Origin of the sequence: Rhodococcus sp. 5A-K4 (assembly GCF_046097995.1) — a bacterium.
GTDB lineage: Bacteria > Actinomycetota > Actinomycetes > Mycobacteriales > Mycobacteriaceae > Rhodococcus_F > Rhodococcus_F erythropolis.
Genome location: NZ_JBJURM010000039.1, coordinates 1 through 47,020 on the forward strand (window position 1 = coordinate 1; position 47,020 = coordinate 47,020).

Annotated in this window: 44 protein-coding genes; 14 read left to right on the forward strand and 30 right to left on the reverse strand. The window is 62.7% G+C overall.

The annotated features are described in order from the left end of the window. Nucleotides 1–353: 353 nt before the first annotated feature. A complete protein-coding gene (tyrS, locus tag ACKAMS_RS30725) occupies nt 354–1,631 on the reverse strand; it encodes a tyrosine--tRNA ligase (protein ID WP_020907871.1) in 1,278 nt (425 codons plus the stop codon). A gap of 19 nt (nt 1,632–1,650) precedes the next feature. After that, nucleotides 1,651–2,259 (reverse strand): DNA-3-methyladenine glycosylase, encoded by a 609-nt coding sequence (locus ACKAMS_RS30730; protein WP_020969717.1) that lies wholly within the window; start codon nt 2,257–2,259, stop codon nt 1,651–1,653. A gap of 86 nt (nt 2,260–2,345) precedes the next feature. Between ACKAMS_RS30730 and ACKAMS_RS30735 the strand changes: the two genes are divergently transcribed. Genes ACKAMS_RS30735 through ACKAMS_RS30745 form a run of 3 tightly spaced genes read left to right on the forward strand, consistent with a single transcriptional unit; the run spans nt 2,346 to nt 4,452 of the window. After that, entirely contained in the window at nt 2,346–3,080 is a 735-nt protein-coding gene (locus ACKAMS_RS30735; RefSeq protein ID WP_020969718.1) for an ABC transporter ATP-binding protein, read from the forward strand. Continuing rightward, nucleotides 3,077–3,832, forward strand: a complete 756-nt coding sequence (locus ACKAMS_RS30740; protein WP_046378614.1) for an ABC transporter permease — start codon at nt 3,077–3,079, stop codon at nt 3,830–3,832. The genes ACKAMS_RS30735 and ACKAMS_RS30740 overlap by 4 nt, the downstream gene beginning before the upstream one ends. Next, on the forward strand, nt 3,829–4,452 hold the full coding sequence (locus ACKAMS_RS30745; protein ID WP_408989977.1) for a TetR family transcriptional regulator: 624 nt from the start codon (nt 3,829–3,831) through the stop codon (nt 4,450–4,452). Before ACKAMS_RS30740 ends, ACKAMS_RS30745 begins: the two co-directional genes overlap by 4 nt. Here the strand turns inward: ACKAMS_RS30745 and ACKAMS_RS30750 are convergent. The 14 genes from ACKAMS_RS30750 to ACKAMS_RS30815 form a co-directional block, all read right to left on the reverse strand. Continuing rightward, on the reverse strand, nt 4,449–4,655 hold the full coding sequence (locus ACKAMS_RS30750) for a Trm112 family protein (RefSeq protein ID WP_003944045.1): 207 nt from the start codon (nt 4,653–4,655) through the stop codon (nt 4,449–4,451). The genes ACKAMS_RS30745 and ACKAMS_RS30750 overlap by 4 nt on opposite strands. Before the next feature lie 39 nt (nt 4,656–4,694). Next, a complete protein-coding gene (locus tag ACKAMS_RS30755; protein ID WP_019748602.1) occupies nt 4,695–7,676 on the reverse strand; it encodes an acyl-CoA synthetase in 2,982 nt (993 codons plus the stop codon). A gap of 170 nt (nt 7,677–7,846) precedes the next feature. Further along, nucleotides 7,847–9,289, reverse strand: coding sequence for an argininosuccinate lyase (gene argH, locus ACKAMS_RS30760; protein WP_021344365.1), 1,443 nt, complete (start codon nt 9,287–9,289; stop codon nt 7,847–7,849). Nucleotides 9,290–9,292: 3 nt separating this feature from the next. After that, nucleotides 9,293–10,492 carry an argininosuccinate synthase gene (locus ACKAMS_RS30765; RefSeq protein ID WP_007736221.1) on the reverse strand — a complete coding sequence of 400 codons (1,200 nt, stop codon included), beginning with the start codon at nt 10,490–10,492 and terminating at the stop codon, nt 9,293–9,295. A gap of 47 nt (nt 10,493–10,539) precedes the next feature. Next, nucleotides 10,540–11,019 (reverse strand): arginine repressor, encoded by a 480-nt coding sequence (locus ACKAMS_RS30770; protein ID WP_019748604.1) that lies wholly within the window; start codon nt 11,017–11,019, stop codon nt 10,540–10,542. Then, nucleotides 11,016–11,966, reverse strand: coding sequence for an ornithine carbamoyltransferase (argF, locus tag ACKAMS_RS30775; protein WP_019748605.1), 951 nt, complete (start codon nt 11,964–11,966; stop codon nt 11,016–11,018). Before argF ends, ACKAMS_RS30770 begins: the two co-directional genes overlap by 4 nt. After that, a complete protein-coding gene (locus ACKAMS_RS30780; protein WP_070797303.1) occupies nt 11,963–13,162 on the reverse strand; it encodes an acetylornithine transaminase in 1,200 nt (399 codons plus the stop codon). Before ACKAMS_RS30780 ends, argF begins: the two co-directional genes overlap by 4 nt. After that, the gene (argB, locus tag ACKAMS_RS30785; RefSeq protein WP_019748607.1) at nt 13,159–14,082 is read right to left on the reverse strand and encodes an acetylglutamate kinase; all 924 of its coding nucleotides are present in this window, start codon (nt 14,080–14,082) and stop codon (nt 13,159–13,161) included. Before argB ends, ACKAMS_RS30780 begins: the two co-directional genes overlap by 4 nt. Beyond that, nucleotides 14,079–15,290, reverse strand: a complete 1,212-nt coding sequence (gene argJ / locus ACKAMS_RS30790; RefSeq protein ID WP_020907877.1) for a bifunctional glutamate N-acetyltransferase/amino-acid acetyltransferase ArgJ — start codon at nt 15,288–15,290, stop codon at nt 14,079–14,081. The genes argB and argJ overlap by 4 nt, the downstream gene beginning before the upstream one ends. 59 nt (nt 15,291–15,349) lie before the next feature. After that, entirely contained in the window at nt 15,350–16,420 is a 1,071-nt protein-coding gene (gene argC / locus ACKAMS_RS30795; RefSeq protein ID WP_046378619.1) for an N-acetyl-gamma-glutamyl-phosphate reductase, read from the reverse strand. A gap of 38 nt (nt 16,421–16,458) precedes the next feature. Continuing rightward, complete coding sequence (locus tag ACKAMS_RS30800; protein WP_408989978.1) at nt 16,459–16,920, reverse strand: hypothetical protein; 462 nt, start codon at nt 16,918–16,920, stop codon at nt 16,459–16,461. 131 nt (nt 16,921–17,051) lie between these two features. After that, complete coding sequence (locus tag ACKAMS_RS30805; protein ID WP_408989979.1) at nt 17,052–17,987, reverse strand: SDR family oxidoreductase; 936 nt, start codon at nt 17,985–17,987, stop codon at nt 17,052–17,054. After that, nucleotides 17,984–18,895 (reverse strand): bile acid:sodium symporter family protein, encoded by a 912-nt coding sequence (locus ACKAMS_RS30810; RefSeq protein WP_046378621.1) that lies wholly within the window; start codon nt 18,893–18,895, stop codon nt 17,984–17,986. Before ACKAMS_RS30810 ends, ACKAMS_RS30805 begins: the two co-directional genes overlap by 4 nt. Then, nucleotides 18,895–20,214: a flavin-containing monooxygenase gene (locus ACKAMS_RS30815; protein WP_408989980.1), complete on the reverse strand. Its 1,320-nt coding sequence runs from the start codon at nt 20,212–20,214 to the stop codon at nt 18,895–18,897. The genes ACKAMS_RS30810 and ACKAMS_RS30815 overlap by 1 nt, the downstream gene beginning before the upstream one ends. A 56-nt stretch (nt 20,215–20,270) precedes the next feature. Between ACKAMS_RS30815 and ACKAMS_RS30820 the strand changes: the two genes are divergently transcribed. After that, entirely contained in the window at nt 20,271–21,335 is a 1,065-nt protein-coding gene (locus ACKAMS_RS30820) for an Lrp/AsnC family transcriptional regulator (RefSeq protein WP_408989981.1), read from the forward strand. Nucleotides 21,336–21,393: 58 nt separating this feature from the next. Here the strand turns inward: ACKAMS_RS30820 and pheT are convergent, their stop codons facing one another. From pheT to infC, 6 genes are all read right to left on the reverse strand, one after another. Beyond that, complete coding sequence (gene pheT / locus ACKAMS_RS30825; protein ID WP_019748615.1) at nt 21,394–23,880, reverse strand: phenylalanine--tRNA ligase subunit beta; 2,487 nt, start codon at nt 23,878–23,880, stop codon at nt 21,394–21,396. Between the two features lie 60 nt (nt 23,881–23,940). Continuing rightward, nucleotides 23,941–25,011: a phenylalanine--tRNA ligase subunit alpha gene (gene pheS, locus ACKAMS_RS30830; RefSeq protein WP_003944109.1), complete on the reverse strand. Its 1,071-nt coding sequence runs from the start codon at nt 25,009–25,011 to the stop codon at nt 23,941–23,943. Between the two features lie 170 nt (nt 25,012–25,181). Continuing rightward, a complete protein-coding gene (locus ACKAMS_RS30835) occupies nt 25,182–26,012 on the reverse strand; it encodes an RNA methyltransferase (RefSeq protein ID WP_317559795.1) in 831 nt (276 codons plus the stop codon). Nucleotides 26,013–26,035: 23 nt separating this feature from the next. Then, a complete protein-coding gene (rplT, locus tag ACKAMS_RS30840; protein WP_019748616.1) occupies nt 26,036–26,425 on the reverse strand; it encodes a 50S ribosomal protein L20 in 390 nt (129 codons plus the stop codon). 63 nt (nt 26,426–26,488) lie between these two features. After that, nucleotides 26,489–26,683, reverse strand: a complete 195-nt coding sequence (gene rpmI, locus ACKAMS_RS30845) for a 50S ribosomal protein L35 (RefSeq protein WP_003944043.1) — start codon at nt 26,681–26,683, stop codon at nt 26,489–26,491. A 43-nt stretch (nt 26,684–26,726) separates the two neighbouring features. Beyond that, nucleotides 26,727–27,419: a translation initiation factor IF-3 gene (gene infC, locus ACKAMS_RS30850; RefSeq protein WP_003944008.1), complete on the reverse strand. Its 693-nt coding sequence runs from the start codon at nt 27,417–27,419 to the stop codon at nt 26,727–26,729. 370 nt (nt 27,420–27,789) lie between these two features. Here infC and ACKAMS_RS30855 point away from each other — a divergent pair, with 370 nt between their 5' ends. After that, complete coding sequence (locus ACKAMS_RS30855) at nt 27,790–28,158, forward strand: DUF1844 domain-containing protein (RefSeq protein WP_020907885.1); 369 nt, start codon at nt 27,790–27,792, stop codon at nt 28,156–28,158. 1 nt (nt 28,159) lies between these two features. Beyond that, complete coding sequence (locus ACKAMS_RS30860; protein WP_019748618.1) at nt 28,160–28,576, forward strand: DUF1801 domain-containing protein; 417 nt, start codon at nt 28,160–28,162, stop codon at nt 28,574–28,576. 5 nt (nt 28,577–28,581) lie between these two features. Here the strand turns inward: ACKAMS_RS30860 and ACKAMS_RS30865 are convergent, their stop codons facing one another. Beyond that, on the reverse strand, nt 28,582–29,292 hold the full coding sequence (locus ACKAMS_RS30865; RefSeq protein WP_019748619.1) for a YafY family protein: 711 nt from the start codon (nt 29,290–29,292) through the stop codon (nt 28,582–28,584). An 80-nt stretch (nt 29,293–29,372) separates the two neighbouring features. Here ACKAMS_RS30865 and ACKAMS_RS30870 point away from each other — a divergent pair, with 80 nt between their 5' ends. Continuing rightward, nucleotides 29,373–30,083 (forward strand): alpha/beta fold hydrolase, encoded by a 711-nt coding sequence (locus tag ACKAMS_RS30870; RefSeq protein WP_019748620.1) that lies wholly within the window; start codon nt 29,373–29,375, stop codon nt 30,081–30,083. A gap of 72 nt (nt 30,084–30,155) precedes the next feature. Here the strand turns inward: ACKAMS_RS30870 and uvrA are convergent, their stop codons facing one another. After that, nucleotides 30,156–33,116 (reverse strand): excinuclease ABC subunit UvrA, encoded by a 2,961-nt coding sequence (gene uvrA / locus ACKAMS_RS30875; protein WP_024487477.1) that lies wholly within the window; start codon nt 33,114–33,116, stop codon nt 30,156–30,158. 174 nt (nt 33,117–33,290) lie between these two features. Between uvrA and ACKAMS_RS30880 the strand changes: the two genes are divergently transcribed. Continuing rightward, nucleotides 33,291–33,977, forward strand: coding sequence for an MBL fold metallo-hydrolase (locus tag ACKAMS_RS30880; RefSeq protein ID WP_020969731.1), 687 nt, complete (start codon nt 33,291–33,293; stop codon nt 33,975–33,977). Between the two features lie 28 nt (nt 33,978–34,005). On the opposite strand, the gene ACKAMS_RS30885 is transcribed toward ACKAMS_RS30880, so the two are convergent. Further along, nucleotides 34,006–34,485 (reverse strand): DUF2716 domain-containing protein, encoded by a 480-nt coding sequence (locus tag ACKAMS_RS30885; protein WP_020907890.1) that lies wholly within the window; start codon nt 34,483–34,485, stop codon nt 34,006–34,008. 217 nt (nt 34,486–34,702) lie between these two features. On the opposite strand from ACKAMS_RS30885, the gene ACKAMS_RS30890 reads away from it, so the two are divergent. The 3 genes from ACKAMS_RS30890 to ACKAMS_RS30900 all read left to right on the forward strand — a co-directional run bounded on the left by ACKAMS_RS30890 (nt 34,703) and on the right by ACKAMS_RS30900 (nt 38,594). Continuing rightward, entirely contained in the window at nt 34,703–35,635 is a 933-nt protein-coding gene (locus tag ACKAMS_RS30890) for a DoxX family protein (RefSeq protein WP_205906192.1), read from the forward strand. A 131-nt stretch (nt 35,636–35,766) separates the two neighbouring features. After that, nucleotides 35,767–38,034: a HelD family protein gene (locus ACKAMS_RS30895; protein WP_408989982.1), complete on the forward strand. Its 2,268-nt coding sequence runs from the start codon at nt 35,767–35,769 to the stop codon at nt 38,032–38,034. Between the two features lie 98 nt (nt 38,035–38,132). Then, the gene (locus ACKAMS_RS30900) at nt 38,133–38,594 is read left to right on the forward strand and encodes a DUF732 domain-containing protein (protein WP_020969734.1); all 462 of its coding nucleotides are present in this window, start codon (nt 38,133–38,135) and stop codon (nt 38,592–38,594) included. Between the two features lies 1 nt (nt 38,595). Here ACKAMS_RS30900 and ACKAMS_RS30905 read toward each other — a convergent pair whose 3' ends face one another. The 3 genes from ACKAMS_RS30905 to uvrB all read right to left on the reverse strand — a co-directional run bounded on the left by ACKAMS_RS30905 (nt 38,596) and on the right by uvrB (nt 42,320). Further along, nucleotides 38,596–39,048 carry a universal stress protein gene (locus ACKAMS_RS30905; RefSeq protein ID WP_019748627.1) on the reverse strand — a complete coding sequence of 151 codons (453 nt, stop codon included), beginning with the start codon at nt 39,046–39,048 and terminating at the stop codon, nt 38,596–38,598. A 188-nt stretch (nt 39,049–39,236) separates the two neighbouring features. Further along, a complete protein-coding gene (locus ACKAMS_RS30910) occupies nt 39,237–40,112 on the reverse strand; it encodes an SCO6745 family protein (RefSeq protein WP_029538185.1) in 876 nt (291 codons plus the stop codon). 45 nt (nt 40,113–40,157) lie between these two features. After that, nucleotides 40,158–42,320: an excinuclease ABC subunit UvrB gene (gene uvrB / locus ACKAMS_RS30915; RefSeq protein WP_019748629.1), complete on the reverse strand. Its 2,163-nt coding sequence runs from the start codon at nt 42,318–42,320 to the stop codon at nt 40,158–40,160. Between the two features lie 86 nt (nt 42,321–42,406). Between uvrB and ACKAMS_RS30920 the strand changes: the two genes are divergently transcribed. Beyond that, nucleotides 42,407–42,925, forward strand: a complete 519-nt coding sequence (locus ACKAMS_RS30920; protein WP_020969736.1) for a DUF402 domain-containing protein — start codon at nt 42,407–42,409, stop codon at nt 42,923–42,925. A gap of 4 nt (nt 42,926–42,929) precedes the next feature. Here the strand turns inward: ACKAMS_RS30920 and coaE are convergent, their stop codons facing one another. Next, complete coding sequence (gene coaE / locus ACKAMS_RS30925) at nt 42,930–44,144, reverse strand: dephospho-CoA kinase (protein ID WP_021334024.1); 1,215 nt, start codon at nt 44,142–44,144, stop codon at nt 42,930–42,932. A 159-nt stretch (nt 44,145–44,303) separates the two neighbouring features. On the opposite strand from coaE, the gene ACKAMS_RS30930 reads away from it, so the two are divergent. Continuing rightward, nucleotides 44,304–44,519, forward strand: coding sequence for a hypothetical protein (locus ACKAMS_RS30930; protein ID WP_003944056.1), 216 nt, complete (start codon nt 44,304–44,306; stop codon nt 44,517–44,519). 173 nt (nt 44,520–44,692) lie between these two features. On the opposite strand, the gene rpsA is transcribed toward ACKAMS_RS30930, so the two are convergent. Next, entirely contained in the window at nt 44,693–46,180 is a 1,488-nt protein-coding gene (gene rpsA / locus ACKAMS_RS30935; RefSeq protein ID WP_019748632.1) for a 30S ribosomal protein S1, read from the reverse strand. Nucleotides 46,181–46,518: 338 nt separating this feature from the next. Between rpsA and ACKAMS_RS30940 the strand changes: the two genes are divergently transcribed. Further along, a partial coding sequence (locus ACKAMS_RS30940; RefSeq protein WP_408989983.1) for a class I SAM-dependent methyltransferase occupies nt 46,519–47,020 on the forward strand: 502 nt, incomplete at its 3' end.

The window sequence follows — 47,020 nt, forward strand, 5'->3', positions numbered from 1 at the left end:
GCACTGACATTCATCGACACACTGTTGAGTTCTCAAAGAACACGCACACACCATCGCTTCAAACTGGTTGAAAGCTCCGGGGCAAGGGTTACAATCTTAGCTTGTTCGCTCCCAGGAAGCAAGTTCCCGTTGAGCGTGAATGTCTCCGACTTCGTCCAACCGCGTGTCCCCGGCCTCTCGGTCGGGGTTGGTGTCCGTGTCGCTCTGACTTGGACAAAGTTACGCGAATGAAAACTGAGCGTCAAACGTGCAGGTCGCAGGTGTTCGCCAGGTTAAATCCGCTGGTAGCCCGCCCGCAGACGGGCCACCAACGGCCACAGGAGCCCCGCGAGACAACTGTGACCCCACACACGTCAGTTCGAAAGTATTTTCACGCCGGCGAAATTGCGCTTTCCGCGCCGGACGACCAACCAGCTGCCGTGAAGCAGATCGGATGCGGCGGGCTCCCAGTCGTCGGCCGACACCTTCTGGTTGTTCACCGAAGCGCCGCCTTCCTTCACTGCGCGTCGAGCAGCTCCCTTGCTCTCACACAAACCGCTCGTCACAAGCAGATCGATGATCGTGCGCGGCTCCCCCGGCGCCAATTCGCTGACAGATGCTTCCTTCAGCGCCGCGGCGAGCGTCGACTCGTCGAGTTCCGCCAATTCCGCCTTGCCGAACAACGCCTGGCTGGCGAGCTCGACGGCGCGAGTGTTGTGTTCTCCGTGAACCAAGGTCGTCATCTCCGCAGCCAATCGCTTCTGCGCTTCGCGCGCATGCGGACGCTCCGCCGTTGCCGTCTCGAGTTCCGCGAGTTCGTCTGCGGTCAGGAACGTGAACCAGCGCAGGTACTTGATCACGTCGGCGTCGCCGGTGTTCACGAAGTACTGGTACCACGCGTACGGGCTGGTCATCTCGGGGTCGAGCCACAGACTGCCGCCACCGGTCGACTTTCCGAACTTCTTCCCGTCAGCCGAGGTCACCAGCGGAACGGTCATTGCGTGAACACTCTCGCCGTCGACACGACGGTTGAGTTCGACGCCCGCGATGATGTTGCCCCACTGATCGGACCCACCGACCTGCAGAGTGCAGCCGAGATCGCGTCGCAAGTGCAGGTAGTCGTTGGCTTGGAGCAGCATGTAGCTGAACTCGGTGTACGACATCCCGTCCGACTCGAGACGACGCTTCACGGTGTCACGCGCAAGCATGACGTTCACGGAGAAGTGTTTGCCGACATCACGCAGGAAGTCGATGGCCGACATCTTGCCGGTCCAGTTCATGTTGTTCTCGATGACCGCACTCGTCGGTGAATCGTCGAAATCCACGAATCGTTCGAGCTGACCACGGATGCGACCTGCCCAGTCCGCGACGGTATCGGCGGAGTTCATCGTCCGTTCCCCGACGTCACGGGGATCACCGATCAGGCCTGTTGCACCACCGGCAAGAACGATCGGCCGGTTACCGGCACGCTGAAACCGCTTGAGCGCGAGGAGCGGAACCAGGTGACCTGCGTGCAGGCTCGGCCCGGTCGGGTCGAAGCCCGCATACAACGTGACCGGTCCGGCCTCGAGATCTTTACGCAAAGCGTCGAGATCAGTTGATTGGGCGATCAGCCCACGCCAGGTCAGTTCGTCGAGAATATTCTCAGTCACGGACTCGATCATCCCATCTTCACGAAATGACCGGCGCTCGCGGGCTTCGGCGGTACGCGGACACCGCTCGCGAGTCCGGAATCCAGAGGCGCCACGGGACCTCGGCCGCAGTACTGACCCCCACCCGCGGTCCACTGACCCATTCCTTCGACTCCCCCAATTCGAGCCGAACCCGCGAAGCAGGGTTGAACACGTCTGTTCCGTTGTCCGCCAACGTGATTGCAACGGAAGCGCCGAGATTACCTGGCCCTCTGGCCCATTGGTGAGATGGTCGATCCGGCGATCTCCGAGCCGACACCACATCGTGACCGGCCTCGATTTCGGCCGCTCGGAGCAGAACACCACCCGCGACACCATCCGGGCCGTACGAGATGTTCATACAAAAGTGCATTCCGTAGCTGCGGTAGACGTAGAGACGGCCCGCCCGCCCGAACATCACGCTGTTCCGCGGCGTTTGCCCCCGATACGAATGTGCTGCCGGATCTGGCCAGGGCCCGTCCTTCTCCCCTCCGTACGCCTCGACCTCGACAATCCTCAGCGAGATGTCGTCGACGATCAGGGTCGAGCCGAGAATTGTCAGGCCCGCTTCCAACGGGTTCTTCACATTTTCCAAGGTCTCGATACTCACCCTTCGATTGTGCCCACGCCGTTGACTCATCGGTCGGCCGAGTCGCATAATTCAACAAGTGATGAATTATTGAAATGAGGCGAACCGTGACCACCACGCCGGCAATAGACATCCGCGGACTACGAGTCATTCGCGGCAAGCACGAAGTTCTTCACTCACTCGACCTGCAGGTTTCGGCAGGATCGATCACCGGACTGCTCGGCCCGTCCGGCTGCGGCAAGACAACCCTGATGCGCGCGATAGTCGGAACCCAGATCGTCGAAAGTGGTGAGGTCAGAGTCCTGGGCGACCTCGCGGGGTCCGTTGCCCTTCGCCGCCGGGTCGGATACGTCACCCAATCCCCCAGCGTGTACGGCGACCTGACGGTCACTCGAAACGTCCAGTACTTCGGAGCTCTGTACGGCAAGTCCGGCGCAGACGTTGCAGCAGCGGTCGACGCCGTCGGATTGAGCCGATACGCCGACCGGACCGCCGCCGATCTGTCCGGAGGTCAACGCGGTCGAGTCTCGCTGGCATGCGCGTTGGTGGCATCACCTGATGTGTTGATCCTCGACGAACCGACCGTCGGTCTCGATCCGGTGCTTCGTGTCGAATTGTGGGAACGATTTGCCGACCTTGCTCGCAGCGGAACCACCCTGTTGGTCTCCAGCCACGTCATGGATGAGGCCGACCACTGCGCTGAACTGATCCTGATGCGAGACGGGCATCTCCTCGCTCAACTCACACCCGATGAATTGCGCGCCAAAACCAGATGTGAACGCCTCGAGGACGCCTTCCTCGAGCTGATTCGGACTTCACCCGTCGGAGGCGAAATATCATGAGCATCAGGATCTTCGGTGCTACGACCGTACGCATTCTGCTTCAGCTCCGCCAGGACCGTCGCACGGTGGCCATGATCTTGTTGGTCCCGTCGTTGTTGATGATTTTGCTGTATTTCCTCTACCAAGACGTACCCACGCCGCCCGGCCAGGTTTCACTGTTCCAACGGGTGGCGATCACCATGCTGGGAATCTTGCCGTTTGTGGTCATGTTCCTGGTCACGTCCATCGCCATGCAGCGCGAACGCAGTTCAGGAACACTCGAACGCCTGCTCACCACACCGATGGGCAAACTCGATCTTCTGGCGGGATACGGCGCGGCATTTTCGCTCTCGGCCGCCGCTCAGGCGGCTCTCGCGTGCGCGGTTGCTTTCGGATTTCTCGGACTCACCATCGCCGGCAGTCTTGCCTGGGTCATCGTCATTGCAGTTCTCGGCGCAATACTCGGCGTTGCGCTCGGCCTGCTGGCCAGCGCATTCGCGAAGACCGAGTTCCAAGCGGTGCAGTTCATGCCGGTAGTTGTGGTCCCCCAACTGTTCCTCTGCGGACTCCTCGTGCCCCGCGACCAATTGCCGACCTGGCTCGAATGGATCAGCAACGTCCTCCCCTTGAGCTACGCCGTCGACGCACTTCAGCAAGTGTCGATGCATGCCGACGCGACGGGTCAGATGTGGCGTGATCTCGCCGTCATGGCGGGCTTCGCCGCCGCAGCACTCTCGCTGGCCGCGGCAACACTCGATCGCCGCACTCCATGACCGACAACGACACGGCGCCCGCACCGGCACCGATTCGTTCGGGGCGACGACCGGGCAAGTCGGAGACTCGCGCGCAGATCCTCGATTCGGCGCGACGGGCGTTCTCCCAGAACGGTTTTCGACGAACAACCGTTCGATCGATAGCTGCGGCCGCTGACGTCGATCCGGCCATGATTCATCATCATTTCGGAAGCAAGGAGCAGTTGTTCACCGCTGCGATCGCGCTACCGATCGATCCAGTCCAGGTATTGGGACCGGTTCACGCCTCTCCGACCGTAAATCTCGGCGAAAATCTACTCAGAGCAGTGATCGGGCTGTGGGAATCGGAACACCAGCCGGCGATTCTGGCGGCTTTTCGATCGGCGGTTTCCGGCGACGGATCGCAGCTGATCCAGAGCTTTCTGCTCGATGTCGTATTGCGCGACATCATTCCGCGGGTGGACACACCACCTGGTACCGGCTTGATCAGAGCGGAATTGGTGGCATCTCAGATGGCCGGACTGCTGGTCACGCGATATGTGCTCGGACTCGAACCACTCGCATCATTGAGCGTTGACGCTTTGGTACCGCTGGTGGCTCCGAACCTCCAGCGGTACCTGACCGGTGAATTACCGATCTAGCCTTCAGCCCGCGCGAGCAACTTCTCGTGCTCGTCGTCCGCCACATCGCGTGCCTCGTCGATCAACAGAACGGGAATGCCGTTCTCGATCGGGTATGCACGCCGCAGGCGCGGGTTGTAGAGCAACTCGTCCCCGACCAGCAACAGCGGGCCTTTGTCCTGGGGGCAGGCCAAAATGCTGAGCAACGTCGAATCAATAGCCACGTGAGTCCTCTCGAACCGATCAAACAGAATGTCCTCAGGCTACCGTGCTCCGGTGCCCACCCTCGTCGGCATCAACTGCGCGGCAATTGCCTTGGTCAGCCGCTTGTACGACTGCGTCTCGGAATCGAGGAACCAGGTCCGTGGTCCTGGCGCCGGCAATCCGGCCGCAGCTAACGCAGTGGAACTCGGACGGTACGACGAACCCACCGGGATCTCGTCTACCACGTGCACGATATCCGGGCGCGCATCAAAAGCGATGCGCGAGAGAGCCTCCGCAAGCTCGGCGGAACGGAACTGCCGCCCCGGACGCCATGTCACGGCAGCGACCGCCAGCTGATGCGGCGCGTCACCGACGCCGTATGCGACGGCAAGATCCACCCGCGCCACACTCGACAACGCGTCGACGATCGGCTGGGTGAACACGGGACCGCGGAGCGTCGAAATGACCGTGTTCTTGTGATCGATCAGCCAGTAGTCGCCGTCGGCGTCCCGGCGGAAGAGATTCTCCGTGGGAATCCACGAATCACCCGCTTGGAAGAGTCCCCGCATGGCTCCGCCCGAGAGATCGGCAGTGAATCCCGCGCGCCCGAGTAGCAACCCGACTTCGTCTTCGGCGCACTCACGGACAAATCCGTTTCCATTTTCGAGGAGCCGACCACTCAGCGGGTCGTATGCCGCCAACCGCACCTGCGCGCTACCCGGCAACGGGCGGCCCTTGGAACCAACTTTGGAGCCCGCGACATTGGCAAGAATCACGTCACCTTCGGTCGACGCATAGAACTCGAGCACCTGCGCGGGGTCGAACGCCTCCGTGGTCCGCTTCCACAGCCCGTGGGGCATTCCCGAACCGATGAACAGTCGGACCGGATGGCTACCGTCGATGAGAAGAAGATCCTCGTCGAGGATCTCGCGCATCATCGACCACGTGTAACTCACGACGGTCACACCGTAGCGATGGATTTCCTCGACGAATCGAGCCGGATTCAGTCCGCGTGAGAGCGCAATCCGTGAGCCACCGGCCATGGCGCCACCGATGGTCGCGAGCAGACTCGACGAATGATGGAGTGGTGCAAGGCAGTACACGGTGTCACCGCGATCGAGATCTGCCGCCGTGGCCGTTCCGAAGGCAGACAGTGCCCACCGGTAGTTGGTGATCTGCTTGGCTTCGAGCACACCGCCCGATTCCGCAAAGATGATGAATGCGAGTTCACGGGCGACGCCGGGATCCGGCCGGTACCAACCGGGCAGATTGACCTTCGTCGGATCGATTTGTTCGAGATCGATCACGTCGTGTGACGGATCCACCTCGAGTCCGCGGGCATCGCCGCCGCCGAGTACCAAGACCGGTCTACCGGTGACCACCGCAGCGTCGACGTTCTCCGGATCGGTGATGATCCGATCAACCGATCCCAGCTTGACCGCCGCCGAGATGTCGGACCCCGGCGGAAGCATGACGGCAACGGCACCGAGGCGCGACAGGGCCGCGATGGCCGCGAGCGCGCTGGGGCGGGTCTCCATCAGGACACCGACGTGCGCTGCCGGACGCACTCCCACGGAAATCAATCCGCGCACGACATTGTCGATGCGGGCGTTGACCGCTTCATAGGTGTGCACACGATTGTCGAAGAGGAAGCACTCGCCGTTCGGTGCTTTTCGACGCTGCTCCGCGAGCAATTGACTCAGCGAGATCTTGGTGTGTGGCTGAATTTGGTTGAGTCGCGCAAGACGTGGCAACGCGCGTGCCGCTTCACCGGACAATTCGAAAGTCCCGCGCAACGCACCGGCTGCAAGGTCACTGATTCCCTTGGTGACTCCTGCACCTACTTCAGCGACCGAGGCGACGGTGTGGATGATCCGATTGCTGATCGACACACCGGTCTGGTCTTCGAGGTCGGCGCCGTAGACCATGTTCGCGATACGGTCCGGGAGGGGTCCACCCGTCTCGGTCCACTGCACGAATTCACCGGTGGTCGGCCAGGTGTGATTGGCCGCGGTGGAACCGACAACCAAACCGAAATGACCTGCGCGCAAAGTAGATTCGTAGACCTTGGCCCGCGGCGCCGCCTGGCTGATCCCACGGACCGCCTGAGGTTGACCGATGTCGTCGACCTCGCCGACGAATGCCAGGATGGGGCAGGTGATCTCGGCGAGCGAGACCAATTGATCCTTGATGACAAATCCACCGGTCATCATTCGGTTGTGCACGATGAACTGCTTGAGCAGTTCGGCAACCGCGGGCCCGGACCACGCGACCCAACCCTCGGTCGCGAGGAAGCGTCGCTGCTGCTCCCTCGGCAGCAAAGCCTCACGGTCGTGCAGTTGAAGCAGGAAGTCGACGCGCATCTTCAACGTCTTCACGGGATCGAGCAACTGGAACCCGGTGCGAGCCATCCACCCGGTGACCGCCAGGCGATTGAAGACGTGATCGGCGAGGAAATCCGCACCCTTGGTGGCCAATCCGGCCGGGATACCGAAGGGCAACGCGGCGAGTGTGTCGACCGGACTGCCGAAGGTGATGACGCTGGCGATGTTTCGACTACGCCGATACGCGGCAGCTTGATAGGCAAACATACCGCCCTGCGAATAGCCGGAGATGTGAACATCTTTACCGGTGTGACGGTGGATGTGGTCGATGATGTCGCTGAGAGCGATGATGTGATCGGCGAGATTGCGATCCCAACCGCCCTCTTCGGAGTCGGGCGAACCAAAATCGACTACCCAGGGGTCCAGGCCCATCTCGTGCAGAATTCCCACAGCACCCTGGTCGCGGGTCACGTCGTACACGTTCGCCGACATCATCATCGGCGGGATCAGCACGATCGGTGCACCGACGGTTTCCGGATCGCTGTCCGGGAAGTAGCGGCGAAGCCGGTACATCGCTGCGCGCTCGACGATCTCGAACGGCGACGTGGTCGCATCCGTTTCCAGCCCACCCAACCGGACGACCTCGAGGCCGTTTTGTGCTGTCGCAACCACCCGACGAATCGGGCCCAGCACAGACTTGGAATTCAATCCCACCATTTCACTCCCAAGTTACTCACCATGTGACGTCAGTCTCATTTTTCCCGCGCGCAACAAGCCTACTGACGACGAATACGCGTACGCGGTCAGGGAGCAAATTCTGCTCCCTGACCGCGTACGACCGAAGGACTACTGCCGAAAAGAGAGAGGAAACACTCGTGACCGCAAGGTCAGAGGGTCCATTCCCGCAGCGACTGGGCCACTGCTCGGACTCCGTCCAACTGTTCTGCTACCCGCACCCCCGCGGTGCCGCCTCGCGCATTACGCGAAGCGATGGAACCCTCGACTGTCAGCACCTCACGAACAGCGGGTGTCAGCGCGCTGTCGACGCCGGCCAGTTCCTCGTCCGTGAGATCTTCGAGTCCGACGCCTCGCGCTTCGGCGACACGCACACACGCTCCAGCAGCCTCGTGTGCAACCCGGAACGGCACGCCCTGGCGCACCATCCACTCCGCGATGTCGGTGGCCAACGTGAACCCTGCCGGAGCAAGTTCCGCCATACGCGCGGTGTGGAACTCGAGAGTCTGCACCAGGCCGGTGATGGCCGGGAGCAACATCTCCAGCTGCGCGACCGAGTCGAAGACCGGTTCCTTGTCCTCTTGCAGATCGCGGTTGTACGCCAGCGGCTGAGCCTTGAGCGTCGCCAGCAGGCCGGTGAGGTTACCGATCAAACGACCAGACTTACCGCGCGTGAGTTCCGAGACATCCGGATTCTTCTTCTGCGGCATGATCGACGAACCTGTCGACCACGCGTCGGCAAGCGTGATGTAGCCGAATTCCGGTGTGCTCCAGATGATGATCTCTTCCGCCATGCGTGAGAGATCGACACCGATCATCGCAAGCACGAACGCTGCCTCGGCCGCAAAATCACGCGAAGCGGTTGCGTCGATCGAGTTCTCGGCCGAGCTGTCGAACTTCAATTCCGCTGCAATGGCTTCGGGGTCGAGACCGAGCGAGGAACCGGCGAGTGCACCGGAACCGTACGGGGACACCGCAGCTCGTACGTCGAAGTCGCGAAGACGTTGCACGTCGCGCAACAGCGGATGCGCATGGGCGAGCAGGTGATGTGCCAACAAGACCGGTTGAGCAGCCTGCAGGTGCGTCTTGCCCGGCATCACGGCATCCGGGTGAGCCCCGGCCTGAGTCGCCAATGCGTCGACCACGTCGAGAACGCCGGTGGAGATGCGGCGAACCGCATCCCGAAGCCACATTCGGAACAGCGTGGCCACCTGGTCGTTTCGCGAACGACCAGCACGCAGGCGTCCGCCGACCTCAGGCCCGACACGCTCGATCAGACCGCGTTCGAGCGCGCCGTGTACGTCCTCGTCCGAATCACTCGGTCCGAAGGCGCCACTGTCAACATCTGCCGCCAGACGGTCGAGACCGTCGAGCATTGTCGCGAGGTCGGCCTCGCTGAGCAGGCCTGCCTTGTTCAGTACGCGAGCATGCGCCTGCGACGCCCGCACGTCGTACGGAGCGAGGACCCAGTCGAAGTGAGTCGACTTGCTCAGCGCCGCCATGGCAGCGGCCGGTCCGGACTCGAACCGTCCGCCCCACAGCGCGCCTTCGTTGGTGCCGTGTTTTTGGGCGTCTCCGTCACCGTGAGCCGTCATGGCTCAGAGTCCCAGATCGCGCTTCGCGGCGACCTTCGACGACAGACCGTGGATCTCGACGAAGCCCTTCGATGCGGACTGGTCGAAGCTGTCGCCCTCGTCGTACGTCGCGAGGTTGAAGTCGTAGAGCGACTCGGGGCTACGACGACCGTTGACGGTGATGGCTCCACCGTGCAGGAAGAGACGAATGTCGCCGGTGACGCGCTCCTGCGTCTTGTTGACGAACGTATCCAGTGCGTCCTTGAGGGGCGAGAACCAGAGGCCGTCGTAGACCAGCTCGGACCAACGCTGCTCCATCTGACGCTTGTAGCGACCGAGTTCGCGTTCGAGGGTGACGTGCTCGAGTTCCTGGTGCGCGGTGATGAGAACCATGGCGCCGGGAGCTTCGTAGATCTCACGGCTCTTGATGCCCACGAGACGGTCCTCGACGACGTCGAGGCGACCGACACCCTGAGCGCCTGCGCGCTTGTTCAGTTCCTGAATCGCTTCGAGAACCGACACGGGGCGGCCGTCGATGGCAACCGGGCGACCCTTGTCGAAGCTGATGATGAGCTCGTCGGGCGCGTTCCAGTTGACCGTCGGGTCCTGGGTGTAGTCGTAGACGTCCTTCGTCGGTGCGTTCCACAGATCCTCGAGGAAGCCGGTTTCGACGGCGCGGCCCCAGACGTTCTGGTCGATCGAGAACGGCGACTTCTTGGAGACGTTGATCGGGATGTTGTTCTCTTCGGCGAAGGCGATGGCCTTCTCGCGGGTCCAGGCGTAGTCGCGGACCGGTGCGATGACCTGAAGGTCGGGCGCGAGGGCGCCGAATCCGACCTCGAAGCGAACCTGGTCGTTGCCCTTACCGGTGCAACCGTGCGAGACGATGGTGCCGCCGTGCGAGCGTGCAGCTTCGACGATGTGCTTGACGATCAGCGGACGGCTGATGGCCGAGACCAGCGGGTAGCGGTCCATGTAGAGGGCGTTGGCCGCAATGGTCGGCAGGCAGTACTCGTCCGCGAACTCGTCGCGGGCGTCGACGACAACGGATTCGACTGCGCCGCAGTCGATCGCGCGCTGACGCACGACCTCCATGTCCTCGCCACCCTGCCCCAGATCGATGGCGACGGCGACAACTTCAGCGCCCGTCTCCTTACCGATCCAACTGATGGCAACAGAAGTGTCCAGCCCGCCCGAGTAGGCGAGTACGACGCGATCGGCCATGGTTTTTGTGCTCCTTCGGTTGAAAATCTCTATCAAAGAATAAGGGGTCAGGCGAGCGATTCGATCATGGCCGCGAGTTCCGCTCCGGAAAGCGGTTCTCGGGCCACCACGAAGATGGTGTCATCTCCGGCGATCGTTCCCACGATGTCGGGCATCGAGGACCGATCCAGTGCGCTCGCGAGGTAGTGCGCGGCTCCCGGCGGTGTCCGGAGAACCGCCATGTTGCCGCTGAAATCGGTGGAGACCAACAGCTCACCCAACAGCCGTGAGAGGCGGTCGGTACCGCCGGACACACCGCGTACCGGGTTCCCGTCCTCCGGCACCACGTAAACACCGGCGCCGCCGTCAGCGGCACGCAGTTTCACCGCTCCCAGCTCTTCGAGGTCACGCGAGAGGGTGGCCTGCGTCGCTTCGATGCCCTCGGCACCGAGCAACGCCGCCAACTCCGTCTGACTTCGGACGGGATGCGCCGCCAGCAGCGCGATGATGCGCGACTGGCGACCGGCCCGAGTGGGAGCGACGCTCACGCCTGGTCCAGTTGGGTTCGCTGTTCCAGCAGCCACACGAGCAACGCCTTCTGGGCGTGCAGACGGTTCTCCGCCTCGTCCCAGACGACGCTCTGGGGTCCGTCGAGAACCTCGTCGGTGACCTCTTCGCCGCGATGGGCCGGCAGGCAGTGCAGGACGACAGCCTTCGGATCTGCTTTGGCGAGCAGTTCCTTGTTGATCTGGAACGGGCGGAAAGGTCCGACCCGATCGAGCCCGTCGTTCTCCTGACCCATCGAGGTCCAGGTATCGGTGACCAACGCGTCGGCACCGACGACGCCGGCCTGCGGGTCCTGCGTCAGCGTGATGGTTGCACCGGTTTCCGCGGCGCGTGTGCGCGCTGCTGCTACTACCCAGTCCGCCGGTTCGAAGCCAGCGGGACTTGCGATGGTGACGTCGATGCCTGCGGTGACTCCGCCGAGCATCAGCGAGTGAGCCATGTTGTTGGCGCCGTCGCCCAGGTAGGTCAGCTTCAGTCCCTTGAGCTCACCCTTCTGCTCGATCAGCGTTTGCAGATCGGCCAGAACCTGACAGGGATGAAATTCGTCGGACAACGCATTGACGATGGGAATCGTTGCACCCGTTGCCATTTGCTCCAAGCGCTTCTGGCCGAACGTGCGCCACACGACGGCGTCGACATAGCGGGAGAGTACGCGTCCGGTGTCCGCCAACGTCTCTTCACGACCGAGTTGGGTACTGCGCCCGTCGACGACGACGGCGTGGCCGCCCATCTGCGCGATGCCCATCTCGAACGAGAAACGTGTACGCGTCGAGTTCTTCTCGAAGATGACGCCGACTCCGCGAGGACCCTCGAGTGGACGCCGAGCGAACGGGTCCTTCTTGAGAATCGCAGCGAGTTCCAGAACTTCGGCCTGCTGCGCCGGAGTCAGATCGTCGTCCCTGAGAAAGTGTTTCACCACGGTAGTCACTTCTCCCCCGGCTGGTCAGCCGATAGTGCACTGTCGAAGATGGCAGGTAGTGCTGCCACGAAGGTTTCGGCCTGCTCATCCGTGAGGATGAGCGGCGGCGCCAACCGGATCACTCCGGGTTGCGCTGCATTCACAAGGTACCCGGCTTCGCGCGCGGCATTTTCCACCGCCGGCGCGACGTCCTCGGTCAGCACGACACCCAGCAACAGTCCCGATCCCCGTACGTAGTCGACCAACGGATGGCCCAGATCTTCGATGCCCGCCGAGATCGATTTGCCCAAGCTGTCGGCGCGTGAGATCAGGTCTTCCGCTGCAATGGTTTTCAGCACGGCAAGCGCCGCCGCAGCGCACACCGGATTGCCACCGAACGTCGTACCGTGCTTGCCCGGTCCGAAGAACTCTGCCGTTGCTCCGGTCGCGATGCAGGCGCCGATCGGCATTCCGCCGCCGAGTCCCTTCGCAAGAGTGATGACGTCCGGCACGATGCCGACTGCCTGATGTGCGTAGAACCAGCCGGTCCGGCCGATGCCGGTCTGAACTTCGTCGAGTACGAGCAGCGCCCCGCGTTCGGCGGTGATCCGCCGAGCCTCGACGAGGTATCCCTCGGGTGGCACCACGACGCCGCCCTCACCCATGATCGGTTCGAGGAACACAGCAGCGGTGTCGGAATCGACTGCCCGCTCCAGTGCCTCGACATCGCCGTACGGCACGAACTCGACACCGGCGGGCATCGGTTCGAACGGCGCCCGCTTGGCCGGCTGACCCGTCAGAGCGAGTGCCCCCATCGTGCGACCGTGGAAAGAGCCCTCGGCCGCGATGATCTTCTTCCGGCCAGTAGCGCGTGCGAGCTTGAAGGCAGCCTCGTTCGCCTCGGTACCGGAGTTGCAGAAGAACGCGCGCCCGGTGACGTTGCCGAGATGAGCGAGCAACTGCTCCGCCAACTCGACGACCGGCTCGCTGGCGTACAGGTTGGAAACATGGCCGAGTGTCGACAACTGGGTAGTGACGGCTTCGACGACGGCCGGATGTCCGTGTCCGAGGATGTTGACGGCGATTCCGGCAAGGAAGTCGACGTACTGCTTGCCGTCGGCGTCGGTGAGTACGGCGCCGTCACCGCGGACGAGAGCAACCCGGGGTACGCCGTAATTGTTCATCAGCGAAGCGGACCACCGCTGCTGCAGATCGATCGTGCTCATGAAGTAGCTCCCTGCTGGGGACCGGCGACCGAGGAGCCGGGCACGACCATCGTGCCGATTCCTTCACCGGTGAAAAGTTCGAGTAGGACTGAATGTTCGAGCCGGCCGTCGATCACGTGCGCCGACGGCACACCTCCGCGCACCGCGCGAAGGCAGGCCTCCATCTTGGGCACCATGCCGGCATCGAGACTCGGCAACAACTGGGCCAGGGCGTCGGTGTCGATTTCGGTGGCCAGCGAGGATCGGTCCGGCCAATCGGTGTACAGGCCTTCGACGTCGGTGAGGACAACGAGCTTCTCGGCACCGATCGCCTCGGCCAGTGCGGCAGCGGCGGTATCGGCGTTGATGTTGTGGACGACGCCGTCGGCATCGGGCGCGATGGTCGAGACCACCGGAATGCGTCCTGCCGCAATGAGATCGAGTACCGCGTCTGGGTTCACGGTGGTGACGTCTCCGACCAGGCCGATGTCGGTCTGCTCCCCCTCGACCGCAACAGTGCGTCGAGTAGCGGTGAACAGGTGCGCATCTTCACCGGAGATACCGACCGCGTACGGACCGTGCGCGTTGATCAGGCCGACGAGTTCACGGCCCACCTGACCGAAGAGCACCATCCGGACGACGTCCATCACCTCGGGCGTCGTGACCCGGAAACCACCGCGGAACTCACCCTTCATGCCAAGGCGTGCCAGCATCGCGTTGATCTGCGGGCCGCCGCCGTGCACGACGACGGGGTGGATGCCGACAGTCCGCAGGAACGCCATGTCCGCGGCGAAGGCGGTCTTGAGTGTCTCGTCGATCATGGCGTTTCCGCCGTACTTGACCACGACCACCTTGTCTCGGAATCGCTGCAGCCACGGCAGCGCGTCGGCGAGGACATGCGCCTTCTGATGCTCGCTGATCACGGGATACGTCTCGGTCATGACGAGTACGCCGAGTTCTCTTCGACGTACGCGTGCGAGAGGTCCGTGGTGCGAATGCTCACGGACTCGTTGCCGATTCCCAGGTCGATGTCGAGTTCGATGTCGATCCCGCTCAGGTCCACCTCACGCGCTCCCGGAGCGCCGACGCCGTCGATGCAGACGGGACTCCCGTTGAAGGACACACTGATTCGATCGGGATCGAGCTCGATGGGAGCGATACCCACTGCTGCGAGGACGCGGCCCCAGTTCGGATCGGATCCGAACAGTGCCGTCTTGACCAGGCTGTCGCGGGCGATGGTCCGAGCGCCGATCAACGCATCGGACTCGGACGCTGCGCCGCGCACCGTCACCTTGACCCGCTTGGTGACGCCCTCGGCGTCTGCCATCAACTGATCCGCGAGATCGTCGCACACTGCGAAGACCGCGGCGTTGAGTTCGTCCTGGGTCGGTGTGACACCGCTGGCGCCGGAGGCCAACAGGAGCACCGTGTCGTTGGTGGACGTGGCGCCGTCGACGTCGAGGCGATCGAAGCTCAGGTGGGTGGCGGCGCGCAGAGCGGTATCGAGCTGCTCGGCCGTTGCGACAGCATCGGTCGTGACGACGCACAGCATCGTCGCCAGTGCGGGCGCGAGCATGCCTGCACCCTTGGCCATTCCGCCGACGTTCCACTTGTTCGCGTGGTGCAGCGACGCCTGCTTCGGCACGGTATCGGTGGTCATGATCGCGTATGCCGCGTCGGTGCCGCCGGAGATTCCGCCGGCCAGTTCGTGCACTACCTCGGTGACACCGGGGATCAGCTTGTCCATGGGCAAGCGGTCACCGATCAGGCCGGTCGAACAGACGGCGACCTCGATCGCGCCCGTCTCGGTTCCCCAATTGCTCAGTGCCGACGCAACTTCCTCGGCAGTCTTGTGCGCATCCTGGAATCCGCCTGCGCCGGTACACGCGTTTGCGCCGCCCGAGTTGAGCACGACCGCGCGCAGCTTGCCCGTCGTCAAAACCTGCTGAGACCACAGCACCGGAGCGGCCTTGACCTTGTTCAGGGTGAAGACACCGGCAGCGGCCAGATCGGGTCCCTCGTTGAGCACCAATGCGAGGTCCGACTTGCCACTCTTCTTGATACCGGCAGCAATTCCGGCACCGCGGAATCCGGCAGGTGCGGTGACGCCCTGTGTGCGGAGCAGCCGTCCCCCGGCGACGTGAACCACGTCTGCAACGGTCGCGTCAGGCTCGGTTGCGTTCTCGATCTGCTGCGGATTGTCGGTGCTCACGGAGCTACTCCCACGGTAGAGAGACCTGCGGTCTCGGGTAGGCCAAGGGCGAGATTCATCGATTGCACCGCGCCACCGGCGGTGCCCTTGGTGAGATTGTCGATTGCCGAGATGACAACGAGCTGACCGGCGTCGGCGTCAACGGTGACCCCGATCTGCACGGCATTGGATCCGATCACGGCACCGGTCTGCGGGAAGACTCCGGCAGGCAGCACGTGGATGAACGGCTCGTCGTTGTATGCCTTTTCGTAGATTTCGCGCGCTTGCTCTTCGGTGGCCGTGGTGGCTGCCGTGCAGGTCGCGAGGATGCCGCGCGGCATGGGCGCGAGGACTGGAGTGAAAGAAACACTGATGTCCTTGCCGCCTGCGGCCGAAAGATTCTGAATGATCTCAGGGGTGTGGCGATGGACACCTCCGACACCGTATGCGCGGACGGAGCCCATGACCTCGGAACCCAGCAGATCGGCCTTCGGCGCCCGGCCGGCGCCCGAAGTGCCACTGACCGCAACCACGTTCACGTGCGACTCCACGATCCCCGCGGCAACGGCGGGGGCCAGCGCGAGGCTCGCTGCCGTCGGGTAGCAGCCCGGAACGGCAATGCGGGTTGCGCCTACCAATTTCTCACGGGCACCGGGCAATTCAGGAAGACCGTATGGCCAGGTACCGGCATGAGTGCTCTTGTAGTACTTCTCCCAGGCTGCGGGATCCTGCAGCCGGAAGTCCGCGCCGCAGTCGATGATGACCGTCGACTCGGGCAGCAACTTGGCGTACTGAGCCGAATTTCCGTGTGGGAGACCGAGGAAGACGACGTCGTGACCCGAGAGGATTTCGACAGTGGTCTCTTCGAGTACCCGCGAAGAGAGTGGGAGCAAGTGCGGATGATGCTCACCGAGCGTCGAACCGGCGTTGCCACCGGCGGTCAGCGAACCGATCACCAGACTGCCGTCGGCGTAGGACGGGTGCCCGAGGAGCAGACGCAGAACCTCACCACCGGCGTACCCACTGGCGCCGGCAACGGCGACTCTGATCGGCTTGCGTGCGTTCTCGGTCGTACCACCTTCAGTCATGTCACACAGTATGCATCATTGTGCATCGGAATGCATAATTACTTACCCATGGATCGCCGGATCTCCTCGAGCTTGGCTTTTGCGGCCTTCTGGCGCTCGTCCCACTGCTCGTCGACGGACTTTCCGGCAGGACTCTCGTGTGCCAATTCGACCGAACCTATGGAAGTACCGAAGCGCCCCTCTATCTTCTCCCGAACACGGTCGAAAGTGGGGACTCCCCCTTCGGTGTAGTCGGGTTCGGGAATTCTCGGGTCGGTCGCAAGTACCACCGGGACGTCGATGATCTCGTCGACCTCCACAACGGTGTCGGGCAGTTCGACTTCTTCGGCGTCGGTGATCGTGTTGTCGTCCTCTACACGGTGCGGCTCGAGGCTCGCGGCAGCGGTGTCCACCACGGAAAGAAGGACCGACAAGCTCGGACGACGCTCGACCACTGCGCGGACGACCGCGAGGAAGTCCTTGTCGTCGAGTGCACTGGCGGCCTCGACTACCTGGTGCACGGACCCATCGTGCTCGGACCCATCGTGCTCGGACCCATCATGTTCGGGCCCATCATTTCGTGACACTGTCAGTCCCTTCTCGAAATGCCGACGGACAACTCCGATCCTTCCACGACTGTCTGCCGAAGGAGTCAGCGTGAGGCGAGGTAAGCGGCAAACGCGTCCTCGCTCGAATATTCGGGGACGTACCCGAACTGTTCCTTGAGCCGCCGATTGTCGAGAACGGGTCGGTACTGGAGAAATCCGACGCGCTCCGGACCGTGTTCCGTTACGCCCAATCGCCGTCCGACGCGTAGAACGCCTCGCAACAGCCATGCAGGAAGCGTCACCGTGCGCTTGCCCATCCGGGAAGCCAACTCGTCGACGGTCAGCGCGCCGTCGCCCGCGACGTTGAAGATGCCCACTTGGTTTCCGGTCACGGCCTCCGCAAAAGCGCCCGCGACATCGGTGTGCCAGACGAACACGAAGGGGCTGTCGCACCCGGCAACCTTGAGCAGCTTGCGGCGATCGAACAACGCGGTGATCTGATTGTCGACGCTCTCACCCAAGATCGTGCCGATCCGGAAGACAACTTGTTCCAATTCCGGGTGTTCGACGCGATATTCGGCGAGCATCTCTTCGACCAGGCGTTTGTGGCGACTGTAAGTGAATTCGTCGTTGCCTCGGACAGGTACGTCCTCGGTGATCCACGGTGGGTTGTCGGAGTGGTAGCCGTACGCCGCTCCGGACGAAGACACGACGATCCGTCCAACCCCGTGTTCGACGCAGGCCGCGAGCACGTTTCGTGTCCCGTCGACGTCGACGCGGTACTCCTGCTCTGCTGTCGTGTTCTTGCCGGGTTTCACGATGGACGCAAGGTGGATCACGACGTTCGGTCGGTACTGACCGAACACCCGCCCCAATTCTGTGGGGTCGCAGACGTCCGCCCTAACGCGGCGGATGCGATCGTCCGGCGTGTCCTTGACGGTGAGGTCGACACAGACGACGGTGATGCCCTGCGCGATCAGTGCGTCGATGACAGCGGTACCCAGGAACCCGTTCCCGCCCGTGACGAGTGCGACGGTCATGCCGGTACCGCCTTTCGGGCGCGTCGCTTGGACCAGATCGTCGCCAGAGCCAACCCGGCGATGATGTCCCAGATCCCCCACCAGCCGGCCACGATGGCCATGCCACCGAGCCCGTCGAAGAACGTGAACACCAGGCCAAGCCCCAGTCCGGCATTGCGGATGCCGACCTCGAAAGAGACGGCGCGACGGCTGTATTCGTTCAACCCGGTGACGGCGCCGCAGAAGTATCCCAGTGCGAGGGCAACCGTGTCGTGCAGGAAGACCGCGAGCAGTACCACCCCGATGTAGTCGACGAAGTACGACGCATTCCCTGACACACCCGCGACGATGAAGATCAACAACGCCACCAACGAACCGTTTTTCACCCAAGGCTGCGCTTTCGCGGCGATCTCCGGGAACTTTTGTGCCGCCCAGATGCCGAGAACGAACGGCACGCCGATGATCAGGGCGATTTGCGCGACCATCTCGAGCGCATTCAGGTTCACGGACTGCAACAGAGCGTCGGTCTCCGGGCGTCGGCTCCCCCAGAACGCGAGATTGAGCGGCATGAGGAAGATCGCGAGGACGTTCGACACCGCCGTCATGGACACCGAGAGTGCGACGTCGCCGCCCGCCCGGTGAGTCAGGACATTCGAGATATTGCCCGGCGGGCAGCACGCCACCAGGATCATGCCGAGCGCTACCGAGGGAGCGGGCGAGAGAATCAGCGTCAGCAGAAAAGTCACTGCCGGCAGCAGCAGGAACTGGGCAGCGATACCCACCGCCATCGCCTTGGGTTTGGTGAGCGCACGACGGAAGTCGTCGACCGAGGTGTCGAGGGCGATCCCCAGCATGATCGCGGCCAGCACCACGTTGAGGATCATCAACGATCCCGGGTTGAAGTTGAGCACCACGTCGTCGATCGGCATCACTGTCCTCCCTTCGTCAGAGCGGCATCGAGCAGTCCGATGTGCCGTCTGATCGCCGATCGGTAGGCGTCCTTGTTCACGTAGTAGGCCATTCGTCCCAGCTTCAGGTACTTGTATCCCCCGGACAGATCGGGAGGAGGGCCGGCCGCCGCCGCCGAGAATTCGCGCGCCGCGGCGGGGGCTTCGGTGCGTGCGGTGATCAATTTGGCCACCAACTCGGCCTGCTCGTAACGGCCCTGCCACCCGAGACCGGATGCTTCGACCATGCCGAGCACAAAGAGATTGTCGTGACGGCGACTCGCGACGTTGAGGAACAGGTCCGGGGCAGCGCCCGACCAGTCCAGGTCCTCGCGCGCGATGAAGGGATAGTCGAGGTGATACCCCGTGGCGCAGAGAACGAGGTCGTAGTCGGCAGACGATCCGTCGACAAACCGCACCGTCTTCCCCTCGAACCGGTCGACGTCAGCGCGCACGTGCACGTCACCGTGCCCGATGTGGTGCAGGATCAACGAGTTCACGACCGGATGCGATTCGTAGATCTTGTAGTCCGGTTCCGGAAATCCGAACCGCACCGGATCTCCCGTGAACTGCTTGAGTACCAAGGTGTCGACGCGTTGTTTGATCCACGGCGGCAACGGCTTTCCCTGATTCAAGGTGTCCGAGGGTCGCCCGAACAGATACTTGGGGACGAAGTAGTAGCCTCGCCGAACGCTCAAATCGACGCACTCGGCCTGGTGGACGGCATCGACTGCGATGTCGCATCCACTGTTGCCCGCTCCGATGACCAGTACCCGCCTTTCGCGGAAGATCTCGGCGCTGCGGTACTCGCTCGTGTGCATCAACGTGCCGGTGAAGTCGCCCCGGAACGTCGGTATGTTCGGCTTCGACAGCGTTCCGTTCGCGATGATCACGCCTCGATACCGCGCGACTGTCGTCTCGCCGCTGCGACTACGCGTGGTGACCTGCCACAGCGAATCGACCGGCGAAACGTCGATGACGGTAGTGCCGAAGGCAAAGTGCCTGCGAAGATCGTGGGTATCGGCGTAGTCGCGGAAATACTCGGCAAGTTCGACGTGGCTCGGGTAGTCGGCAACCGAATCCGCCATCGGGAACTCCGCGAATGCGGTGGTGCCCTTCGACGAAATGAGGTGCGCCGACTCGTAGACGGTGCTGTGCGGGTTGTCGATGTCCCAGAGCCCACCGACGTCGTCGTGGCTCTCGAAGCCGTCGAACGCTATTCCGGCTCGTTCGAGGTTTCGTGCGCCGGCCAATCCAGACGGACCCGCTCCGATCAGCGCGTACTTGGCCTCTGTGCTCATGGGTCGAGCGTCGCAGATAGTTCGAATCTTGCGGCAATGTGCAGGATAATGACGTTATGAGCGCACTCGATGCCGACAACGATCGCGGGATAGATGAAATCGATCTGAGGATAATCAATGCGCTGCAGCTCGCACCGCGATCGAAGTGGCTTTTGTTGGCCGGCCCACTCGAACTCGACGCCGCGACTCTCGCCCGGCGTTGGAATCGACTGTCCGAATCGTCGTTGGCCTGGGTCACGGTTACTCCGGGGCCACAGGTGCTGGGCACCATCGTCACAGCGATCATCGAAATCGATTGCTCACCAGAACTTCTCGACACCGTCGCGGCACGTCTCACCGTCTTGGCCCACGCCGTGACCATCGAAGTATCAACAGGTAGAGCCGATCTGCTCGTCACAGCCGGTACTGCGGACTTGGCGTCGATGTCGCGCTTCATCTCGGAAGAGATCGCAACCATCGACGGCGTACTCGCGACACGAACCTCGATCATCACACGCTGGTTCACCGAAGGTGGGCGATGGAGACTCAATGCGCTGGCACCGTCCGAGAAGGGTGTGCTGACCACCAGCGAAAACCGTACTGCCGTGCGCGCTCGGTCGACCGGCATTTCCGAACAGGATCGCAAGGTTCTCACGATCCTCGCCTACGACGGGCGCACTCCCATGAAGGAGTTGGCCGACGCGATCGGTGTCAGTCCGGCTGCGTGCAAACGCCAGATCGACCGGCTCACGTCTTCGGGGTTGGTGGCGCTGCGGTGTGAATTTGCCCGGCCGCTGGCCGGGCTTCCCGTGCTCGCCACACTATGGTGCCGCGTCGAACCCGAACTTCTCGATACTGCGGGCCGATTACTGAGCCGAGCGCCGGAAGTCCGAAACTGTTTCGCGGTGGTGGGCGCCGACAACCTGGTGGTTCAGTTGTGGCTGCATTCTCCTGCAGAACTCGATGCATTCGAAATTCGTCTGCGCAAGGAGATTTCGGGGCTTTACGTCACCGAACGATCCATCGTGCTGCACCTGCGCAAACTGCTCGGTCACGTACTCGATCAGGACGGGCGCAGAACCTCGACGATCGCCCCGGATGTGTGGTTGCCGAGCCGCACCGATTCACCGGAAAACCGATAACACGACAGAGCCCACGACCACTGGGAGTGGACGTGGGCTCTGTGATCAGTTGAGTAAATCAGCCGCGCATCTGCGCACCGACGGCCTTGGAGGCAGCCTCGACCGCTGCATCGCGAGCCGCGCTTGCCTCGTCCTCGGTCAGTGTCCGGTCGACACCACGGAATCGCAACGCGAACGCGAGCGACTTGCGGCCTTCACCGACCTGCTCGCCCTCGAAGACGTCGAAGAGGCGAATGTCTTCGAGAAGTTCGCCGCCGCCGGAACGCAGAGCTTCCTGGACCTTCGCCGCAGGAATATCGCGATCGACAACAACCGCCACGTCCTGGAGCACTGCGGGGAAGGGCGAAATGCGCGGCGCCGGCAGGTTCTCGACCAACGGCAAAGCGTCGAGGTCGATTTCCAGTGCACAAGTGCGCGCAGGCAATCCCGCACGCTCGAGAACAGCCGGATGCAGTTCGCCCGCATGACCGACTACGTTGCCGTCAACGACAACCTCGGCGCAACGGCCGGGATGCCACGGCAGGTACTGCGCCGCACGCAGTTCCACCTCGACGCCTGCTGCAGCTGCAATGACCCGCACTGCTGCAAAAGTGTCCGAAGCCTCGGCCTGACGGCCAGGACCCCAGGGGCCGCTCGGCTCACGCAAACCACTCAACACTGCAGCGATGTGCACGGGCTGAGCCGGCAACGACGCGATCAGGTTCGCGATCTGCTCGTCCGTCGGGCGACGATCCACCGGCAATGCATCCACCGGCTTGGTATCGGGGCCCGGCAGGACAACCTGCGCGATGCCGTACAGCGAAAGATCACGCTGACCGCGAGAAGCGTTGCGAGCCAGGATCTCCAGCAGACCCGGGAGCAGCGTGGTCGCCAACTCCGGACGATCGGCTTCGAGCGGGTTGAGGACCTTGCTGGTGTTGCGGCGCGGATCATCCGCGTCGAGGCCCCAGACGTCGAAGACGTTGGTGGGCAGGAAGACCGGAGGAAGGACCTCGACGTAACCGGCGTGAGCCACGGCCTTCGACACCGTGCGCTTACGCCGCTGCGACGGAGTCAATCCGCGTCCGGCCGGAGCAGCGGGAAGCACCGACGGGATCTGCTCGAGACCTTCGAGGCGAAGAACTTCCTCGACAAGGTCCGCAGGCTGCACCAGGTCCGGACGCCACGACGGCGGCGTCGCGACCAACTGGCCGTGTCCCTCTTCGCTGACGCCGACCTCGACGTTGCAGCCAACCTGGGTGAGGCGGCGAGCTGCGGTGCCGTTGGGGTACGTGACTCCGGCGACACGATCGGGCAGGTCGATATCCATGCGAATGGCAGCGCGAGGGGCAACATCGCCCACGTCGGTCAGGACCGGCTCGATCCGTCCGCCGGCAATCTCGACCAGCAGAGCGGCTGCGCGGTCGACGGCCGCGAGCGGAATCGCCGGATCGACGACGCGCTCGAAACGCTTGCTCGCCTCACTCGGCAGCTTGTGCCGGCGCGCCGTCTTGAAGACTGCGAGCGGATCCCAAGTAGCTCCTTCGAGGAGGATGTCCGTCGTTGCCGTTCCCACCTCGGTGGTTGCGCCGCCCATGACGGCAGCCAGCGAGATGACTCCGGAATCGTCGGCGATGACAACGTCTTCGGGATCGAGCGTGCGTTCGACGTCGTCGAGCGTCGTCAGCTTCTCCCCCGCCTTGGCGCGACGGACCACCAGGTCGCCCTGCACCGAGGTCGCATCGAACGCGTGCAGAGGCTGACCGAGTTCGAGCATCACGTAGTTGGTGACGTCGACGGCCGGCGAGATCGGGCGAACACCCGAGAGCAGAAGTCGACGCTGCAGCCACCACGGGCTCACTGCCTGCGGATCGATACCCGTGATCTTCCGCATCACGAAACGCGAAGCCTTGGACTCCGGTTCGAGGCGCACCGGCCAGGCTTCACCCTCAGCCGGGTGCGCGGGAACCGAAGCGGGATCGGCATATTCGAGATCGAAGCCGCACGCGAGCTCTCGCGTGAGACCGCGGACCGAGAAGCAGTAGCCACGGTCCGGGGTGATGTTCAGTTCGATGATCGTGTCACCGAGACCGAGCAACTCGTTGCCATCTGCGCCGGGTTCGGCGGTACCAGGCTCGAGCACCAAGATGCCCGAATGGTCTTTGCCGATACCGAGTTCCGAGACGGAGCAGATCATGCCGTCGGACACCTGGCCGTACGTCTTGCGAGTGGCGATTTCGAATCCGCCGGGCAGCACCGCGCCGGGCAGCGCAACGACGACGAGGTCACCCTCGTTGAAATTGCGTGCGCCACAGACGATGCCGCGAGGCTCGGGTTCGCCGACCTCGACCTGGCAGAAGCGGATCGGCTTCTTGAACTCGGTCAGTTCGGTGATGGAGACGACCTTGCCGACGACCAACGGGCCGTCGATCGCCTCGAGTGTGTCGAGTTCCTCGACTTCGAGTCCCACCCGGACGAACCCGGCGTCCAGCTCTTCCGGGGTTACCTCCCAGTCCGGAGTTGCCCGCTGCAGGATCTCGGTCAGCCAGGATTGCGCTACTCGCACGTCTGCTCAGCTCTCTCGTTTGTCGATAAGTCTTTGTGAAGGTTCCGCGGACCGGATCGGTCAGCCTGCGACACCGAAGGGCAGCGTGAAACGCACGTCACCTTCGACGATGTCGCGCATGTCCGGGATACCGTTGCGGAACTGCAGGGTCCGCTCGAGGCCCATGCCGAATGCGAAACCCGAGTACTCGTCGGGATCGATACCGCTGGCGCGCAGAACGTTCGGGTTGACCATGCCGCAGCCGCCCCACTCGACCCAGCCGGCGCCGCCCTTCTTGTTCGCGAACCAGACGTCGACCTCGGCCGACGGTTCCGTGAACGGGAAGTAGTTGGGGCGCATACGGGTACGCGTCTCGGGGCCGAAAAGGGCACGAGCGAACGCGTCGAGAGTCCCGCGCAGGTTGGCCATGGTCAGGCCCTTGTCGACGGCCAGGCCTTCGACCTGCGAGAAGACAGGCGTGTGGGTCGCATCGAGTTCATCGGTGCGGAACGTGCGGCCCGGGCACACCACGTAGATCGGCACCTCACGCGAGAGCATGGTGCGGACCTGCACCGGCGAGGTGTGGGTACGCAGCACCTGGCGAGAGTTCTCGGGTGCCAGGTGGAAGGTGTCCTGCATCGTGCGCGCAGGGTGATCCGGCAAGAAGTTGAGTGCGTCGAAGTTGAAGTGCTCGGTCTCCACCTCCGGACCCTCGGCAACTTCCCAACCCATCGCGACGAATACGTCGGCGACCTGCTCGGAAATCAGGCTGATCGGGTGACGCGCCCCGACGGGGTGGCGATCGGAGGGCAGAGTGACGTCGATTGCCTCGGCAACCAACACCGCGGCGTCACGCTCGGCGAGGAGGACCTCACGACGAGCGTCGTACGCGTTGTTGATCCGAGTGCGGAAGATGTTGACGCGCTTACCGGCGTCCGCCTTTTCCTTGCCCGGAAGGCTGCCGAGTCCCCGGCGCGCGAGGGCGATCGGGGACTTGTCCCCCAGGTGCTCCACCTTGACGTGCGCCAGCGCGTCCAGGTCAGCGGCGTCCGCCAGCGCCTTCTCGGCGTTCTCAGCCGCAGCGGTCAACGCCTCTTCGGTGAGTACACTCGCGTCGACCTCCGGCGGTGTCGCGCCCTCATTTTTGGCCACAGCTGTGACGCTCCTGTCGCTTCTCGGTTTACTTCTCGTACTGCGTGCTTCTTGTACTGCTTACTTCTTGTACTGCGAGCGAGCATTCGAACTCGCTCGAGCATTGTCTCTGCTCTTGTATTGTCTCAGGCTTCCGCAAATGGGATTCCGTGAGGTCTTCGCGTGCGTTTTCAGCCGTGATCGGTGGCGCGATTTTGCACCCGCGCGCTTGCGTACAGGCAAATTGCCGCCGCTGTCGCGAGGTTCAAGCTTTCGGCGCGGCCATGGATCGGAATCCTGACCCGATGATCAGCCTGTGCGGCGATCGCCGGATCGAGACCGTGAGCTTCGTTACCGAACAGCCAGGCCGTCGGCCTGCTCAGCAACTCGTCGGCCTCGTCGAGATCGACCTCGCCGTCAGCTGCAGTCGCGAGAATCTGAATGCCGGCTGCGCGAATCTGCTCGATCACCGACACCGTGTCTCGATCGCGGACGACTGGCAGGTGAAAGAGGCTGCCCGCCGACGAACGAACGACCTTGCCGTTGTGCGGATCGACGCTGTCACCGGCGAGGATTGCCGCATCGGCACCCACTGCGTCGGCGATGCGAATGACGGTGCCCGCGTTACCTGGTTCGTTGACCTCGACCGGCACTGCGAGCAGGCGGGTCTCCTGATGGACGGCTGCGCTCAGCGGTACATCCAGTAGATCGCTGACGGCAACGAGACCGGGCGGCGTGACGGTATCGCTCAGAGCTTTGATTGCTCGATCGGTCACAAGAGCAACACGAACTCCAGCGGTCAGCGCCCGATCGATGACGTGCTGATAGCGCTCGGCTGCGTCCTCGGTGTAGAAGAGGTCGTGTACCGGGCGGGCCTCGCCGTTCGAGAGTGCACCGTTCAACAGTTCGGTGACCGAGTTCTCGCCCTCGACGAGGAAACGTCCTGCTTTGCGTCGTTCTGCTGTGCGCAGGAGCTTGACAGCAGAAACGACCCGCGGAGTCCGCTCGGTGAGCGGGTCCACGGGCCGTTGCTGTGATGCGTGAATCAGGCTGCTTCTCCGGCAGGAGCGTTCACGTCAGCCGGCAGAGCGGCCTTCGCGAGTGCGACCAGGCCGGCAAAGGCCTCGGCATCGGAGACAGCGAGCTCGGCCAGGATCTTGCGGTCGACCTCGACCTCTGCCAGACGCAGGCCCTGGATGAGGCGGTTGTACGTGATGTCGTTTGCGCGAGCTGCAGCGTTGATACGCGTGATCCACAGCTTGCGGAACTCGCCCTTGCGCGCACGACGGTCGCGGTACGCGTAGGTGAGCGAGTGGAGCTGCTGCTCCTTGGCCTTGGTGTACAGACGCGAACGCTGTCCACGGTAGCCGCTGGATGCAGCAAGAATTGAACGACGCTTCTTCTGGGCGTTGACCGCCCTCTTTACGCGTGCCACTTGAAAAATCCTGTCAATCTAGGGGCTGAAAGTACGGCCCCGGGTGGTCAGTAAGGGGGCGACTCAGATGCCGAGCATGCGCTTGATGCGCGGAGCGTCGTCAGGGCTGACAACAGCGACACCGTCGAGACGACGGGTAACCCTGCTGGACTTGTGCTCGAGAAGGTGGCGACGGCCGGCCTTCTGGCGCATGAGCTTTCCGCTGCCGGACACCTTGAATCGCTTCGAGGCGCCGCTGTGGCTCTTCATCTTGGGCATGGAGTCCTCAGTTCTTGTTACGTGGTGGATCTTGGGAAATCGACTAGCTGGCCGGAGCCTCGGGAGCGGCATCGCCGGTCGCCGGTGCTTCCGGAGCTGCTTCACTGGAAGCCGGTGCGGCCGGAGCCGGACGCGGAGCAGCCTGAGCCACTGGCGCCTGAGCGCTCTCCTGCGCCTTGACGCGAGTCTTGGCGCCCTTGTGCGGTGCCAGGACCATCGTCATGTTTCGGCCGTCCTGCTTTGCCGAGGTTTCGACGAATCCGAGATCTGCGACGTCTGCTCCCAGACGCTGCAGAAGGCGGTAGCCGAGTTCGGGGCGTGACTGCTCACGTCCGCGGAACATGATCGTGACCTTGACCTTGGAACCGGCTTCGAGGAAGCGAACGACGTTGCGCTTCTTGGTCTCGTAGTCGTGGTCGTCGATCTTGGGTCGGAGCTTCTGCTCCTTGATGACCGTCAGCTGCTGGTTCTTACGTGACTCACGTGCCTTCTGTGCAGCCTCGTACTTGAACTTGCCGTAGTCCATGATCTTGCAGACCGGTGGACGGGCATCAGGAGCTACCTCGACCAGGTCGAGGTCGGCCTCAAGGGCCAAGCGGAGTGCATCTTCAACACGCACGATGCCTACCTGTTCCCCGCCAGGTCCGACCAAACGAACCTCGGGAACGCGGATACGATCGTTGATGCGGGTCTCAGTGCTGATGGGGCCTCCTAGGTTGAACGGTGCGGTCTTCATGACCGCACGCAGCCCGTACCGCCCGCACCCCAACAAAAAAGCCCCGCTGTGATGATTGCTCATCCGCGGGGCCCGATGTCGACCGATCACATAAGATCCAGCTCACGCCGAAACCTATCTCCTCGACTGAGCGAGGAACCTGACGAAGAATTGATCTCCGATAACAGGTGACCGGAACCACTGAACTGCAGTTTCACCTGCCGCGCAGAGGTGGGAGTCGGACTCCACTTGCTGCCCCCGAACAAGTCGGAGGCGGTCGTTGCAACAAGAGTAACAGGTCGCCACAGATGAAAGAAATCGGTGCCGCTCCCAGTGCTGCCGGGAGAGGCCCGATTCAACACCACCACGGCCTGATGGAATCCTTACAACCATGAGTGAGAACTTCGAGGCAGATCAGAACACCGACGGCGCGAACCCCGACGTCCGCGAACTCTCCGAAGTTCCCGCGGTCGAGGTCATCAGCCGCGCCGCAGTGATGCTGATGAGTTCGGCTGCCGAAAAACTCGGCCTCTCCGACGCCGATCCGTCTTCCAGTCCCTATCTGGACCTCGACGAAGCTCGTCGAGTCATCACGGCGCTTGCCGGACTGGTGACTGCGTCGGTCGAATACCTCGGCCCCCACGCCGGACCCATCCGTGAAGGCCTTCAAGCCCTGCAGCGCGCATTCCGTGAGGCCTCCTCGCACCCGGACGAGCCAGGAAAGGGACCGGGCGAGAAGTTCACCGGTCCGGTCTACTGAGTTGGCAACCGCCAACAAGACCCAACCGACGCCCGAGGACGTCGACGCATTCATTTCACGCGTCGACGACCGCAAGCGTGCCGACAGCGTGGAGCTGATCTCCTTGCTGTCGGCCGCGACCGGCGAGCCTGCCGTCATGTGGGGCTCGAGCATCATCGGTTTCGGGGCACGGCACTACCGGTATGCGAGTGGCCACGAAGGTGACACCCCACTGATCGGGTTCTCCCCCAGGGCCACCGCGCTCACGTTGTATTTGTCGCTGAACTTCGACGACTACACCGACACACTGGCGCGCCTCGGCAAGCACAAGATCGGCAAGGGCTGCCTGTACGTCAAACGGCTGAGCGACGTCGACATGGCAGTCCTGACCGAACTGATCGCGGATTCCGTTGCCGCAGCCCGCAACATGATCGACTGAACAGGTCACCTTCGTGGGGCTACAGGCCGAGCGTCTTCGGGCGGTTGGCCGAACAGGGTCGAATCCCGTGGTGTGAAGTGATCGTTCGTGAGCGTGGCCCGACGCATTCGATCGAGTCGAAACCACCGCACCGCGTCGCGCTGGCGACACCAGCCGATGAGAAACCACTGCCCACGGTCCTGCGCCAGAATGTGCGGCTCAACTGCCCGCACCGTCTCCGCACCGTCCCCATCCACGTAGTGCAACGACACGACGCGACTCTGTTCGAGCCCCTGCTCGACGGCCCGCCGGTTCGTGCGCGAATCCGCTACTACCCCGCCGTCGCCGCGAATCCACACACGGCCACCGAGTTCGGCGACCTTACGACGACTCTCCTCGTCCATCACGTCGAGCAGTTTCGCCAGAGCTGCTCGTCCGTCCGGCGCAAACGGGGCGTCACCGGCCGCCGTCAATGCCAACGCGATTGAAACTGCTTGCGGAACAGTGAAATTGACCGGCGGTAGCGTGGCGCGACCTACGAGTCGGTATCCACCCCCGGGGCCCGAGCGCGCCTCGATCGCCGCGCCCGACATCATCAGAGTCTCGATATCCCGCTTGATCGTCCGGGTGGTGACACCGAATTCCTCGGACAATCGGGAACACGTAGCCCCTCGATCGCCCTGTCGCCGAAGCTCTTCGACGAGAGCGTGCAATCTCGCAGCTCGATTCACGTTCACCAGTGTCGCAGATTTCGATACCAAACAGTGACATAATTGGTGACACTCTGTTGTCACCAACCTGATTGCACAGTGAGTCCATGAAAACTCACATCGTTCTTGTTCCCGGATTCTGGCTCGGCTCATGGGCTTGGGACGCAGTCCTCCCCCACCTCGAGCGCTCCGACACCACCCGCGTGACCAGCCTGACGCTGCCCGGACTCGACGCCGTCGATGCAGATAGATCAGCGGTCACCTTCGACGCCCACGTCCGCGCAGTCATCGACGCTGTATCGGATTCAGACGAACGTACGGTCCTGGTCGTGCACAGCGGCGCCGGCCCGGTGGGATACGCGGTAACCGATCGCATCCCGGATCGGGTCGCGCGGATCGTCTACGTCGATTCAGGTCCCATGCCCGACGGCGCGGCGCTGCGACCGGATCTGGCCGCTGACGTCGTCGAGATACCGCTGCCGACGTGGGCAGAACTTGAAGCAGACGGCAGCAGCCTCGAAGGACTCGACGAGAAGGCTCTCGAGGCGTTTCGCGCCAACGCCGTCCCCGAACCGGCCGGGCCGGCGCGTGAGCCGATTGTCCTGACGAACGAAAAGCGCTACCAGGTGCCGTCAACCGTCGTTTGCAGCACGTTCCCGTCCGCGGTGATTGCCCAGATGGCAGACGGAGGTCATCCGATGGCCGCCGAACTGGCGAAACTCCCCGTGACGTACGTCGACCTCCCGACCGGCCATTGGCCGATGTGGTCGCGCCCCGAAGACGTCGCCCAGGTGATCCTCGAGGCCGCCGCTTCCTGATCGACAAAGCAGTGATGCCGGATCGGATTCCGACCCGGCATCACTGACCGACTTCTACTTGCTCACCTTCTACTAGCTCACGGAAGCAGCTTTCTTCCGTGGCGCCGCCTTCTTTGCGGCAACTGCCTTCGTTGCACGCTTCTTGGTGATCGGCTTGGCCTTGACGGGCGCGTGTTGTGCGGTGAGAACCTCACTGAGGAACTTGCCCGTGTAGCTCTCGGGGACCGCGGCAACGTCCTCCGGGGTACCTTGCGCCACAACGGTTCCGCCGCCGGATCCACCTTCGGGCCCCATATCGACGACCCAGTCCGACGTCTTGATCACGTCGAGGTTGTGCTCGATCACGATCACGCTGTTGCCCTTGTCGACCAGACCGTTGATCACGATCAGGAGCTTGCGGATGTCCTCGAAATGCAGACCCGTGGTGGGCTCGTCGAGGATGTACACCGTGCGACCGGTGGACCGCTTCTGCAACTCGGCGGCCAGCTTGACGCGCTGCGCCTCACCACCGGACAGGGTCGGAGCCGGCTGACCCAGTCGGACATAGCCCAGTCCGACGTCGACCAGCGTCTTGAGGTACCGGTGAATAGAGGTGACCGGCTGGAAGAACTCGGCTGCTTCCTCGATGGGCATGTCGAGTACCTCGGCGATCGACTTGCCCTTGTAGTGGACCTCGAGCGTTTCGCGGTTGTACCGAGCGCCGTGGCATACCTCGCAGGGCACGTACACGTCCGGCAGGAAGTTCATCTCGATCTTCAAGGTTCCGTCGCCGGAGCACGCTTCGCAGCGTCCGCCCTTGACATTGAACGAGAATCGGCCGGGCTGGTAACCGCGGACTTTCGCTTCCGTGGTGGCCGCGAACAGGGTTCGAATCTTGTCGAACACACCGGTGTACGTCGCCGCATTCGATCGCGGAGTCCGGCCGATCGGAGACTGATCGACCTGCACGAGCTTGTCCAGCTGATCGAGACCGTTGATTCGTGTGTGACGGCCAGGCACCTGGCGTGCACCGTTGAGCTTGTTCGCCATGACGGTCGCGAGAATGTCGTTGACCAACGTCGACTTGCCCGAACCGGAGACACCGGTGACAGCGGTGAGAACACCCAGCGGGAAACTTACGTCGATGCCGTCGAGATTGTGCTCGCGAGCTCCGACGACCGTGACCTGGCGTTTGCGATCCACCGGCCGACGAATGGCCGGAACCTCGATGAAGCTGCGACCCGACAGGTAGGCCCCGGTCAAAGACTCTTCACACGTCAGCAGTTCTTCGTACGGTCCGCTGTGGACGACCTTGCCGCCGTGCTCGCCGGCGTACGGTCCGATGTCGACCACCCAGTCGGATGTACGGATCGTGTCTTCGTCGTGTTCGACGACGATCAGCGTGTTGCCGAGGTCGCGCAGGCGCGTCAGGGTTTCGATCAGTCGCCGGTTGTCACGCTGGTGCAGGCCGATGGACGGCTCGTCGAGCACGTACAACACACCGACGAGTCCGGATCCGATCTGCGTTGCCAAGCGAATTCGCTGGGCTTCGCCACCGGACAACGTGCCCGCGGCTCGCGAGAGGGAAAGGTATTCCAGGCCGACGTCGAGCAGGAAGCCGAGGCGCGCCTGAACTTCCTTGAGGACCTGACCCGCGATTGCCTCTTCACGCGAACCGAGAGTGAGGCTGTTCAGGAAATCCGCGCAATCGGAGATCGACAGTTCACAGACCTCGGCGATGGACTTACTGCCGAAGTCTCCCGCCGCGATAGTTACCGACAGGATTTCGGGGCGCAGGCGAGCACCACCACACGCCGGGCACGGGGTGTCGCGCATGTACCCGTCGTAGCGTTCCTTCATCTGATCGGATTCGGTCTGCTCGAGGCGGCGATGCAGGAAGGGCATCACACCTTCGAACTCCGCGTAGTAAGAACGGGTACGGCCGTACCGATTCTTGTACCGGACGTGCACCTGCTCTTCGCTGCCTTCGAGGATTGCTTTGCGGGCCTTCGCCGGCAACTTGTTCCACGGCGTCTTCATGTCGAATCCGAGAATGTCGCCGAGGCCGGACAGCAGGCGTCCGAAGTACTCGGAACTCTGGCCCATCGACCACGGCGCGATTGCACCGTCTTCGAGACTCAGGTCAGGATCGGGAACCACCAGATCCGGGTCGACCTCCTTGCGGATACCGAGGCCGGTGCATTCCGGGCAGGCGCCGTAGGGCGAGTTGAAGGAGAACGAGCGCGGTTCGAGATCGTCGATCGCGAGTGCGTGGCCATTCGGGCAGGCCAGTTTCTCGGAGAAACGACGCTCGCGATCAGGTGCATTTTCCTCGCGGTCGACGAAGTCGAGGACCACGATGCCTTCGGCCAATCGAAGTGCGGTCTCGACCGAGTCGGTCAGGCGCTGCTTCGAGCTCGCCTTGACCTGCAATCGGTCGACCACTACTTCGATGTCGTGCTTTTCCTGTTTCTTGAGCTTCGGCGGATCTGCGAGTGAATGGACGACTCCGTCGACGCGCACGCGCGAGTAGCCCTGGGTGTTGAGCTGATCGAAGAGATCGACGAACTCGCCTTTACGGGTACGGACTACCGGTGCGAGGACCTGGAACTTGATGCCCTCTTCCATCTCGAGCACCTGGTCGACGATCTGCTGCGGGGTCTGACGTGCGATCTTCTCACCACAGACCGGGCAGTGCGCAGAACCTGCGCGGGCATAAAGGAGCCGGAGGTAGTCGTAGACCTCGGTGATCGTGCCCACCGTCGAACGGGGGTTGCGGTTGGTCGACTTCTGGTCGATGGACACCGCCGGCGACAAACCCTCGATGAAATCGACATCGGGCTTGTCCATCTGACCGAGGAACTGACGCGCGTATGCCGAGAGTGACTCGACGTAGCGACGCTGACCTTCGGCAAAGATCGTGTCGAACGCGAGGCTGGACTTGCCGGAGCCGGACAACCCGGTGAAGACGATCAGGCTGTCTCGCGGGAGGTCGAGATCGACTCCTCGCAGATTGTGCTCACGCGCACCCCGCACGATCAGGCGATCCGCCACACCAATTCCCTTCATTGTCAATCGTCCGGGGCCGTCCCCCCGGAGAAGTCTCGAGTGGCCTCGCAAACGCGAGTCCTCGAGCGATCGTCATCGTAGGCCGAGCCACCGACACGTTTTTCTCACCAGGCGAGCCCATCGCTCTACCTGCCCCTATTCGAAGGTAGCCTGCGTTTCATGACGAATCAGCCCATCGTGATCGACGACTCCTACACCGGTCAGGTCTCCCCCGATTCTGCCCCTCAGCGGCGCACAGTCGACGGCGCCGTCATCACGAAGATGTCGGTCGGCCCCATGGACAACAACACTTACCTCGTCGTCTGTTCCGCGACCGGGAAATCTCTCCTGATCGATGCGGCCAACGAGGCCGAGAAGATCATTGCGCTCATCGAACAGGAAGCACCTGTTTTCGATTCCATCGTCACCACCCACCAACACGGTGATCACTGGTTGGCTCTGCAGGACGTCCACGCTGCCACCAAGGTGCCGACCGCCGCTCACCCTCTCGACGCGGAGGTCCTTCCCGTCACCCCGGACGTACTCCTCGAAGACGGTGACAAGGTGACAGTTGGCAATCTGAGCCTCGACGTCATTCACCTGTCCGGCCACACGCCCGGTTCCATTGCGTTGGCTCTGACCGAACCGAACGGGCAGGTTCACCTCTTCACCGGCGACTCACTCTTCCCCGGAGGCGTCGGAAAGACCGCCGACCCCGAGAAGTTCACTTCCCTGCTCGACGACGTGGAAAACAAGCTGTTCGGAAGGTACGACGACGCGACTGTGGTCTACCCCGGGCACGGCAAGGACACGACGCTGGGTACCGAGCGCCCGCACTTGGCGGAATGGCGCGAGCGCGGTTGGTGACGTTCCGCTTGCTCCGTACTGGACCCTGCTAGCCGACTTCCTGACTATCGACCTGTTCATCGTCGACCTGTTCACCGTCGACGCGAAGTCGCGGAAGCCAGGTCGAGAGAGTCCGGCCGAGTCCTTCGACCATCCGTTCCCCGAACACACACAGCGTGCGTTCCCACGGATGGCCGAAGGTCCCTTCCGTGAAGTCGTCTCGACTGAATATGTAGTAGTCGCCGTTCGGATAGATCGGGACACGCCACTCCGCCAACTCTTTCGCGGCAGCATGCGCCTCCGCGTCGAAGGTGTAGCCCGGATGCTGCCAATCCAGAACGACGAAGTTGGGATCGTCGTTCCAATCGGTGACAAAACAGCGCAACGCTTCGGCGTTGATCGCATCCACGCGAGCGGCCCACGCCCCTGGAGTCGCAGCTGGCGCCGCACCCAAATCGAAGACCACGGACGGCGTCGGCTCAGCGATACCTTCGTGGTCACAACACCATCGTGCTCGAACGGTGCGCATTGTGTGACACCTTCGAACACGCCGTATGCGGATACGCGGTAACGGATACTTCAGAACGGTGTGTCCGGATCGGTGGAGAAGTCATCGACGCAGTACAGCGCGCTTCGGCGACCAGGAATCCGTCAACCGGGTCAGGCGTCGCGGGATCGCCGAACCGGACCAATTCCTTGTGAGATCGCTAGGGTGGAAAACGAACCTACATCGGGAGGCTTGAAACATGCTGGTACGTCGAATTGCTCGTCCACTGCTTTCCACGATCTTCATCGCCGGGGGAATCGATGCTTTGCGCAACCCCGCTCAGCGAGCAGCCAAAGCGTCACCGCTGATCGACAAATCCGTCGAGACGCTGCCAGGAGCAGTGACGCAGAAGGTGCCTGCTGATCCGGAAACACTCGTCAAGATCAACGCCGCCGTCCAGATCGGCGGCGGTGCCCTGCTGGCCACCGGCAAGGCGCCGCGCCTCGCGTCGTTGGTCCTCGCGGGGAGCCTGGTACCGACCACGCTTGCCGGTCACGACTTCTGGAACGAAACCGATCCGTCACTGCGAGCGATGCAGCGGACCAACTTCATCAAGAACGTCAGCCTGCTCGGCGGACTGATGATCGCGTCCGTCGACACCGAGGGCAAGCCGTCGCTCGGCTGGCGTGGCCGCCGCGCCGCGAAGAAGGCTCAGGCGTCTATCGCCGCGGCACTTCCGTTGGTCGCATCGCAGACCGATCACACGAGCGATCGCGTCGAACACGCTCTGTCAGTGGCTTCCGAACGCGGTTCCGAACTTGCCGAAACCGCGAAGGCGCACGGCACGGATTGGCTCGAACTTGCCAAGGAGCGCAGCTCCGAGTTCGCGGAGATCGCGAGCAAGCGTGCCGCGGAACTCGGAGAGGTCGCCAAAGAACGCGGCCCGGACATCCTCGAAGTCGCGCAGAAGCGCGGCTCCGAACTGGCCGAGACCGCACGCGAGCGCAGCGCCGAACTGGCAGAGCTGGCGAGCAAGCGCAGCTCCGAGTTCGCCGAACTCGCGCTCGAAAAGAGCAACGAGTGGGCCGAAACGGCGTCGGAGCAGACCGAGGTACTGGGTAAGCGTGCCCGAAAGCGCGCCGAGAAGGCGCTCGAAAAGGCTCGCGCCAAGAAGGACGAATTGACGCACTGAGTGCACCGAAGACACGGTCAGGCCACCTTCGGGTGGCCTGACCTGTATCTATGCGGCAGTTCATCTGGGGGAACTAGACTGTCTTGGCGCTTTTGCAGCGCGTGAATTTCTCATCAAGCCTAGGAGATCCTTTGCCCGACGCGGACCCGTCACTGAACGAGCAAGAGCTCGAGCAGCAGTACGTGACGATGTTGTACTCCCGTCTCGACGATCTTCGAAAGTATGCCCAAACTCGCTTGAGCACGGTCCTCCTCGAGACCGGCGGAACCCCGCAAGCACGCAGTGAACGCGAATCCTTCAATGCCATGTACACCGAGGATCTCGCCAAGTACGACGCAGCCGAGAACGGAATGTGTTTCGGACGCATCGACTTCGACGACGAGCGACGCTACGTCGGCCGACTCGGAATTCTGGACACCGACAACGACTACGAAACGCTACTGCTCGACTGGCGAGCTCCGATGGCACGCCCGTTCTATCTGGCGACGCCCGCGGCACCTGAGGGCGTCAAGCGACGACGCCATATCCGCAGTCGGAGCCGAACAGTCACCGGAATCAACGACGAATACCTGGACCTCGACGCTGCCCGAGCCGCCGGCGTGGTGACCGAAGCCGGTGGCGTCGCCGGTGAGAGCGCACTCCTGGACGCTCTGAACGCAGCGCGTACGGGTCAGATGAACGACATCGTCGAGACCATTCAGAGTGAGCAGGATGCCATCATCCGCTCCGAGCACAAAAGCGTTCTGGTGGTCCAGGGCGGTCCGGGCACCGGCAAAACCGCGGTCGCACTTCACCGTGCCGCGTTCCTGCTCTACACCTACCGCCAGCAACTGGCCAAGGCCGGTGTTCTCATCATCGGGCCGAACGCGACGTTCCTCGACTACATCAGCCAGGTCCTTCCTTCACTCGGTGAGACCGGAGTTCTGCTCTCGACGATCGGGGACCTGTACCCCGGAGTGCGTGCGACTCGAACGGATTCCCTCGCCGCCGGTGAGATCAAGGGTTCCCTCGCGATCCTCGACGTACTCAAGAACGCCGTCCGGGATCGGCAGGAAGTCCCGTCGAAGCCGATCACCCTTCGATTCGACACGTACGACTTGAAGCTGGATCGCAAGACTGTCACGAAGGCTCGCGGACGTGCTCGGTCGTCGCGTCGCCCACACAACCTGGCGCGCCCGATCTTCGTGGCAGCAGTCATCGAGGCGTTGGCACTGCAGATGGCCGAACTCATCGGCGGCAACCTCGTGGACGGCGGCTCACTCCTCAGTCGGGACGACATCGCCGACATTCGCGACGAGATGCGTGAGGACGCGGACATCATGTCCGCCATCGGAAAGCTGTGGCCTGAATTGTCGCCGCAGCAAATCCTCGCGGAACTGTGGACCTCTCCGGCGAGGTTGGCCAAGGCAGCGCCGCAACTCGACGACGCCCAACGCGACGAGCTTCTGCAGAGCGTCGGACCGGGTTTCAGTGCGGCAGACGCTCCCCTCCTCGATGAACTGGCCGAGATCCTCGGAGTCGACGATGCCGCCGAACGCGAACGCGCACAACGTGAATGGCGCGCGCAGATCGCCGACGCCCAGGGCGCCCTCGACATCCTCACCGGCTCTGCACCACAGGATCTCGAAGACGAGCTGGACCCCGAGATCTTGATGGCGTACGACTTGATCGACGCCAGCCAACTCGCCCAGCGCCACGATCAGGGCCAGCGCCAGACCACGGCAGAACGCGCTGCCGGCGACCGAACCTGGACCTACGGTCACGTGATCGTCGACGAAGCCCAAGAGCTCTCCGAAATGGCGTGGCGAATGCTGATGCGGCGCATACCGAATCGCTGGATGACGTTGGTCGGCGATACAGCTCAGACCGGTGATCCCGCGGGAACCTCGTCCTGGCAGAAGATTCTCGAGCCTTACGTCGCCAAGCGCTGGAAGCTCACCGAACTGACCGTCAACTACCGAACTCCCTCGGAGATCATGGATGTCGCGCACCGTGTGCTCGAAGAGATCGACCCGGAGCAATCCGTGCCCCGGTCGGTACGCGACAGCGGATTCGCGCCGTGGGCACTCAAGACCACGGCCGAAGAATTGGAATCGACCGTGCGCCGTTGCATCGAGTCCGAGTCGCATCCCGGTATCACCGCAGTGATCGCCGGTTCCGAGGTCGTTGCCGATCTGGCGGGCATTGCGAGTGAGACCGTAAGTGTCCTGTCGGTCAAGGACGTCAAGGGACTCGAGTTCGACACCGTGTTGATCGTCGAACCTGCCGACATTCTCGACGAGTCACCACGCGGAATGAACGACCTCTACGTCGCGTTGACCCGCGCTACCCAGAGGCTCGGCATCATTCACGTCGAGTCGCTCCCCGCGGTTCTCGACGGCGTCGCGGCAGCAGAGTAGGCCTTCGATTCGTGAGCCTCACGGAGTAGGTTCGTGCGTGACACCACGAATCGTGGTGTCACCCCAATTTGTGTCGACGACTGAAGGAATGACCCCTCGTGCTTGGCCTGCCCGCAAGTTCCGCCGCACCCATCCGCAAGATCGCTCGCGTGGTGATCGGTGTCGGGATGCTTGCGGCGGTGACAGCCGGTTGTTCAGAGGATGATTCGAGTTCAACGGCTGCTGCAGGAAGCGACGACATCGCTGCCGTTGCTGCCGCACCGACCGAAAAACCGGTAGACGATGCCGAACGGTTGCGGGCGGCGCTCGCGTCTACGGGGGTCAAGCCCGCCTTTTCCGACGACATGTTGCAGGCGCTCGGTGACGGCGTCTGCCAGCAACTCGCGGCCGGCACGGATCGAGCGATGATCATCGCGAATCTGCGGACGGTATCGCTGAACGGCGCGAGCGAACCGATGGTCACCACCGGAAACGACTCGGCCGCATCGACAACGCCCCCCAGCGCCGATCAGCTGGCTGAAGTGTTCGTCGATGCGGCCGAGGCCGACTACTGCCGGTAGGTCAGCGAACGGTGTGCACGATCAGGACATCGGATGTCGCCTTGCGCGCCGCATCGGAAGGCACCGATCCGAGCAGACGCCCGGTCAGTGTGTTCAATCCGCGATTTCCGACGACCAGCAAGTCACCCTTGACCTCGTCGAGCAAAGCGAGAAGCGATTCGACGGGAGCGCCGACGATAGCGCGCTCGACAACATCCTTTGCACCCTGGGCATGTGCGCGCTCACGAGCGGTGCGAAGGATCTCGTAGGTCGGAGCGGAACCGGTGACCTGGTAGGCCTCGTTACCCAACGCATCAGCGGCAGCGCTCACGTCCTTGGGATCAGCCGGGTAGTACGCACACGCGATGACGAGCTGAGCGTCCGAGCCACTGGCAATGGCGGCAGCTCTGTCGACTGCCTTCAGTGACGACTCGGAGCCATCGGTTCCTACGACAACGGTCCGGTAGGCACTCATTCATTCCTCCATGGTTACGGGACGGACGGTACGGCCGGCACCGGGCGCAACGCTGTTGCGCCCGCTCGACAACCGCTGCGCTGACATTAGCGGGATTGTGCCGCGGATAGTGTTATTTGCAGTACACGCCACAAGCCCACAATGAATGTGATTCTTCGTCACAGACACATTTGTGCGGCGGTGACCACTCAGCGAAGTTTGCCGAAGCGGGGCCCGAACAGCGCCGCCGGAAAAACTTCTTGCTCGACCAGGGCGGTACGCCACGGCGTCGCCAATTCCAGCAACCGCTTGGCACCCTCCTCACCCAGCGCATCCCACGGAGCCAAAGCGAGGTCGTCAGTCAGGTCTTCGACGACGTCACGCAGTTCCTGCCCGTCCTCGGTCAGTGCACCGGACGAACGATCCAGCAGTTCGCGGTCCTTCAAACTCTCGACGGCCTCGTCCCACTGTTCCTGCGACCATCCGCGGCGAGTCTGCGCGAACTTACGCTGAAACCCGATTCCCGTCGCGGTGTGCGTGATCAACGCGTCCAGGCCGTTCAATCCCGCGGTCTGAAGAGCCGCAATGTGGCCGTCGCCGCGATACTCACGCAGCAGTGTCAGCGCGTGCCAGAAACGCAGGTGCGGTTCGGTCGGCCAGTCGAGCGACGCCCAACCCGCGTACAGGGGGCGGCCGTCCACTCCGGGTATGTTCTGAGCCGCGATCGACACGAGTTCGGCGGCCTCGGCCATGTCTGCCGATCCTGTCACGTCCGCACCGAACAGGCGGACGTACGCCGCGTCGATTGCCCGATACCGCGCGGCGACAACCTCTGTGGGCCTTGCCAATTCCCAGGCACGTGGGATGACGCTGGCGATCAGTTCGGGATTGAAGTTGAAGAAGGTGGCCGTGACGACAGTCGCCGGTGGAGCGCCGAGCGGTGCTGATCGCCCCGCGAAGTACACCATTCGGCCGGGCTCCAACCCGACGCCGACAAGCTCCTTCTCCGTCTCCGGGACGAAGTACGCCAACGAGTGGAGAAGTTCGAGAGTCCGCGCGGTCTTGCCTGCAGTCTGTGCATCCATACCTGAAACCGTAGCGGTCGAGAGCACGAACCCACGCGAGGCGACCTACTTGAGACCCGCGGCGTCCATCCCTCGGAGCTCCTTCTTCAAATCCGAGATTTCGTCTCGCAATCGCCCAGCCAACTCGAACTGAAGGTCGCGTGCAGCGTTCATCATCTGATCGGTGAGTTCCTTGACCAGATCTGCCAATTCGGCCCGAGGCATCGATTTGGTGTCGCGCCCCTCGTACACACCCGCACTGACCGCACGACCGGCCTCGCCCTGCGCACGCCGACCACGCGTCGCATTGCGACCCGAACCACCGACGTCCACGGACGCCGCTGTGTCCTCTGCCTCCTCGTACACCTGATCGAGAATGTCCGCGATCTTCTTGCGTAGAGGTTGTGGGTCGACGCCCATCTTCTCGTTGTAGGCGACCTGCTTCTCGCGTCGCCGCTCGGTTTCCTCGATGGCCTGCGCCATGGATGCGGTGATCTTGTCCGCATACATGTGTACTTGGCCGGACACATTTCGAGCCGCTCGACCGATCGTCTGAATGAGGCTGGTGGAGCTACGAAGGAAGCCTTCCTTGTCGGCATCGAGGATCGCGACCAGCGACACCTCGGGGAGGTCGAGTCCCTCACGCAGGAGGTTGATGCCGACCAACACGTCGTACTCGCCCAGGCGGAGCTGCCGGAGCAGCTCGACTCGCCGGAGCGTATCGATATCCGAGTGCAGATACCGGACGCGAATTCCGAGTTCGAGAAGGTAGTCGGTCAGGTCTTCCGACATCTTCTTGGTCAACGTCGTGACCAGCACACGCTCGTCACGTTCGGCACGCTCACGGATCTCGTGAACGAGATCGTCGATCTGCCCCTTGGTGGGTTTGACGATGACCTCGGGATCGATCAATCCGGTCGGGCGAATCACCTGCTCGACGAACTCACCGCCGGACTGACCTAACTCGTACTTACCGGGCGTCGCCGACAGGTAGACGGTCTGACCGATCCTCTTACTGAATTCTTCCCAAGTCAGAGGGCGGTTATCGGTTGCCGACGGTAGCCGGAATCCGAATTCGACCAGGTTGCGCTTGCGCGACATATCGCCCTCGTACATGGCGCCGATCTGCGGAACGGTCACATGTGACTCGTCGATGACCAGCAGGAAATCTTCGGGGAAATAGTCGATCAAAGTTGCGGGGGCAGTTCCGGGGCCACGGCCGTCGATGTGGCGCGAGTAGTTCTCGATGCCGGAGCAGAATCCGACCTGCTTGATCATCTCTAGGTCGTACTGCGTTCGCATGCGCAGACGCTGAGCTTCGAGAAGCTTGCCCTTGCCCTCGAGTTCCGCGAGTCGCTCTTCCAGTTCCGCCTCGATGTCCTTGGCTGCACGCTCCATGCGTTCAGGACCGGCGACGTAGTGCGTCGCCGGGAAGATGCGAACCGTGTCGACCTGGCGAACGATGTCCCCGGTCAGTGGATGTAGGTAGTACAGCGCCTCGATCTCGTCACCGAAGAATTCGATGCGGACCGCCAACTCTTCGTAGGAAGGAATGATCTCGACCGTGTCGCCGCGCACGCGGAACGAACCTCGCGTGAACGCCATGTCGTTGCGGTTGTACTGAACGTCGACGAGCAGACGGAGGAACGCGTCGCGCGGTACCTCGACACCGACGTCGAGCTGAATCGAGCGATCGAGATACGACTGCGGTGTACCGAGGCCGTAGATGCACGACACCGAGGCCACCACGACCACATCCCGTCGTGACAGAAGGCTGGACGTTGCCGAGTGGCGAAGCCGCTCGACGTCGTCATTGACCGACGAATCCTTCTCGATGTAAGTGTCCGTCTGGGCGATGTACGCCTCGGGTTGGTAGTAGTCGTAGTACGAGACGAAGTACTCGACCGCGTTGTTGGGAAGCATTTCCCGAAGCTCGTTCGCGAGCTGAGCCGCCAAGGTCTTGTTCGGAGCCATCACCAAAGCCGGGCGCTGCAGCTTTTCGATCAACCACGCTGTTGTCGCGGACTTACCGGTACCGGTCGCACCGAGGAGGACAACGTCCTTCTCTCCCTCATTGATCCGTTTTTCAAGCTCGGCGATAGCTGCCGGCTGATCGCCTGCCGGTTCGTACGGGCTGACGACCTCGAAGCGCGCGTCTGAGCGCTCGATGTCACCAACCGGCCGAAACTCGGAATGCGCGACCACGGGATGTTCGGAAGCAAACGCCATGAAACCAGGGTAGGCGCACCCACCGACACAATGCCTGCTCGTCCGCGTTCAGCCGAAAATGCAGTTCGGCGGTAGGTTCTTCGACCATGAGCGAGGAACGTCCCCACATTCACCGGCCGAAGGTCGAAACCTTCGACATCGCAGCTCGCACCAACGTCGATCCCAAGGGTTTCGTTCGCCCGGTCGAGCACTACCGCGAAGAACCGTGGGGGCTGTACATGGCGCGCCACGCCGACCATCCCCGGTTTCACTACCTGGAGTCCTGGATCATTCCCGAACTCGGAATTCGAGCATCGATTTTCCACTTCACACCAGAGCATGTCCGCGACTGGGATTTCTATGTCGACATCGGCGACTTCACCCGCGGTGAGCAGGTCTGGACATCCGAGGACCACTACCTCGACCTGATCGTGCAGACCGGACGCAGCATCGAATTGCTCGACGTCGACGAATTGCTCGAGGCGAACACCGCCGGGATTCTCGACCCGAAGACGTCAGAGCGCGCGATGCTGAACGCGGCCCGCGCTATCGACGGCATCGCCGCCCACGGTCACGATCTCGACGCCTGGCTCACCTCTGTGGGCATGCCGGTCACGTGGCGCTGAGCGGTTAGAGGGACCAGCCTGATTTCTCGGCCCACTCCCACGCCCGGTGGAAAGCGGCGTCGAACCACGGCGTCTTGACTCCCAGGTAGGCGTCGATCGCAGCGGCGTAGTCGTCGATGCCTGCGGCACTCTCGGCTGCCTTGACCTTGAGTTCTGCATACTCGGCACGCGCCGACGCATCGGCGCGAAGCCAGTCGCGGAAGAGGATCGCGAACTGCTGACCGGGCCAACCGTCCACCCGAATGTGAATGTTCGCGCGGCGCCCTGGATCGGCACTGCCGTGAATCCGCTTTGCCCACACCGCCGGATCGGTTTCACCACCGAGGTACGACGGTTTCGGGTCGTCGGCGACGATGTGCTCGATCCGGGGGAACCCGGCAGCGGCCAGATCTTCCGCGAGGTCGTCGGCAACGCCGAGGTGCTCGACAGTGATCTGAATGTCAATCACGTCCTTGGCATCGAGACCAGGCACCGCGGTCGATCCGATGTGATCGATACGGCGCGCGCGGTCGCCGGACGCCAGCGACAACCGGCCGATGATCCGTTCGGCCTGTGCCGGCCACGACGGGTCAGCTGGAGCCAGCTCCGGCAGTGCACGTACTACCGTGCGCTCGCGGAGGTTCTTCTCGAAAGGTACAAGTCGATTCGCCCACAGGTCGCGGACCACGTCGTCGAGTGAACCCGGCTCTCCGCTGTTGTCGAGCCACACGTCGGCAACCGCACGACGCTGATCGTCATGTGCCTGCGCTGCGATGCGCGCACGAGCGTCGGATTCCGGCATGCCGCGTGAGCCCACCAAGCGTCGAACTCGTTCCTCCTCGTCGACGTAGACGATGACGACCAGGTTGAACGCCGGCGCCATCGAACCCTCGACCAACAGCGGAATGTCTTGAACGAGCACTGCATCCGACGGTGCAGACGAGATCTGCTCCATCGTCCGCGCACCGATAAGTGGGTGAAGGATGCCATTGAGAGTTCCGCGTGACGTGTCGTCGGCAAACGCCAACGAGGCCAGCGCGGGGCGGTTGAGGCTGCCGTCCTCCGACAGAATCCCGTCGCCGAATGCGTCGACCAGAGCGGCAAGGCCAGGAGTACCGGGCTCGACCACTTCTCGGGCGATCAGGTCGGCGTCGACGATGACGGCTCCCAGTTCGCTGAGGATTTTCGACACTGTCGACTTACCGGCTCCGATGCCTCCAGTGAGGCCTACTCTCAACACACTCGACAGTCTCTCATCTCCGCGCCCGAGAGATTGAGACACGCCTACCGATCGAACACGCCGGGGCGTTCGAGGCTCAAATACCACAATTTCGGTGACCGTGCGGTTATGTTCTAGCGAACGCACCTGTACCTGCACCTTCTCGAGAAAGTGGACGCCATGCGAGCAGATCGCGACCATCACGGTCAGCACCGCCTCGGAATGCCGAACGGCGTGCACTGCATAGAGTTTCCCGAAGTTGCTTTTGCCCTGGCAGAGCACCGTCGTACGTGGTTCACGATGCTCGTGAGCCAAGGCCGACACAGCTTCGCATCGATGCGTAAGCGCACAGCCGAAGCGACCGCCACCTACTGGGTGCCTGCTCCCGCAAACTGAGTTTTTTCACGAAGTAAAAAATGACCGGCAACCCTACGGTGCCGGTCATTTTTGCGTTCACTCACTGAATTCTTCGCGTGCCACTGATACCTGACCGAGAAAGAACCCCGCCCCTGCAAGTGCAGGGACGGGGTTCTTCACAGATCTCGCTTGATCAGATCAAGCGGTAATCCTTATGCGTTGCCCGACAGCTTCTCGCGAAGTGCGGCGAGCTGCGCATCGCTGGCAAGCGATCCGCCAGCGGACTCTGCCGGAGCGGAGCCGGCAGCAGCCGGAGCCTCAGCATCGTCTGCAGCAGCCGTCTCCGAGGAGTAGCCGGCAGCAGCGGTGGCAGCCTCAGCGGCCTCGTCTGCAGCGGTCTTCTCCATCTGAGTGGTGTGCATCTTGTGGCGACGCTCAGCCTCGGCGTAGCGGTTCTCCCACTCTTCGCGCTGCTTGTCGAAGCCCTCGAGCCATTCGTTGGTCTCGGGATCGAAGCCCTCGGGGAAGATGTAGTTGCCCTGCTCGTCGTACGAGTCGGCCATGCCGTACTTGGACGGATCGAACTCGGCGTTGTAATCCTCGTTGGCCTGCTTCAGCGACAGCGAGATACGACGACGCTCGAGGTCGATGTCGATGACCTTGACGAGTGCATCGTCGCCGACGCCGACAACCTGGTCCGGAACCTCGACGTGGCGCTCAGCGAGCTCCGAGATGTGAACGAGGCCTTCGATTCCCTCTTCGACGCGCACGAATGCACCGAACGGAACCAGCTTCGTGACCTTGCCGGGCACGATCTGGCCGATGGCGTGCGTGCGGGCGAACTGACGCCACGGATCTTCCTGCGTTGCCTTGAGCGACAGGGAGACGCGCTCGCGGTCCAGGTCGACGTCGAGAACCTCGACGGTGACCTCGGTGCCGACCTCGACAACCTCGGACGGGTGATCGATGTGCTTCCAAGACAGCTCGGAAACGTGAACCAGACCGTCTACGCCGCCCAGGTCCACGAATGCACCGAAGTTGACGATGGAGGACACGACGCCCTTGCGGACCTGGCCCTTCTGGAGCTGGTGCAGGAATTCGCTGCGAACCTCGGACTGAGTCTGCTCGAGCCATGCGCGGCGCGACAGGACCACGTTGTTGCGGTTCTTGTCGAGCTCGATGATCTTGGCCTCGATCTCCTTGCCGACGTACGGCTGGAGGTCGCGGACGCGACGCATTTCGACGAGCGAAGCGGGGAGGAAGCCACGAAGACCGATGTCAAGGATGAGGCCGCCCTTGACGACCTCGATGACGGTGCCCTTGACGGCCTCGTCCTTCTCCTTGAGCTCCTCGATGGTGCCCCAGGCACGCTCGTACTGAGCGCGCTTCTTCGACAGGATCAGTCGACCTTCTTTGTCCTCCTTGGTGAGGACGAGAGCCTCGACCGCATCTCCCACGGAGACGACCTCGTTGGGGTCGACGTCGTGCTTGATGGAGAGCTCACGAGAAGGGATGACACCTTCGGTCTTGTAACCGATGTCGAGCAGAACCTCGTCGCGGTCGACCTTGACGATGGTTCCTTCGACGATGTCGCCATCGTTGAAGTACTTGATCGTGGCATCGATGGCGGCGAGGAAGTCCTCGGCGGAGCCAATGTCGTTAATGGCAACCTGCGGCGAGGTGACGGTTGTGGAGGGCATATGTTGAATTGCTCCGGACGAGTTGTGGTCGGTTGATGGATTTTGTCGGACGAGATGCGCAACTGTGGCGTACAAATGTTGGAAGTACTTTTGTGAAGTACTAGATCGAAGTACCCAGCTGCATCAATAACGAACAACCGAATACCGGATCACATTCCACACCACGGAAGCGCACCGCGAGCTCCCTCGGTCCAACTGATTCCGAGACCTTGGTAAAGATCCCGTATAGACAATCGGTCGGATGACAGACACTCGCGTGAGTAAGACTACGCGTCGGCTATCTTGCCGGGCAAACCCGGGTACCCTGCGCCCGCATCGCCCGTTCTACTGTGTTGTTCATGTCTGACGAGCGCCATGCCGCCGCCAATTCCATTCTCGGCACCAGCGGTGTCGGCCGGGTCCGTGTCGATTCCAGTGCCAGCGACCGTGCCAGCCGTGCGTGGTGGGACGCCGACGCCGACGATTACCACCGAACCCACGGCGAGTTTCTGGGCGTGAACAGCGCGGAAGGTGAATTCGTCTGGTGCCCCGAAGGGCTGCACGAGGGCGATCACCACTTACTCGGCGACATAGTCGACAAAGACATATTGGAAGTGGGTTGCGGCTCGGCGCCGTGTGCCCGATGGCTCGCCGGACACGGTGCTCGGGCCGTCGGTCTCGACATCTCGATGGGGATGCTCGCCCGCGGGCTGGACGCGATGAATGCCGGCGGACCGGCAGTCCCGTTGATTCAGGCAAGTGCGGAACTCCTGCCATTTGCCGACGAGAGTTTCGACATCGTCTGTTCTGCGTTCGGCGCCGTCCCGTTCGTTGCCGATTCGCAGCGAGTGATGAACGAAG

Coding starts and splice junctions, on each gene's coding strand:
- ACKAMS_RS30885 (WP_020907890.1), bottom strand. CDS start 34,485: ATGCGCACCGTTCGAGCACGATGGTGTTGTGACCACGAAGGTATCGCT.
- ACKAMS_RS30930 (WP_003944056.1), top strand. CDS start 44,304: ATGCGAGCAGATCGCGACCATCACGGTCAGCACCGCCTCGGAATGCCG.
- ACKAMS_RS30820 (WP_408989981.1), top strand. CDS start 20,271: ATGAGCGCACTCGATGCCGACAACGATCGCGGGATAGATGAAATCGAT.
- ACKAMS_RS30815 (WP_408989980.1), bottom strand. CDS start 20,214: ATGAGCACAGAGGCCAAGTACGCGCTGATCGGAGCGGGTCCGTCTGGA.
- argH (WP_021344365.1), bottom strand. CDS start 9,289: ATGACGGCTCACGGTGACGGAGACGCCCAAAAACACGGCACCAACGAA.
- ACKAMS_RS30745 (WP_408989977.1), top strand. CDS start 3,829: ATGACCGACAACGACACGGCGCCCGCACCGGCACCGATTCGTTCGGGG.
- argC (WP_046378619.1), bottom strand. CDS start 16,420: ATGACTGAAGGTGGTACGACCGAGAACGCACGCAAGCCGATCAGAGTC.
- ACKAMS_RS30740 (WP_046378614.1), top strand. CDS start 3,077: ATGAGCATCAGGATCTTCGGTGCTACGACCGTACGCATTCTGCTTCAG.
- rpsA (WP_019748632.1), bottom strand. CDS start 46,180: ATGCCCTCCACAACCGTCACCTCGCCGCAGGTTGCCATTAACGACATT.
- ACKAMS_RS30755 (WP_019748602.1), bottom strand. CDS start 7,676: ATGGTGGGATTGAATTCCAAGTCTGTGCTGGGCCCGATTCGTCGGGTG.
- ACKAMS_RS30920 (WP_020969736.1), top strand. CDS start 42,407: ATGAGCGAGGAACGTCCCCACATTCACCGGCCGAAGGTCGAAACCTTC.
- ACKAMS_RS30880 (WP_020969731.1), top strand. CDS start 33,291: ATGACGAATCAGCCCATCGTGATCGACGACTCCTACACCGGTCAGGTC.
- infC (WP_003944008.1), bottom strand. CDS start 27,419: ATGAAGACCGCACCGTTCAACCTAGGAGGCCCCATCAGCACTGAGACC.
- ACKAMS_RS30870 (WP_019748620.1), top strand. CDS start 29,373: ATGAAAACTCACATCGTTCTTGTTCCCGGATTCTGGCTCGGCTCATGG.
- ACKAMS_RS30855 (WP_020907885.1), top strand. CDS start 27,790: ATGAGTGAGAACTTCGAGGCAGATCAGAACACCGACGGCGCGAACCCC.
- ACKAMS_RS30910 (WP_029538185.1), bottom strand. CDS start 40,112: ATGGATGCACAGACTGCAGGCAAGACCGCGCGGACTCTCGAACTTCTC.
- uvrB (WP_019748629.1), bottom strand. CDS start 42,320: ATGGCGTTTGCTTCCGAACATCCCGTGGTCGCGCATTCCGAGTTTCGG.
- ACKAMS_RS30780 (WP_070797303.1), bottom strand. CDS start 13,162: ATGAGCACGATCGATCTGCAGCAGCGGTGGTCCGCTTCGCTGATGAAC.
- rpmI (WP_003944043.1), bottom strand. CDS start 26,683: ATGCCCAAGATGAAGAGCCACAGCGGCGCCTCGAAGCGATTCAAGGTG.
- ACKAMS_RS30805 (WP_408989979.1), bottom strand. CDS start 17,987: ATGACCGTCGCACTCGTCACGGGCGGGAACGGGTTCCTGGGTACCGCT.
- ACKAMS_RS30810 (WP_046378621.1), bottom strand. CDS start 18,895: ATGCCGATCGACGACGTGGTGCTCAACTTCAACCCGGGATCGTTGATG.
- ACKAMS_RS30765 (WP_007736221.1), bottom strand. CDS start 10,492: ATGGCCGATCGCGTCGTACTCGCCTACTCGGGCGGGCTGGACACTTCT.
- ACKAMS_RS30905 (WP_019748627.1), bottom strand. CDS start 39,048: ATGAGTGCCTACCGGACCGTTGTCGTAGGAACCGATGGCTCCGAGTCG.
- argB (WP_019748607.1), bottom strand. CDS start 14,082: ATGACCGAGACGTATCCCGTGATCAGCGAGCATCAGAAGGCGCATGTC.
- ACKAMS_RS30890 (WP_205906192.1), top strand. CDS start 34,703: ATGCTGGTACGTCGAATTGCTCGTCCACTGCTTTCCACGATCTTCATC.